The organism is Thalassolituus alkanivorans, assembly GCF_020447205.1.
Lineage (GTDB): Bacteria > Pseudomonadota > Gammaproteobacteria > Pseudomonadales > Oceanobacteraceae > Venatoribacter > Venatoribacter alkanivorans.
In genome coordinates, this window is the sequence record NZ_JAJAEL010000035.1 from 133848 (window position 1) to 174916 (window position 41069).

The window sequence follows — 41069 nt, forward strand, 5'->3', positions numbered from 1 at the left end:
TGGCTCTCAGCAGGCCCGATTCATTTAGTGTTAACAGGCCCTAGCACAACAGACTGGAGCCCTCCGGACGCTGGCCGGCTCAGACAAAGTGCCGGACTCCTGCTACAATGGCCGCCTTTACACGATCATTGATCAGGGCCTGCCGTGCCGGCCCTTAGTCCGGAATCCAGAACATGAAAGAATTTACCACCCCAACTCAGTTTCAGGATCTTGCCCAGCTGCTTTCTGACGATGGTATTGCCACGTCCGGCATCTGGTATCACGGCACCGCCTCCGGTCTGGTTGCTGCTATTCAGAGCGAGGGCCTGAAAGGCTCCGGCGACGCTGAAATTATGGCGCGTCAGCTGAAAACCCTGAGCACTATTGGTCACACCACCAGCGAACATAAAGACCCGGTGTTTTTAACCCAGAGTAAAGAACTGGCGTATTTCTGGGCCAGCCAGAAAACCCACACCCGTAATCTTTACCTGCAGGGCAACGAAGAAGCCGTTATCTTTGCAGTAAACCTGCCGGAAACACTGCAGGCACAGGTGACGACTGATGCCGGTGGTGCAGCACTGGTGATGGAGCCGGGTAACCTGTATGTAGCCTGGCTGCGCGAGCTGTACGAAAACAACGGCAAAGCACTGGCCGAGATTGATCCGTTCAAGTGTGACCGTATGGATTACCTGAATAAACTGGGTCTGGCTTATCTGGCCACCGATGTTGAACCACAATATCTGACCCTGTTGAAATAACAGCGGTAACCGCTGTTGTCTGCGCCGGAATATTCTGTTCCGGCGCAACGGCTTTTTCTGCTCCCCCGCCAGGCGTAGTCTGCGCCGCTTTCTTTCTGTTCAATCCATTATTCCGCGAGGCTGTGACCATGAAACAGCGCATTGCATTTACGCTGATGATGTCTTTTGTCTTATCGGTGCTGATGACCTGCTGGATTACCTTTCTCAATCTCGGATTTACCGACGAATTTTTTCTGCGCTGGTTTAATGCCTGGATACTGGCCTGGCCAGCGGCGGCGCTGATTGCCTTTTTTAGCGGCCCGACAATTCAGCACTGGTCTGCGCGTTTTAAATAAAAGTGCTCACTGACAGCCAGACATAAATACGGACGCTGATGCGTCCGTTTTTTTATATGTACCGTCTGTCAGTAATCAGGAACCTGCTCCGATACCGGCAGGCTCAGCCTTATGGCCGGTTTCCTCGATATACCATACGGTATCGGCATTGGCACGCTGCAAGCCCCGCTGTGTGCGGTAAGCCGCAAAGATAAAGGCCAGTGCCAGCAACAATGCCGTAAAATCGACCGCCAGCGTAGCCGCACTGTTATAAAACCAGAGTCCGGTAGATGGCATAAGAACCGCCAGAGCCGAAGTTACCGGGATCAACGCGCTGGCCAGCGCACACAACCATAATAACGGTACCGCAGCACGGGCACCGCCACGCATAAACGCAAATGTCAGGGCCAACAGGAACACCAGATAATAAACCTGCAGGTAAAGGCTGTTAATGTCGGCAACAGCCGCAACATGCCCCCATTTCCCGGCGGCAATAGCAAACCCGATTCCGGCGACGGAGCCCAGCGAAACACCAATGGTCAGCGCTGCCATCAGGCGGGTATTACGTGCCTGTTGTGGTAATGGCTGGCCCCGTTTCTGTTTTTTACGCCGGCTTTCTATCCATAATAAATTGCCGGAATAAAACAAGAACGCTCCGCTTAATCCCAGCAGAAAATACACCCAGCGCACCCACTCGCCAGCAAAACTGCCAAAATGCAGCGCGAAAAATGTCACAACGATATCGCTCCAGACATTACTCTTGCCCGGCAGCATACCCGTCATGGTCAGCTCACCGTTGTAGGGGTTTATACCGACATAACCCGTCAGCGGACCGCGCACCAGATATTGCGGATTATAAATACCGGCACGCACTATTGGCCTTGGGCTTTCGACCTGCATATACACCAGTTCGGTCACTTTAAAATCCGGTGCTGCCTGTTCGATCCGCCGGATCAGTTCTGTCGGCGGTAACAGCTGATCAACGCTTCTGGCCTGTGGTCGTTCTCCCGCAGCCGGAGGCGCCCCGAACATCGGAGTGTCCTGATAAACAACCGCTTTCAGGCTGCCATAAAATGAATCGTGAAAAGCAAAAACAACAACAGTAAACGCAATAATCAGATGGAAAGGTAAACTGGTTATGCCGATTACATTATGAGCATCCAGCCAGAAACGTTTGCGGTTTTTGCCGCGCCGGATCAGGAAAAAATCTTTTACCAGAGTCGGCAGCAGAATAATCAGCCCGGAAACCAGCGCCAGAAAATACAGAATGCCGGCCAGCCCAAGAATCTGTACGCCCAGATATTCATGCCCGACAGTACCGGGAATACCCGCGGTCTGGTGCAATAAATCAATCAGATCACCCAGCATAGAAGGCCGGATACTTTCAGCCTGTACTTCACCGGCCGCATTCAGCGTTGCATGCCAGTGCTCGCCATCCAGATCCGGGCCATGACCGCCATCTTCATCCTGCGATTGCCACTCAACCGGAGCAGAAATATGCTCTGCCGATTCAAGATGCACCACCAGCTGTTGGCGGGCATCCGGGAATTGCTGCATGACTCCGCTGACCAGCGTATCCAGCTCATTGCTTTTCACCATAGCCAGCTGCTGCGCCGGAGGTGCCGACCAACGGTCAAGCGGCTGTTTGAACATGGTCAGCGCGCCGGCAAAAAAGCCGATAAATAATAATAAGCCGGTACCAATACCCACCCAGGTATGCAGCGCTTTATAAACCCGCAGAATATCGCTGCTGACTTTCATCCGGCCATGACTCCCCGCACGATCAAAAATAACGGCCACAACAGCAGATTCGCACCGCCGAGCCACAACAATGCCTGATTACCACTGCGGAACAGGTACACCAGACTCAGGCCCAACAGCCATAACAAGGTCAGCAGCCACATATTAAATTGCACTTTATCGGTAGCTGCGATGCCGCCAGGACCAGCCCAGGCAAACAGACCAGTGATCACCAGCGCCAGCGGAAAACCGAGCAGAACCGCCGCCAGGGTTTTACGCCACCAATCAGGTTGCAGGCGTGGAGCCTTCTGTCTGCCTGCCGATAGTGATTCAGCGCTCACTGACGGAATCCTCCACCGGGGGTTTAAGCAAGGCAGCAAATGGCAGCAGGCCAATACAGAGCATCATAATTACCAGCCAGGCAAACAATGCGCTGTTAACCGGCAGATAACTGGCGGAAAACAGCAGTCCGCTAAGTACCGCGGCTACACCAAGCCAGCGCCAGGGGCGTATGGATAAAGGCCGTTGCAGCCACTGTTGGTTGCTATGCGACAGATACAACAGCACACAGCCGGTGAGAGTAAGCGCAATAAACATCAGCATGGAACACTCCTGCTACAGAACAGAACCCGGAGCCTGCCGACACACAGTAAACAGGGCCAGATCAGGTAATGATAACGATTAGCATTTGATTCTGAAGTATTTTAGATATCACATCAATAGTTAATGAGATTTATTATTATTTGAATCTCAACTGCCCTGCGGAACCGTCTTTGTTATTCGTCTTTGTTATAGTGCCGCCATGCCAACGGGGCTTTCTTATTTACCTTTATGGAGACATCGGGATGCCGAGAACCATTTACCTTGCCGGCCCGGAAGTTTTCTGCCCGGCTGCCAGTGAACTTGGCGCGCGTAAAAAAGCCCTGTGTGAACACTATGGGTTCCGCGGTTTATTTCCACTTGATGGGGAATTACAGCAAAGTGGCAGCGCCCGCGAACTGGGCTTTGCCATCAGTGCGGCAAACGAACAACTGATTCGCCGTGCCGATCTGGTGATTGCCAACCTGACGCCGTTCCGCGGAGCCAGCGCTGATGCTGGTACGGTGTATGAGCTGGGACTGGCACGTGGCCTTGGAAAAATAATTCATGGCTACAGCAATGATCCGGCATTGTTTGCCGAGCGTACCTTTGCATTATTTGGTCAGGGAGAATATGGCAGCTCTGAATTACACGATCGTGATGGCTTAAGCATCGAGCAATTTGATTTGCACGACAATCTGATGATCGAAGGCGGTATCGCCCTGAGCGGCGGAATATTCCTGACACATCGGGCAGCAGAGGCGGAAAAGTACACCGATTTAACGGCATTTGAAGCGCTATTAATCAGGCTGAATTGATGCGTTTCCCGGCACGAATCAGCCGCGCCCTGCAGCTTTTTTAATAGCGCAGGACAGCGACAACTGCTCAATCATCAGTTGCTTTGCTATGCGGCTATCTGACTCACGACACTGATGCCACCGGCGCGAATGTCCTCCCCGTTGCCGTACTGAGCACGGCACTTGAGGACAGTAATCGGGAAATGCGCGCCACTCCCTAATCGGTCTGTATTTCATTGCCAACCAGCGGCTGTTACTGACCATAATGTTTGGCTGCCGGCTGTATCAGTTGTGGCTGATATCAGTTCGCCTTGCTGCTGCCTGCTATTGGAGGTATGAGCGATTCAGGTGTGCGCTGTGGCAACTGACCATTAAGCACCGTATAAGCCACCAGACCGATCACCAGTCCCCAGAACGCACCACCAATACCCAGCAAGGTGATATTTGCCGCTGCCGCAAGGAAAGTGATGAGCGAGGCTTCACGGGTTCTGGCATCAGCCATGGCGCTGGCAAGACTACCGCCGATGGTGCCCAGCAAAGCCAGACCCGCCAGGGTGGTGATAAAGGTTGCCGGGAAAGCCATAAAGACCGCAGCCAGTGTCACCCCAAAAACACCGACCAGAATGTAGAACACACCAGCAGCAATACCGGCGATCCAGCGTTTATCCGGATTTTCGTGTGCCTCCCGGCCAGTACAGATAGCCGCCGTTATCGCGGCAATGTTGAAAGCATGCGAGCCAAAGGGCGCCATCAGCAGAGAGCCAAATCCGGTGATCGTCACAATAGGGTTGGCACTGGTTCTGAAGCCGTCATTGCGCAGTACCAGCATGCCCGGCATATATTGCCCGGTCAGAGTGATCAGAAATAACGGCAACGCCACGCTCAGCAAAGCATTGAGCGAGAATTCGGGCGTGGTAAAAACAGGGGCGGCCAGCTTCAGGCTCAGGCCCGATAAGTCAACGCGATCCTGAATAAGCAAGAAAGCCAACCCCAGCACCAGAATACCCACCACCGCATAGCGTGCGGTGAAGCGCTTGAGTGCGACATAGGCAACGATTAAGAGTCCCGCCAATAATGGATCAATGCTCATGCCGCCAAAGGCCCCGATACCGAACTGGAGCAAGATGCCAGCCAGTAACCCGGCCGCTACCCCTGGTGGAATCAGGCGAATTACCCGCTCAAACCAGCCCGACAGCCCCAGTACGACAAAAGCGGCGGCTGAAATCAGATAAGCGCCGACCGCTTCCGCGTAGGGTGTACTCGCCAGAGCAGTAACCAGAAATGCGGCCGCTGGTGTCGACCAGGCTGTGATGATCGGTTCGCGGGAAACCCAGCTCAGAATAATCCCTGTCACGCCTACGCCGATGGAGATCGACCACACCCATGACGCCGTAAGCTCTGGGCTGAGACCGGCCACTTTGGCGGCCTGGAATACCAGAATAAACGTACCGCCATAGTTAACGATAACGGAGATCAGACCCGCCACGATGGGATGAGTAAGATCGCTCCAACGAACGGGTAAAGATGAAGGAATGGATGACATGGTCTGAAGAGGCTCCTGAATGTAATCTGATGGGCAAAGTTGATAAACATGTTTATAGCCCTAAAATGGATGGCTAAGCCCCACCATTTTATTAAAGAGATACAGACCAATTGTTTAAGCATGCCCAGCTGGAATCGGTCAAAGCCTGGATTGGCGACCCTGCGCATAATGCCTTGCCGCTGTATGCGCGAATACAGCGTGGAATCCGGCAACTGATTCTTGATGGCACGCTGGCCGTAGGTAAGCCCCTGCCCGCTTCGCGTGCTCTGGCGAAATCACTGGGCGTTTCCCGTGATACCGTCGAATCGGCCTATAGCCAGTTGCATGCGGAAGGTTTCCTTGAGCGCCGCGTTGGCAGCGGTAGCTTCGTATCGGAACAGGCCAAACGCCTACCGAGACGCAGCCCGGCACGCCGCCCGGGAGCGCGCAAGGAAACCCTGCGCCTTAGCCAGCGCGGCAGCGCTATGTTTCAGGGCGGAGGCTTGCGCGATTTCCTGGCTCCGCGCCCATTTGCTCCGGGTGTACCGGAAACGCGTAACTTTCCCCTCCAGATTTGGGAGCGCCTGGAACGGCAGGTACTCAAGGAATATGGAACTCAGCTTTTGTCACACAGCGACCCGCAAGGGCTGGAACCATTACGGCGGGCTATTGCAGATTACGTCAGCCTTGAACGCGGGGCACATGCCACACCCGAGCGCGTTCTGGTGCTGACCAGTTCACAACAAGCGATGACGCTGTGCGCCAATGTATTGCTCGATCCTGGCGACAGAATTTTCATTGAAGATCCGGTATACCAGGGAGCCCGCAAAGCATTCGACGCCGCCGGTCTGGAATGCGTACCCGTGCCACTTGATGCCAATGGTATGCAGGTGGAACACCTGAACAATGCGGCACAAACATTCGGAGATTCGGCCAAGGCCGTATTCCTGACGCCATCGCATCAGTTTCCGACCGGGACAACACTGACGCTGGAGCGGCGCCTAGCCGTTATTGAGTGGGCCAGGCAATATCAGAGCTGGATCATCGAAGACGACTACGACAGCGAGTTCCATTATGCAGGCAAGCCCACCGCCTGCGTACAGGGGCTTGATCAGCATGAGCGGACGATCTACATCGGTACCTTCACCAAGTCGCTGTTCCCCGGCCTGCGCATCGGCTATATGGTGTTGCCGTCACCGCTGGTCGCGCCTATGACCGTAGCCCGTACCCTACTGGATGGACACAGCGCACCGATTCCGCAGCTCACGCTGGCGCGCTTTATCGAAGGGGGTCACTTCGGTGCGCATATGCGTACCATGCGTGCCATCTATGCCGAACGGCGCGATGTACTGGCGCGGTTGGTGCGCCAGTACCTGGCCGAATTCGTGGAGCCACGGGTGCCCGCCGGCGGGATGCAGATGCCCTGTGTGTTTATCCGCGACATCCCCGAAGATGAGGCTATAGACTCTGCGAGCCGGGCTGGAATTGACCTGTTGGGACTGACGGCGCTCCATGCATCGAACCGGCATACACCTGGATTCCTGATGGGATTCGCCGCCCACGCTCCGCATGAAATGGAAATCGCCGTAAAGAAGTTGGCTAACATCCTGCGGGCACTGTGTCGCTGACCACCATAAGCCGGACTAACAGGATTTATGTATCACATCGTTATCCAGCGGGCTGCCGGCTCAGGTATCCGTTGTTCATCTGGTCAGCCGGACAACGCTGTACCGTCGCCACCGGAATCCAGCCAACCTCTGCGTTGGCCCTTGTTACCCGATACCAGTCATTCTTACTCCCCAACCCCCATACGCTGTTCACGGTATTTCTGAATATCTGGGGTAGCGCAATACAGTGTGTCGATATAAATATTTCTTTCTGCCCAGAACACCTCAAGATCATAAACACAGAAAGAAAATCGGCCCGGATCTTCCACCCATCCTTCTTCAGTCAGCACGGAAACCGACGTGAATAATTCATTATCGTTCCCCCACCAGGCGAGAATTAAATAAAGAAAACCTGCCCCTTCATGGAAAATGGTAAATGCCGCAGTCTCTGCCCACGGCAGGGCTTTCGCTTGTTTTACGGCATTTAAGCGCCCGCTGAAGCGGCTTTGATCAACGGCATTATCATTAACCGAAATGGTATAAATTTTAATGCCATCCTGATCTGTCCATTGCGGGTTACTTTCTGTTTTTCGCGGGATAAACATCAACAAACTCCCCGTGGCTGAATGCATTCATGTGGTCTCTGTGCATGCTCATGTGTCCGCCGGAAATTACCGGCTGATTCTGCACCAGACATCTCTGATGATATGTTCATCACCGGACCAGCATGCACTGATTTTCCGATCTTTCAAGTTGTTATCACATATAACAATAAGCATGTTCTCCACACTAACAACGCAAACTGCAGACATAAAAAAACCGGCCCTTATGAGGCCGGTTTTTATTGCAGTACCCTTGGTGTGGGCGCTGTTCTTACAGACAGCCGGGCTGGCGTCAGATTACATCATGCCGCCCATGCCACCCATTCCGCCCATGCCACCCATATCTGGCATTGCTGGCGCTTCTTTCGGAATTTCTGCAACCATGGCTTCGGTGGTGATCATCAGACCAGCAACAGAAGCAGCAGCCTGCAGAGAAGTACGGGTTACTTTGGCAGGATCCAGAATACCCATCTCGATCATGTCGCCGTATTCACCGCTGGCAGCGTTAAAGCCGAAGGCACCGGAGCCGGCTTTTACTTTATCAACCACAACGGAACCTTCTGCACCGGCGTTGGCAGCGATCTGACGGATCGGAGCTTCCATTGCACGCAGTGCCAGAGCGATACCGACGTTCTGATCTTCGTTGTCACCTTTCACGTCAACCTTGGTCAGAGCGCGAACCAGTGCAACACCACCACCGGCAACCACGCCTTCTTCTACCGCAGCGCGGGTAGCGTGCAGAGCGTCGTCTACGCGGTCTTTTTTCTCTTTCATTTCAACTTCAGAGCCGGCGCCTACTTTGATAACGGCTACGCCGCCAGCCAGCTTGGCCACACGTTCCTGCAGTTTTTCTTTGTCGTAGTCAGAGGTGGACGCTTCCATCTCAGCACGGATCTGTTCAACGCGGCCTTTTACGTCGCCTTCGTTACCAGCGCCATCAACGATCACGGTGTTTTCTTTGCTGATCACAACTTTCTTGGCAGTACCCAGCATATCGATGGTGGTGGTTTCCAGAGACATACCGACTTCTTCAGAAATCACCTGAGCACCGGTCAGAACAGCGATGTCCTGCAGCATGGCTTTACGACGGTCGCCGAAGCCAGGCGCTTTAACCGCAGCCACTTTGAAGGTACCGCGCAGGTTGTTCACAACCAGAGTCGCCAGCGCCTGACCTTCAACGTCTTCAGCCACGATCAGCAGCGGACGGCCGGATTTGGCCACGTTTTCCAGAATCGGGATCAGTTCCTGCAGGTTGTCGATTTTCTTGTCGACCAGCAGGATCACCGGGTGCTCCAGTTCAGCAACCATTTTTTCCTGGTTGTTGATGAAGTAAGGAGACAGGAAGCCGCGGTCGAACTGCATACCTTCAACCACTTCCAGTTCGTCGTTCAGGCCTTTGCCTTCTTCAACGGTGATAACGCCTTCTTTACCCACTTTGGCCATCGCTTCGGCGATGATGGTGCCAACAGATTCGTCAGAGTTGGCAGAGATAGTACCAACCTGAGCAATGGCTTTAGAGTCGGTGCAAGGCTGAGCCTGTTCTTTCAGGGCTTCAACAACAGCGGCGGTGGCTTTGTCGATACCGCGCTTCAGATCCATCGGGTTCATGCCCGCAGCAACGGCTTTCAGACCTTCGTTAACAATGGCCTGAGCCAGAACGGTTGCAGTAGTAGTACCGTCACCGGCCTGATCGTTAGCCTGGGACGCCACTTCTTTAACCATCTGCGCGCCCATGTTTTCGAACTTGTCTTCCAGTTCGATTTCTTTGGCTACAGATACACCGTCTTTGGTGATGGTCGGAGCGCCGAAAGACTTTTCCAGAACCACGTTACGGCCTTTAGGGCCCAGAGTTACTTTTACCGCGTTAGCCAGTACGTTAACGCCAGCCAGCATTTTTACGCGGGCGTCATTGCCAAATTTAACTTCTTTAGCAGCCATGTTTGTTTCCTTTAAATTCAGTGAGTTTCGATACTAACGGTTGAAGCAGAAACGCTTAGGCTTCGAGAACACCGTAAATTTCGCTTTCGTTCAGAATCAGCAGCTCTTCACCATCGATCTTGATGGTGTTGGAGCCGGAGTATTTGCCGAACACAACGGTATCGCCAACTTTCACAGACATAGGCTGAACTTCGCCATTGTTGGAAATACGACCCGTACCGACAGCAAGCACTTCACCCTGGCTCGGCTTTTCAGCAGCGGCGCCCGGCAGCAGGATACCGCCAGCGGTGGTTTGCTCTTCTTCCTTGCGACGAACAACGACGCGATCGTGTAAAGGACGGATTTTCATTTGAGGTTTTCTCCAATGTTTAAAGCAATGTTTGCTGATAACCGGGGTCGGACGGTACAGACAGAGCCTGCTTCGCCCTCATCCCCAAACTGTATTTTCGTTGTGTTTCGCTTATTGGGGGTGGCACACAACCTTTTCAACACCCCCGGTTAAAAAATTTCAGTCTTCGCGACGATATTCGCCGTCGATAATGGTCGGACGGTGCTGATTCGGGTGAATACGGTCCGGTTGCTCGTTTTCGCCATAGACATCACGCGGGCCACGGCCTGCGCCCATGCCCCCCATCATCTGAGGTTTGAGCATTTTCAGCACCGAACCGGCAAAGTGGCCACGCACGCCGGGCAATAACAGGGTAAAGCCGATGGCATCGGTGACAAATCCCGGAGTAATCAGCAAGGCACCCGCCAGTGCCAGCAAAAAGCCTTCCGCCAGTTCCTGTGCAGGTAACTGCCCTTCCTGCAGACGCTGACCAGCACGCATCAGCGTCGCCAGCCCCTGAGCACGCAGCAGGGTAACGCCAATAATGGCGGTAAGGAAAATAAGCGCCAGCGTCCACAGCACACCGATATGGGAGCCAACTTTGATCAGAACCGCCAGTTCAATCATCGGCACCAGAATAAAGATTAATAACAAAGGCACAGGCAGCTCCGTGAGGTCAGTGCTTGAATGGCCGCCGGGTCTGTTGGCTGACTGTGCAGCAGAAGATGGCGGGTGGTAACAGCTATATGGGATCAAGGGCGGAGATTACAAGGCAAAGGGGCTGGCTCAGGGCCTGTTAACACGAATTAAACAGGCCCTGGCGTCATAAAATGTCAACACTGCCGGTCATTCCACGCAGCACAGGATGCGATGCTTTACGCCACGGACCGGAACTCCTACAGTACGGCACTGCTGAGTATCTTATTAAATCCGGAATTGCTGTTGTGTCTGAACAATCTGAACAAATCGTTATTGCTGATCTGAACAATCCCCTTCATGCCAGCGCCATGATCGAGGTGCTGAACCACTATGCCGACGGCATTATGGGTGGCGGTGAAAAACTGTCTGACTTTACCCGTGCTAATCTGGCGGCTGAGCTGGCCAGGCGCCCGAATGTGCACGTGGTACTGGCCTTTATTGATGATGAGCCGGCGGGACTGGTGATTTCCATCGAAGGTTTTTCAACCTTCTCCTGCAAACCACTGCTGAATGTGCACGACGTTGCCGTAATGGAAAAATTCCAGGGCCGTGGTCTATCCAAGCGCATTATGAATAAAACCGAAGAGATCGCCCGCGAACTCGGCTGCTGCAAGCTGACGCTGGAAGTGCTGGAAGGTAATAAGGTGGCGCAGAACGCATACCGCTCACTGGGCTATGCCAGCTATGAGCTGGATGCGGCCATGGGTAAAGCGATGTTCTGGCAGAAATACCTTTAAGCCGTTTAAGGCTGCAGGAAACACCAGACAACAGCGGCGGCCAGGCCGCCGCTGTTAGGGCCTGTTAACACTAATTGAATCAGGCCTGCTGAGAGCCAGTTTTTCTCAGAACAAGGAGTGAGGAGTGATATTAGCGGGCTAAATGAATGACAAACGACGATGTTAATGGGAAAACTGGCCTCAGCCCGAAGGGTTATGGCTAAAAATTCCTCACCCAGCGTTGCTGTTCGTTTGCTTAACCCGTTAGGCCACACTCTCAGCGCCTTGTCTGAGAAGTTTTTAGCCGATAACAGGCTTGTTTAATTAATGTTAACAGGCCCTAGTATCAGCCGAGTAACTGCAGCAGATTATCCACCACCCAGTCAGGCCGGGCGCTGTGAATATCTTCGCCGTGGTTATAGCCGTAAGTGACGGCAACACTGGCAATACCCGCCGCTTTTGCCGCCTGAATATCGTTACGTGAATCACCGATCATCAGCGCCTGTTGCGGTGTCACATTCTGCGTCTGGCAGGCGTGTAACAAAGGCATGGCTGATGGTTTTTTCTCGGCCAGATCATCGCCGCACAACACCTGAACGAAGTACTCTTCCCAGCCCAGTGATTGCAGTAAAGGCAGGGTAAATAAACGCGGTTTATTGGTAATCAACACCTTGGGCACCGACACCTGCTGCAACCACTCGCTAACGCCCGGATATGCGCCGGTGGCATGATGCAGGGCATTCAGATACGCCTGATCGAACAGCGCCCGCGCCGGTTGCACATGCCCGGTGGCCAACGCCACGGCAGCCTGTTCATCACCGTCGCAGAGGGCACGACGGATCAGCATATCCGCACCGTTACCGACCCAGTGGCTGACGTTTTCTTTGCCGGCGGCTGCACGGCCAAGACCTGCCAGCATAATATCCACCGCGGCCGCCAGATCGGGCACACTGTCAATCAGTGTGCCATCCAGATCCAGCAGCAATAACTGCGGGCCTGAAGCCACTGTAAAATGCGCACTCAGCGCAGCATTCCAGCGCATCCGTTACTTCGCCGCAGCAGCGATTTCTGCACGCATCTGATCGATAACGGTTTTGTAATCCGGCGCATTAAAAATGGCAGAACCGGCGACAAACATATCGGCACCGGCAGCGGTGATTTCGCGGATATTATCGGCCTTAACACCACCGTCGATTTCCAGACGGATGTCCAGACCCGATGCATCAATTTTGGCGCGCGCTTCACGCAGTTTATCCAGTGTGGCCGGAATAAAAGACTGACCACCAAAACCCGGGTTAACCGACATCAGCAGCACCACATCCAGCTTATCCATCACATAGTCCATGTAATGCAGTGGTGTTGCCGGGTTAAACACCAGGCCCGCCTTACAGCCCGCCGATTTAATCAGCTGCAGGCTGCGGTCGATATGCTCAGACGCTTCCGGGTGGAAGGTGATATAGGTTGCACCGGCTTCAATAAAATCGCCGATCAGACGATCCACCGGCTTTACCATCAGGTGCACATCAATCGGTGCCTTGATGCCATGATTGCGCAGCGCTTTACACACCATCGGGCCGATGGTCAGGTTCGGTACGTAGTGGTTATCCATCACGTCGAAGTGCACCACGTCGGCTCCGGCGGCCAGTACGTTTTCAACTTCTTCACCCAGACGGGCAAAGTCGGCAGACAGAATGGACGGTGCAATCAGGAAGTCTTTCATCAGCGGTTCCGGCAAAGAGAAATTCAGCGCGCATTGTAAGGTCTGAGCGCGGCGAACACTACCGCCGGCAACACCATGTCAGCCACAGCCAGAAAACAGGAACGGCTTTTGCTGTAAGCCTGAAAAGCGTCAGTTTTTAAGGATTTTACGCCCATGACGGCTCTCTCAGGGTTGCTGAAAAACCTGCTCAAAGCCTTGCCCGCTCTGCTGTTGCTGGGCAGCTGTGTGCTTTATGCCGCAGACGGTGACGATACCGGCGGCAACGGCAACAATGACAACAGCGGCAATGAGAGCGGTCAGCCAGTGCCGGCCAGTGACGCAGTATTACCGGATACTGCAGAAGCGCCTGCGGCAACAGAAGATCCGCAGTCACCGGAAGATCCGAATCAAACCGCCGTAAAGCAACTGCCGCGGGTTGTTCCGAATCCGGACGCCAGCCGCCATTACGGTCTGCTGCAATATCTGCAACTGCACAGCCGTGAATCCGAACTGGTCAGACTGGTTGCCGCCGAAAGTGAATTTTACGGCCTGCTGTTAACCGAAACCCGTGGCCAGCCTCAGGGCGGCGTGCTGATTCTGCACGACAATGGCCAGCACGGGCACTGGCCGGAAATCGTCGCGCCGCTGCGTGAAACCCTGCCGGCTTATGGCTGGACCACCCTGAGCATCGAACTGCCGGAGCAACCTGTAGCACAGCCACCGGCACGCACCAGTACGGCCGAATATACGGCCGCCGCCACGCCGGCAACCACAGAAGTTCCTGAAGCAACCCTTGCCGACAATGCCGCAGAGCCTTCTGAAGCGTCACCGCCGGCAGCAACACCAGCCGCGGACAGCGTCGACAGCAATGGCATCAGTGCTGTTGAAAAAACCTCCAGCGACGGACAGGACAGTGCATTTAATGCCGCCGAACCGGCCTTACCAAGACTGAGCGGACTACCACCGTTGCCAACCGCAGATGAACCGCAGACAGCGGCACCGGCAGAGAAAACGGACCCCAACGAACGCTACCGCGAGCAGATGCAGGACCGTATCCGGCAAGGCATCAGCTTTCTCAATCAGCGCGGTCAGCTCAATATTGTGGTGATTGCCTGTGGTAACAGCGCTAACTGGGCGGCTGATTTTTTACTGGCGCGCAGCAAGAACGGCGCGACAAGTAAAACGGCAGGCAATGCAGGCAGCCAAAGTAAAGCACAGGAGCGCGGACTGGCACTGATTCTGATTGATGCCCTGGATAACCCGCTGTCTCCCGTGCCACTGAATCAGCAACTGGTGCGGCTGGATCTGCCATTACTCGATCTGATCAGCGAGCAGAGCATCAGCCCTGTTTATGCTACTCAGCAACGCGCCGGCAGCATGCGGCATAAACAACGCCTGCAATATCAGCAAATCGAAATTCCGGCATTTGATCTGAATTACGACGACAGCAACCTGATCGTGCGCCGCGTGCGTGGCTGGCTGAAAACCAATGCTGCGGGCACTGAATTACCGAACCAGAAGATAACCGCGAACTGATCTGCGGAGATAACAGAAAAACTATCTATACTTTTCAGTATTCGCGCTCAGATACCAGAGCCCCTGCCGGACACACTGATTATGGCTACACCTATTTTTGTTACCGCTGCCAGCATTGCCGCCGAATTACATCAGGCCATGCTGGAAGCCAAAGGACTGGCCCTGACAGCCAAAAACGCCCGTGCGCTGGCCGTCCGAGCCGGTTCCAAAACCGTAGGTTTTAAGGCAATTACGCATTTTATTGATGAGCTGGCATCCGACATTATCCGCCAGTCGCAATATATTAACGGCGTCTCTGAGCATTTATCCCATAACGCGGTGGCTCTGTGGCGCGCCAGTACCGCCGCCGACAAATTTGGCTGGGTCGCCGACCAGCACAGCCAGAACCTCGGTTCGCTGACTGTTTCGATGCAGAACTGCTATAAACAGCGCGAGACGTTGTCGCAAACCCTCAGCCGTGGTCTGCGTGAACTGGAGCAACAGCTGGAAGAAGGCGATAAACACATCCGCACCGCCAATCTGATTGCCACTTCCAGCAAAGTAGAAGCCGCCTCAGCCGGTGATTTCCGTAATCAGCTGGAGGTGATTGCGCAAAATATTACCGATACCGCCGACAAAATCCGCGCTCACCTGAGCCAGGCCAGACGCCTGCTCGGGCAGCGGCAAAAACACACACAATAATCCGCAACGGACGATAAACAGGATAAGGAATCGCACTATGCTGGCAACCACGCTGTATGAAGACGGTGATCACCGCTGGATTATGTTCGGCCGCGACCCACATAAAGCCGAAGGTATTATCGATACCAATCAATATCTGATTCAGAGTGGTGATCAGACCATTCTGCTGGATCCGGGCGGTATTGAGCTCTTCGCCCCGATGTTGTCAGCGGTATTAAAATTCGTCCCCGCCGAACAGATCACACATTTATTTGCCTCGCATCAGGATCCCGACATAATCTCGTCGCTGGGTTTATGGGATCAGGCATTACCCAATGCCAAGCTTTACTCCCCCTGGTTATGGGAAAGTTTTATCCGTCACTTCGGTATGGAAAAAATAGAGTATTGCTCAATTCCGGATGAAGGTATGACGCTGAATCTGGGCCGCATTCAGCTGCAGTTTATTCCTGCCCATTATCTGCATTCTTCCGGCAATTTTAATGTCTATGATCCGAAAGCTAAAATATTAATGAGTGGCGATATCGGAGCGGCGATGGAATCCACCGATGCTCCGCTTTGGGTCGACAATATGAGTACGCATATTCCCAAAATGCGTAAATTCCACCAGCGCTGGATGCCGTCGAATGAGGCAAAGCTGGACTGGGTTCGTCGCGTACGGCAACTGGATATTCAGATTATGGCACCACAGCATGGCCGCTTGTTTCAGCCGCCCTATGTGCACGAATTTCTGAACTGGTTTGAAGAGTTGCCGGTCGGCATTGCCATTAAAGGCTGAAGGTAAGAGACAATAATGCTGCCCTGACCGTGCATTAAGTACTATCAGGGCAGCGACTTTTAAACCGCTGTTACTACAGCAACCACCCTCCTACCGTGGCCGCAGCGATCATCACCATCCAGATAGAGACACTGCGCAAATGCAGCTGATGCCATTCATCCAGCTCCCGTGCCGCCGCCTCACCATCGTCAGCCACACTGTGCCATTTTCTCTGCTCACCGTTATGGGATAACGCACTGCTGGCGACGGAAAACAAAATATCGGCGCCACTCGCTTTCAGCTGCCATAAATACCCCTGCCAGACCGGCAGGGCACGCATAAAATTACCCGCCAGGCCATAAGTAAGTCCTAACAGACGAACCGGAATCCACTCCAGCCAGTGCAGGTAACGCCAGGCTTTCTGATCACAGTCGCTGGCGCGCGCATACTGCACACTGAACCAGGCCAGCAATACCCCGGCGACATCGGCAATCATGTACCAGAAAACCATCAGGAAAAAATATTCGAACCAGCGATGCAACAGCGCTTTAATGACCTGCTCATTCATCTGCCCGGTGTCTTCCGTCACGCTGACTTCGGGAACAGCGAGAAATTTTTCCGCACAGTGATAAGCGCCCTGAGTATCCCCCTGCTGTAAATCTTCACGGTATTCCTGCAGGTGCCGTTCAATACCGATGTGCGAAAGAACGTACAGCAGCAACAGAATTTCCAGCGCGAAGCTGATTAATCCCCAGGCTAAATGTTCGATATACCAGAAACCAGCCGCTAACAGCATGGCCGGAATAACCACAACCAACGCATATTTGATATGCCGGGGAAAACGCTGAAAAAATCCCCGAGGCAGCCAAAAGCTGAGCCAGTGAGCAAAGGTTCTGCTACGGGTACTGCGCTGGGGTAACGGCAATTGCGATTGCAGTACCAGCGCAATAAAAACGATCAGAAATTTCATAACAGCCTCTCAATTGTCAGACAAAGCCAAGGTGCGGAATAAATATTGCCAGTCAAAAGCCGGACCCGGATCGGTTTTCCGCCCTGGCGCAATATGCTCGTGCCCGGTAATACGCGCACCGATAGCAGGATAGGCCTGCTGCAACGCTCTGATGACAGCAGCCAGCGTAACGTATTGCACCGCACTGTAGGCATCGGTGTCCGTACCCTCAAGCTCAATACCTACAGAATAGTCGTTGCAGTCTTCCCTGCCGTCATAAACCGAACGCCCGGCATGCCAGGCGCGGTCCTTAAAATTCACAAACTGGGTTACGGTTCCGTCGCGCTCGATCAGTAAGTGACTGGAAACCTGCAGAGAAGCGATTTCGGCAAAGTACGGATGCTCATCGACCGGCAATTCATTCTGAAAAAAACGCTGCACATAACCACCACCAAACTGGCCTGGCGGCAGGCTGATATTGTGAATCACCAACAGACTGATTTCACCCTCACTACCGGACGGGCGCGGGCCAAAGTTCGGTGACGGACACCAGCAGGCACTATCCAGACGCCCCTCACTCACTTTCATGCTTGTGCTCCCGGATACCATGAACAAAGTCGACACCTTAGCGGTTTTTAACGGTGCCGTCAGTTTGGCAGCCCCGACGACAACCTTTATAGTGACCGCTGACACAACATGACATAAAGAGAGAAGCGGATGCTGGAGTTCATTAAGACGATCAATGGCTGGGCCTGGGGAGCACCGATGCTGCTTCTTATCAGCATCACCGGCCTGTATCTGACCCTGGGTCTGAAAGCTTATCCAATCCGTAACATTAAACGCGGCTTCGTCTATTTATGGGTAAACCGCGAAGGTAAAGGTCAGGGCGAAATCTCTGGTTTTAACGCCCTGATGACCTCGCTGTCAGCCACGATCGGTACCGGTAACATTGCCGGGGTCGCCACTGCCATCGCTTCCGGCGGGCCGGGTGCGCTGTTCTGGATGTGGTTAATTGCCTTACTCGGAATGGCCACCAAATACGCCGAAGCCGTGCTTGCCGTTCATTACCGCGAACGCAATGAGAAAGGCCAGTATGTTGGCGGCCCGATGTACTACATCCGTAATGGCCTTGGCCCGAAATTCCGCTGGATGGCTCTGCTGTTTGCTTTCTTCGGCATGTTAGCGGGGTTCGGTATTGGTAATGGCGTCCAGGCCAATTCCGTGGCCGACGCCCTGCATGGTGGCTTTGGTATTCCTGAGTGGGTGACCGGCGTAGCCATTGCCGTTTTGGTTGGTCTGGTGCTGCTGGGCGGTATCCGCCGTATTTCTGAAGTGGCCGGTAAGCTCGTTCCTTTTATGGCGATTGCCTACATTCTCGGCGGCCTGATATTGCTGGTTGTTTTCGCCGACCGCGTACCGCAAGCCGTCGAACTGATCCTCCACCACGCTTTTAATCCGACTGCGGCAGTGGGTGGCTTTGCCGGCGCAGCGGTCTGGGCAGCCATCCGCTTTGGTGTGGCCCGCGGTGTCTTCTCTAACGAAGCCGGTCTGGGCAGCGCGCCGATTGCCCACGCCGCCGCCCAGACTGACAACCCGGTGCGTCAGGGCAGCATTGCCATGCTGGGTACCTTTATCGACACCATCATTATCTGCACCATCACCGGGCTGGTGATTGTCGCCTCCGGTGCCTGGCAGCTGTGCCCGCCGGAAGTCGCCGAATGTGTCGCCGGCAAAGGCTTAAGTGGCGCCAACCTCACCTCCGCCGCTTTCGCCCTCGGCCTGCCCGGCGTTGGTAACTATATTGTGACCCTCGGCCTGGCGATTTTTGCCTTCACCACCATTATTGGCTGGTCTTTTTATGGAGAGAAATGCACAGAGTACCTGTTCGGTGTAAAATCCGTGCCCATTTTCCGGATCATCTGGGTTTTGGCCATTCCGATCGGTGCAACGCGTGAACTCGACGTCGCCTGGCTGATTGCCGATACCCTCAACGCAATGATGGCGCTGCCAAACCTGGTTGCCCTGTTACTGCTGAGCCCGGTCGTCTTCAAGCTGACAAAGAGTTTCTTAAACCATGGATCTGAGCCTGCATCAAAATGATATCGCCACCATCGTTGCCTGTGCGCTGGAAGAAGATGTGGGCAGCGGCGATATTACCGCCCGTCTGATCCCGGCAACTCAGCAAGCCAAAGCGCGCATCATTTCCCGTGAGCGCGCCATTGTTGCCGGACGCGCCTGGGTAGATGAAGTATTCCGCCAGCTTGATCCAGCCGTCAGCGTGATCTGGCGCGTATCCGAAGGCCAGTGGGTACGCCCCAACCAGACGCTGTTTGAACTGCAGGGCAGTGCCCGCTCGCTGCTGACCGGCGAGCGCTGCGCCCTGAACTTTCTGCAAAGCCTGTCCGGCACTGCCACCCTGTGCCGCTTCTATGCCGATAAGGTGACCGGCACCGGCGTAAAACTGCTCGATACCCGCAAAACCATTCCTGGTCTGCGAATCGCACAGAAATATGCAGTCAGCGTCGGCGGTTGCTTTAACCATCGTATTGGCCTGTACGATGCTTTCCTTATTAAGGAAAACCACATCATGGCCGCCGGTGGCATCCGGGCGGCGATCAGCCAGGCTCATGACATTGCCCCTGGCAAACCAGTCGAAGTAGAAGTGGAAACCATGCAACAGCTGGATGAAGCTATCGACGCCGGTGCCGATATCATCATGCTCGACAACTTCAATCCTGAACAAATGCGCGTTGCCGTTGTCCATGCCAGACAGAAAAGTCAGGGCCGCACTAATGGCGTGGTAAAACTGGAAGCCTCCGGCGGCATTACCGACACCAGCCTGCGTGCCTACGCCGAAACCGGTGTGGATTACATTTCCATCGGTGCCCTGACCAAAGACTGCAAAGCGATTGACCTGTCGATGCGGTTGGTAAATTAACCAATCGCCATAAAAAAGATCTCAAAGGCATATTAATGAATATTACTTCGTATAACCGCTATCAGGCTTTTGCCGCTCACCTGGCGCTCAGTTTTGTTATTTTTCTCGTCCTGCTGTTACTGGTTTTTTACGTTTGGTACCCAGGTATTTTCTTTGAATCGGAAAAAGGCTGGAAAGCCATTGCTTTAATCGCGGGGGTCGATCTGGTACTCGGCCCGCTGTTTACACTGATTGTTTTTAATCCGGCGAAAAAAAGCCTGAAAATGGATCTGGCGATTATTGCGTTACTGCAGGCAGGTGCACTGATCGCCGGCAGTTACCTGATACATGAACGCCGGCCGGTGGGGTTAATCAGCATTTATCCTGCAAATGGCTTTCAGACACTCTACGCCTCGGGCGTAACAAACGAGGTGCTAGATACGGTTAAAAAGTCTGCGACTCAGCTCTTTTATTACGATAACGAAGGTGTCGAGTTATCCGGCACGCTGGAAGCGAAAGACATCAAACCCCTTTCTTCTGAGTGGATTATGAAAAATTTCCAGCCTGTTAGTGATACAGATCACACTTTCAGTATTCCGCTAGACAAAGGACTTAAAGATAACGTGCAGCTTAAATTTGCTCAAAACGGTATTTTTTGGGAACTGGCTCACACTCATAAAAAAACAAACGTCCAAAAGTGACGCAGAGCGTCACTTTTGGAATGCATCATTTTGTTAAGACCTCAACTATTAGCATTTGATTGGGCTTGCGCAGCGCCAATAAGCTTGGCACACTCTTCGCACCATCCAGCATGAATGGCTCTGACCCGGATATGTGCTGCACGGTCAAATATGAGTCCGAGCACAAACGAGTCAAGAATTAAAAAATCTCAAATCGAGTGGAGAATCCCCATGTTAAAACAAGTTCAAAAAGGTTTTACCCTGATTGAATTGATGATCGTTATTGCGATTATCGGTATTCTGGCTTCCGTGGCTCTGCCTGCGTACCGCGAGTACATCATCAACAGCCGTATGGCCTCTGTAATGGCCTCTGTTGCATCCGTGCAAGCAGCCGTCAACGAAAACTACGCGCGCAGAGGGGAAGGCTGGCTGACAGGTACAGTTGGTGTTGGTAACAGAATTGTTGCAACACCTTGTGGATACACCGCGGACGCCAGCGCACAATCATGCTGGACCACAGCCTATGGTATGCGTGCAGCTCCTGATGCACTGCGAATTTCAGGCATAAGTGCAGTGGACATTGTTGTCGGTACAGCTGTCACGCCAGCAACTTTAACTTGTACAGGCTTCCCAGCGCTGGCGCGCATTCCTGCCGCCACAACCACATCTCTTATTCAAGTTGATTTATCATTCGATGGTGAAATCGACCCAGATGTTGCCGGTGTAGTCTCTTTAATTCCTGTTGTCGATGCTGCACGCCCACAAACCATTGGTTGGGTTGCAACAGCGACTGGTGGTAACATTGTCGGCGGCATAGATTTGGCTGGTGTGGCCTGTAAGTGGCTCAATGAGAACGTAAATGCTGATTGGCTGTAATTTATAGCTGATGTGGTAAATCACCCCGCTCCGGCGGGGTTTTTTATTGCCTGCGTAAACCCTGTTACCATGCCCAATCTCTGGCTAATCCCCACGCCCTCTGGTATGTTCTGATACAAAAAGCACAATGCCTTTGGGGAATTTCTATGGCCGTTTTGACCGGCTTACCACGCCGTATCGTTGAGCAGAATCTGGTGAACAGCCAGCAGGCTCAGGAAATCATCAATAAGGCAAAGCAGGACAAAATCAGTTTTGTTGCCGCCGCTGTTGCATCGGGTTACATAAAGTCACGTGCTATTGCGCTGTTGGCTTCTGAAGAATTTGGCCTCCCCCTGCTGGATCTCAGCGCCTTTGATTTTGACCTGATGCCCAAAGATCTGGTCAGCCGCGAACTGATCGAAAAGCACCGGGTTCTGCCATTGTTTCAGCGCGGAAACCGCCTTTTTGTCGCACAGAGCGACCCTTCAGCCATGCTGGCAATCGATGAAATAAAGTTCAATACCGGCATGACTGTTGAAGCGGTACTGGCTGAAGAAGATAAGCTGGGCAGTGCTGTCGATAAGTTTCTGGCCGCTAACGACAACAACTTTGGCGACCTGGATGGCGACCTGGACGACGTTGATCTGGAAGACCCCGACGCACGAGATAAAACCCAAGACACGGAAAAAGATTCCTCTGGCGACGATGCCCCGATTGTACGTTTCGTGAATAAAATGCTACTCGATGCTATTAAAGGCGGCGCCTCCGATATCCACTTTGAACCTTATGAAAAGCGTTACCGCGTACGCTATCGTACCGATGGTATGTTGCATGAAGTCGCCAGCCCACCGGTTAACCTTGCCGGTAAGATTGCTGCGCGTTTAAAAGTGATGTCACAGATGGATATCTCTGAGCGACGCGTTCCCCAAGATGGCCGCATCAAGATGAAGCTGTCCAAAACCAAGGCCATCGATTTCAGGGTAAACACCCTGCCAACCCTTTGGGGCGAAAAAATCGTACTGCGTATTCTTGATCCTTCTTCGGCCAAACTGGGGATTGATATGCTCGGCTATGAAGCCGATCAGAAAACCCTCTATCTGGATGCCCTGGCCAAGCCTCAGGGGATGATTTTGGTTACCGGCCCGACCGGTTCCGGTAAAACGGTATCTCTGTATACCGGTCTGAATATCCTTAACGTGGAAGGCACCAATATATCCACTGCCGAAGACCCGGTGGAAATTAACCTCGAAGGTATTAATCAGGTAAACGTGAACGCCCGCGTCGGCCTCGACTTTGCAGCGGCTCTGCGTTCCTTCCTGCGTCAGGACCCGGACGTGGTGATGGTGGGGGAAATCCGGGATCTGGATACCGCCTCCATCGCGATTAAAGCGGCCCAGACCGGTCACTTAGTGCTTTCCACACTACACACTAACAGTGCTGCCGAAACCCTGACCCGTCTGGCCAATATGGGCGTGCCCTCGTTCAACATTGCAACCTCCGTCAGTCTGATTATCGCTCAACGATTAGCACGCCGACTTTGCCCAAATTGCAAGGTTCCGGCAGAAATACCCAAGGAGCTGCTTTTGGAAGCGGGCTTTACGGATGAGCAACTGCAAACCGCTGAGATTTATAAACCGGTCGGCTGTGAGCAATGCAAAGGGGGCTACAAAGGCCGTGTCGGTATTTATGAAGTAGTTAGAATAACCGATGCCATCTCCCGTATTATCATGGAGGGCGGTAACTCGATTGAGATTTCTGATGCGGCGCGCAAAGAAGGCTTTAACGATTTGCGTACATCAGCGCTGCAAAAGGTTGCCCAAGGGGTTACCAGCCTGGAAGAAGCTAACCGGGTAACCACCGACTAAGTTTTACGGCAGCCTTTGTGCTGCCCATAGCATGGATACAACAGCACAATGGCTAAGCAAATAAAGAACAGCGCCTTTGCCTGGGAAGGCATCAATCGCCGCGGCCAGACTATTAAGGGCGAAATGAGTGGCCAAAATGCAGCGATGGTCAAAGCCCAATTGCGCAAACAGGGCGTTAATCCGCTGAAAGTCCGCAAAGTTGCCCAACCCTTACTAGGACTGGGGAAGGGCAAAAAAAAGATCAAATCGGCCGATATCACCTTTTTTACCCGTCAGATGGCTACCATGATCAAAGCCGGCGTTCCTTTGGTGCAATCGTTTGATATCGTGGCCGACGGTATTGATAACCCTTCAATGAAAGAGTTGATTCTGGGTCTGCGCGATACCGTATCTGCCGGTAATGATTTTGCCTCAGCCCTGAAGCAACATCCTGAGTATTTCGATGATCTGACCTGTAACCTGGTTGAGTCCGGTGAACAAGCTGGTGCACTTGAGGCCATGCTGGAAAAAGTGGCCATTTACAAAGAGAAAACTGAGATTCTGAAAGCCAAAATCAAAAAAGCGATGACTTACCCTATTGCTACTCTGGTGGTGGCATTTGTGGTTACCGCTATCCTGTTGATTAAGGTAGTACCAACCTTTGACGATATGTTCCGCAGTTTTGGTTCACAACTGCCGGCACCGACACAGTTTGTGGTTTATCTGTCCGAACAGGCACAAGCCTATTATCTGCACGTACTGGGCGTTCTTGCCGTTGCCGGGGTGTTCTTTTCACAGGCAATGAAACGCTCTCCCACCTTTAGAAATAGTTTTGAACGCTTCACGCTCAAATTACCGGTTTTCGGCGATCTTATCCGTAAAGCAGCCGTAGCCCGCTACGCCCGGGTTCTGTCGACTACCTTTGCTGCCGGTGTGCCATTGGTAGAGGCACTGGAATCCGTTGCCGGTGCGGTAGGCAATGTTGTTTATCGCGAAGCCGTACTGAAAATCCGTGATGAAGTATCCTCTGGCCAGCAGATGCACTTTGCGATGCGTTCGACCGGTGTGTTCCCCAATATGGTGGTACAGATGACTAGTATCGGTGAGGAGTCCGGTGCTCTTGATGCCATGCTGGATAAAGCCGCCACTTATTTCGAAGATGAAGTGGATAACGCCGTCGACAACATGACCGCTCTGCTTGAGCCGATGATTATGGCGTTCCTCGGTGTGGTAATCGGTGGTCTGATCATCGCAATGTACCTGCCAATCTTCGAGATGGGTAAAGCCGTAGGATGAAACTACTGCAACTGCTGGCCGACAACCTTATCTGGCTGGCTATTTTTATCGCGCTGTTCAGCCTGCTCATCGGCAGTTTCCTCAACGTCGTTATCCTGCGCTTTCCGGTCATGATGTTCCGCAGCTGGAAGCAGGATTGCCTGGAAATGGACAGCAATCTGCCCAAGCACCCGGCCATTGATGATCTGAGTAAGCCCTTCAACCTGTTAAAGCCTGACTCACACTGTCCCAAATGTCAGGCTCCAGTCAGGGCCTGGCAGAATATTCCGGTGCTGAGCTGGGTCTTGCTGCGCGGTAAGTGTGCCGGTTGTGGCACCCCTATAGGCCTGCGTTATCCGGCGGTGGAAATTGCCACCGCCATTCTAAGTACGGCGTTATTACTGGTGTATCCCTGGGGCTGGCAGCTGGCCGCTATGCTGGTGTTTACTTGGTTGTTAATCAGCATGTCGGTGATTGATATCGACCATCAGATTTTGCCCGACACAATGACGTTAAGCCTTCTGTGGCTGGGCCTTATGGTCAACAGTCAGGGATTATTTACCGATCTGGAAAGTGCCGTATACGGCGCTGCTGCAGGCTATCTGGCATTGTGGAGCGTGTTCTGGATCTTCAAGCTGGTTACCGGCAAAGAGGGAATGGGTTACGGTGACTTCAAACTGCTGGCCGCCCTTGGCGCCTGGCTCGGCGTTCAAAGCCTGCCGCTGATCATCCTGCTCTCTTCCGTGGTGGGCGCTGTGGCTGGTATTGCCGGCATTATTATTCTCGGACGGGACAAAAATGTTCCGATTCCTTTTGGCCCCTATCTGGCCGCCGCTGGCTGGATTGCCGCCCTCTGGGGCAATGACATCAGCCAGTGGTATCTGAGCCGTTTCTGACAGGTAATAATCAGCGATGTGGGTTTTGGGTTTAACCGGTGGAATTGGCAGCGGCAAAACCGCTGCCAGTGACTTTTTTGCCGGCAAAGGTATTACTGTGGTCGATGCCGATATTGTCGCCCGCGAAGTTGTTGAGCCTGGCCAGCCGGCATGGCAGGCAATCAAGGAGCATTTCGGCGAACAGGCACTGCTGGCGGACGGTAGTCTTAATCGTGCCTGGCTGCGTGACAAAGTTTTCTCCGAGCCGGACGAACGTAAGTGGCTGGAATCCCAGACCCACCCGCGCATCCGCGACAGCATTATCCGCCAGTTGCAGCAAGCGACCTCTGCCTATGCCATTCTGGTCTCGCCCCTGTTGTTCGAATCCGGCCAGGCATTATTAACACAACACACACTGCTGATTGACGTGCCAGTCGATATTCAGATTGCACGGGCCACCTCCCGCGACCAGAATAACGCCGATCAGATCCGCCGTATCATCGCCGCACAAATGCCTCGCGATGAACGCCGTGCACGCGCCGATGATATTGCCGATAACAGCCTGGGGCTGGCTGAACTGCACCAGCAACTGGAACTGTTACACAACAGCTACCTGTTGCGTGCCGCCTCACGATAAAATAGCCAGCAACAGCGCTGACTGACATGCGATTAGCAAACCTGCGAGAACCCAATGAAAGTAAACTGCCCGACCTGTAAAAAAGACGTGGAATGGATTGCGGAAAACAAATACCGTCCATTCTGCTGCGAACGCTGCAAGCTGATTGATCTGGGCGAATGGGCCAGCGAAGGTCATGCCATTCCCGGCAAACCGGCCGACGAAGTGCTGATGTCGGAAGAATGGCAGCAGGAACAGAATAAGCCATACAACTGATTATCCTGCGGCCAGCTGCAGAGAAGCCGGCCGCTGAATAAGGGAAAATACCAACCTTACTGAACAGCCGCAGCGTTTTTCCCGCGCAGTTTCTCCCACACAGCCATTACACCCACCAACACCGCTCCGGCCAGCAATCCCACCAGCAGGTTAAATACCAGCGGCAGTAATGCACTGCTGATATCCGCCAGCCATGGCAGCGTTGTGCCCCAGCTGTGAATCGCCCAACCGGATGCAGTATGCGCCAGATGTTCCAGCTGTGGTACGCCGTGCATCAGAATACCGCCCCCCACCAGAAACATCGCCAGCGTGCCGACCACCGATAAGGTTTTCATCAGCCACGGAGCCAGTATCAGCAGCCCGCGACCGATACTCTGCAGCAGGCGATTGCTGCGTTCACTGAGATACAGACCGGCGTCATCCATTTTCACAATCGCCGCCACCAGGCCATAAACGCCAAAGGTAAACAGCAGGGCTAAGGCCGAGACAACCAGCACCTGGGTGGTAAAACTGGCCTGAGCAACCGAGCCCAGCGTAATCACAATAATTTCTGCCGAAAGAATAAAGTCGGTGCGTATCGCGCCTTTGATTTTACCCTGCTCAAACGCCAGTAAATCTTCAGAGCCATTAAGCAACGCCTGCTGCAATTGCTGTTTGCCAGCTTCCGCCTCTTTGCGGTGTAAAATGCTGTGCAGCAGTTTTTCAACGCCTTCAAAACACAGATAAGCGCCGCCAAGCATCAGCAGAATCATTACCGCCCAGGGAGCAAACGCACTGATCAGCAGTGCCGCCGGAACCAGAATCAGCTTGTTCTTCAATGAGCCTTTGGTAACCGCCCACACCACCGGCAACTCACGCTCGGCACGTATACCGGAAACCTGCTGCGCATTGAGCGCCAGATCATCCCCCAGCACGCCACTGGTTTTCTTGGCCGCCATTTTCGACATCACAGCCACGTCATCCAGTACCGTGGCAATATCGTCCAGCAGCGCTAATAAACTTGCACCCGCCATTGTTGTTCCTTTTTCAATTTATTGGTGATTCAGAAAAGCGTCGACTTCATCTGCCCAGTCGAGCCAGGCCTGCACGGACAGAATGCCGCGACGCAAAGTAAGGTATGGAAAGCGGTAACGCTGCCGCTCAGTTTCAGGCAACGCCAGATAATGCTGTTCAATCGACAACAGCGCTGCCCGGTTCTGCTCATACAGTTTACGGTGATGGGCTATATCCGCACGGATAGCGTCCGCTTCACGTAAATGGCCGCCATACAAACGCACCAGCAGGCTGTCATTGACCTTCTGCGGCTTGCTGGTTTCAGCCAGCCAGTCAAGCAAGGCATCATGGCCCGCCAGCGTTAGTTCGTACACCTTGCGGTCCGGCTTCCCCTGCTGCGGCTCGGTGCGCAGCGCCAGCCAGCCGGCTTCGTGCATCCATTTAAGCTGCTGATAAATTTGCTGATGACTGGCATTCCAGAAATAGCCCATATGCTCACGGAAACGCTTCAGCAGGTCATAGCCTGAGCCAGGCTCGGTTTCCAGCAACACCAGAATGGCGTGTTTCAGCGACACTGTGTTCTCCTTAATTTTCGCCGTCATTCTACCTGTCCGGACTTGCATCGCCTATGCGGGCGGGATAATCTGACAGCCATATGCAACTTTTTGCATAAATAGATCGCAATAACAATAACAAAACACCAGCCCCATCCGGAGGAGCACCCCATGAGCAAGGTCAAAGTAAGAACCGGCACCCGCTTTCGCGCCAATCGCGCCGACAGCCATTACGATGTGATTGTGATTGGCTCCGGCATGGGCGGCCTGACAACCGCCGCCTTCCTGTCCTTACTGGGCCAGAAAGTCGCGGTTCTTGAACAGCATTACACCGCCGGAGGCTTTACCCATGCTTATGACCGCGAAGGTTTTGAATGGGATGTGGGCGTGCACTACATCGGTGAAGTGCATAAGCCCTCTACCCTGCGCCGGGTATTTGATGTGGTCAGCGAAGGACGTCTGCAGTGGGCGGAAATGGAGCCCGAATACGACCGCATTATTCTCGGCAAAGAAGAATATGGTTTTGTTGCCGGCCGGGATAACTTTGCCGCCATGCTGAAAGAACGCTTCCCAGAGGAAGCTCAGGCGATTGATCGTTACATCGAACTGATCCGTGAAATGAGCCGCAAGACCCCGCGTTTTTTTGCCGGCCAGGCGATGCCCCCCTTGCTCGCACGGGCCTATAACCTCATTCGTCCGCTGCTTCTGCCGAAAGAATTTTTCCAGACCACCCGCGAAGTGCTGGAAAATCTCACCAGCAATCAGCAATTAATTTCGGTACTGACCGGCCAATGGGGCGATTACGGTCAGACGCCTACAGACGCCGCCTTCATCATGCACGCTTTAATCGCCAAGCATTATCTGGCCGGTGGTGCCTATCCGGTTGGCGGCGCTTCGGCTATTGCCCGCACTATTATTCCGACCATTCAGAAATCCGGCGGCGAAGTCTTTACCTACGCCGATGTCGACGAAATCATCGTGCGTAATAACCGCGCCTGTGGCGTGCGCCTGGCCAATGACACCGAGCTGACGGCCGGTCGAGTGGTCAGTAACGCCGGCTTCTGGAATACCACCCAGCGCCTGCTGCCCGCCGACGTGCGGAAAAAACTGGGCACCGAACGCTGGGCCAAACAGGTGCAGCGTTCAAGCGCTCATTATTGTATTTATGCCGGCTTTGAAGGGACCGCCGAAGAGCTGGGCTTAAACACAACCAACCTGTGGATTTACCCAAGCGCCGACCACGAAGGCAATCTGCAGCGCTACTATGACGATCCGGAGCAGGAATTTCCGGTCGTATATATTTCCTTCCCATCGGCCAAAGACCCCGACTGGAACAACCGCTTTCCGGGTAAATCCACCGTCGAAATTGTCACAGTTGCCAAGCACGAATGGTTCAGTCAGTGGAGCGGCAGCACCTGGAATCAGCGTGGCGAAGAGTACGAAAATATCAAAACCCGTGTCAGCGAGCGTCTGCTGGAAAAACTCTACCAGCGTCTGCCGCAGTTACGCGACAAACTGGTGTTTCAGGAATTATCCACACCGTTGTCGAGCGACTGGTTCCAGAAAAGTACGGCCGGTGAAATCTATGGCCTTGATCACTTTGTCGATCGTTTTAAAAAGCCGTTTCTGCATCCGGTTACACCGGTTAAAAATCTCTACATGACAGGTGCCGATGTGATGACCGCAGGCGTGGGTGGCGCTTTAATGGCAGGCATGATGACCGCCTGTGCCATGCAGGGACGTAAAGCCGGAGAGGTATTAAAACTGCTGAAAGAATGGCAGCCATCTCAGCCTGATGAAACGGAAACCACCAAAGAAACAACCGCCAAGAAAAATGCCGGGCAAACTGAAACAGCCTGAGCTGGCAGTGTTTTAACGACAATTTATCGTTCCCAAGCTCCGCGTGGGAGCCTGATGATGGACAATAATAAGCAATAAAAAACGCGCCCTGTAAATATTCCTGATGAATACTTAATGGGCGCGTTTTTTATTGGGTTTAAATGTCGGGGAATTTATTTAAGACTGCGTAACTCAGCGCTGGCGGTCTGACACTCACCATCATCGAAACACAGGGTTAATGGCAGCGGTTCCGTCAAAGGTAACTGCAGCTTAAACAACATCAAATGCAGACCACCAGGCTGCAGTCTCACCGTTTCGCCGGCCGGGATAGTCAGCGACTCCAGCTGACGCATACGCATCACGCCGTTATCATGCAAGTGGGTGTGTATTTCAATAATTCCCGCCCAGTCAGCACTGACACTGATCAGTGTTTTATCGGTGGCTGACGTATTAGTGAGCGTCATAAATGCTGCACTCATATAGCGCCCGGGAATGGGCTCTCGCACATAAGCACCGCTCACATCCAGCGGTTGAGACAACGCTATTACAGAGCCCGTCAGTCCCAACAGCAATACCAAAACAGCAGTCATATTACGCATAAAAATTTCTCCGCACGACAGCGTATAAACTGGGCGCATTGTACTGGTTACAGCCTATGGATACAGAGGCAAAATGTCGCAGCCTTAGTCATCGTCTGCCGGTAATTGCCAGGCATGAGCATCTGCCATTGTCGCCAGCGGCTTGCTGAAGAAATAACCGCTCATGCCATCCACGCCGGTCTGGCGCAGTACGCTGACATCATCGGCTTCTTCAATACCTTCGCCAAGAATCAGCAGATCCAGGTTGTGGGCAATCTGCACCATCGACTGGATAAAGAAACGATGATCCTGCGCCTGATGCAGGCCGCGGTTAAAGCTGCCATCAATACGGATATAATCCAGCGGCAAACGCTGCAGGTAAGCAAAGGCCATGCTGCCGGTACCCACCTGATCAACGCCAAGAGTTACGCCAAAAGGTTTCAGCTGTATAGCCAGCCGGGCCAGAGCAGTTTCGATACCGGTCAGGGATGATTCCGGTACTTCCAGTGCAATATGAGCCGCCAGCGCAGGTGAAGCGCGGAATAACTCCACCAGCCACTGGTGGAACTGTTCATCCAGGACTGAGGCCGGCGAAATATTAATGCAATAGCGAATACCTTTCTGCGGGGCATGCTGCTCCAGTAAAGCCAGTACCTGGGCAACAATACTGGCATCGTAACGCGCGGCCAGCTGGTGCTGCTCAACCATTGGCCAGAACCGTGCAGCCGACAGCGTTTCCCCCTGCCAGACGATGCGGCTAAATACTTCAAACTGCAGCAAGCGGCGATTGCGGTTGCTGATCACCGGCAAAAACTGCAACTGCAGCGCTCCCGCCTCCAAAACACCGGTCAATAACTCGCGCCACTCACCGGCCGTCCACTCCTGAATCCCGCTACTGCTATCGCTGCGGTACAGCTGTGCGCGGCCTTCCGGTGAGCGCTGCGCCTGGCGTAAAGCCGCATCAGCACAACTTAACGCCTGCACCGGGTCGTCCTGCACACCTTGCAGAAACACGCCACCCAGATGAAAAATCAGCTCTTTGCGACGCGACAGAACACTGGTCGCCAGCTGACTGAACATTTGCTGCAATAAGGCATCGGCCTGAGCCTGATCAGCACAGGGAATATAAAGCGCAAAATCACTGCCGGAACGGCGGCCAGTGAACGCTGCGGGATATTCCTGCAAACAGCGTTGCAACCCGGCTCCCAGCATGTGCAGAACATCATCCACCAGCTGCCGTCCCTGCGACTGATTCAGCTCGCTCAGATTCTGCAGCTGCAGCAGCATCAGCACACCACTGTGCTCTTCCCCGCGCTGCAGAATATGTTGCAAGCGCTGATCAAAGCCACGACGATTAAGCAAACCACTGACATTATCGTTAAACGACTCAGCCCGCAGCTGCTCTGTCATCGCCGATTGTTCGGTGAAAATGCTTTGCAGCTTCTGCACCATTTTGTTCATCGCCAGAACCATGCGCCGCAGCTCACGTGGGCGCGGAATCTCGGTCTGTACCTGCCACTGCCGTTCACAGATGGCCAGCGCCTGACGCTCGACCCGTACCAACGGCCGGAACAGCCAGTTCAGCAGCAACTGCAACAGAACCAGCGTAATCACCAGCACCCACGAGAACCAGATCAGCTCGGCGCGCACCATCGCCCACAAATCGCGGTAAGCAAAATCACTGTGACTGACAACACGTACAGTTCCCAGACGCTGCCACTGACGGGTAACATCCGCTTCTGCCGGAATCATTTCCAGCCCAACCCAATGCATAAACCAGCGCGGCGCTGGTAAATCCCCCGGCGTATCGCGGCTGCGGCGATAGATGGGCTCATCGTCGACCCGCTGCAATTCGATCTCTGCAAAAAAACCACGGTCAAACAGCACATCCATCAGACGGGTTAACTGCACCTCGTCATCAGCCGCTACCTGAGACATGGATAAAGCCAGAGAAGTCGCCGCATCATAAGCCCGGGCATTCAGCTGCTGCTGAAAATAATCACGGCCATTCATAACCATCACCAGCAGATTACCAGCCAGTAAAATAACAACCAGCAAACCGGTGAGCAGGGAAAATTGTTGTCGCAATGTCATTGTTATAAGTCCATTCCCAGTTGGTTCATGCGGACACGTAAATCTGTCCATAAATCGAGCTTATTCGGATTCCCCATACGAATCCCTTCGCCCTTCATACGCTCCAGCCACATACCATCGCCATTAAAACTGTAAACCGGCGATAAATCACCGCGCTCACTGGCCGGAGCAATAATGCCGATCAGATTATCCAGCACCAGAGGTACCGCATCCGGCGTGGGAAAATAGGTTAACACCATGTGCGCCTGATTCAGACGGATCGCCTTCACATAAGTGATACGCAGTTTACTGGTATCCACGCCCAGCTTGCGCAACGAGTAATATTTGGCAATCACATAGTCTTCACAATCGCCACCATCACTGCCCAAAGCTTCATAAGGTGTGGCCCAGTAGTCATCCATGCCCCAGTGTTTCTCATCGCTGACAAAGCGCAACTTGCGGTTAAAAAAATCATTCACCCCTTTAAGCTTGTCGGCCTCGGTAGCGTCCGCCAGTCCATGTAAAACCTGTCGCCAGGCGTCAATCCGCGCCGCCGCAGGAGCGTCATACTGCTGCTGCGCCTTTTGGGTCAGAGACTCAGGGACCCAGCCTTCAGTATCCGCATACAGTCTCTCCTGCCCGGAAAAATGCCAGCACAGCGAAACAAGCAACACCCATGGCAGCCACCTGAGGTAGTCCGGCTGACGACGGGAGCAAAACACAATGATGGAGAAATCCATGCGCAGACAGGCAACCAACAGATAAAAATTGTTACCATTAAGCATAGACAGACAACATGAGTCCGGCGCAGAAACTGCTACTCTTAGAACATCTGTAGCTAAGAAGTAACACTGATGACGGATAACCTGAGCCCTGCAGCCCGCCTAAAACAACACTTCTCCTTCCGGGTTATTAATCAGGTTCGTCAGGTTATTGATCTCTGGCGCCAGCTGCCGGCACAGCACTGGAGTGCTGAGCGCATGATGGATTTCACCCTTGCGGTAGAAAAGCTGGTGCGTTTTGCACAACGTTTTGAAGCTGCCCGGCATGAAAAACTGGCCCGTCAGTTATTATCCACGCTGGCCCATATCGCCGTTGGCCACAGCCCCGACAGTGCCCAGCTGGAAAGCCTCAATCAAACAATTATCGCCCTCAGTAAAACGGCATTACGCCATACCGACGATAAAAACGCAGACACCCTGATTCCGGAAAAAAAGCCGGTTTATATTGCCCTCAGTAATACCGACCACGCCCTGACCATGGCCGAGCAGATGCAGTACTTTGGCTTACGTCCTGAGCTGCAGCGCACCGCCCATGACTTTGCCCAGGCACTGGAACGACGTCATCCCGCGGCCGTGGTGCTGGATCTCGACTTTGCCGGACCCGGTCAGGGACTGGAGCTGGCGCAGAGCCTGCAGCAAAGCCGTGAAAATCCGCTGCCGGTACTGTTCACCTATCGTGAAACACCGCCAACGCTGGAACAACGTCTGGCGACTCTGCGCAACGGAGGCCTGGGAATTTACGAAGAAATGGACGTCCAGTCGGTCATCGGCCATCTGGAAAACCTGCTCGACAGCACCCCCGATGTACCCTTCAAAATTCTTATCATCGACGACTCCCGCGCACAGGCAACCCATACCGCCAACGTACTGAATAAAGCCGGTATGGTCACTCAGGTCGCTAACGACCCTTTGCTGGTACTCGATGTTCTTAGCGGATTTACACCGGATCTGATCCTGATGGATATGTATATGCCCGGCTGTAATGGCATGGAGCTGGCTAAAGTGATCCGTCAGCAACGTGAATACATCAACCTGCCCATCATTTATCTGTCCGGCGAAGAAGACCGCGAACGCCAGTTAGCCGCCATGGCCGAAGGCGGTGATGACTTTTTAACGAAGCCCGTCGATTCCGGACATCTGCTTACCACCCTGCGTAACCGTGTCAGCCGTGCCCGCCAGCTACAGAATCTGATTGCCTGTGACAGCCTGACCGGCCTGCTGAATCATACCCACCTGCTGGGGGCCCTGCAGGATGCCATGCGCAAAAATGAAGATGTGCCTATCAGTTTTGTCATGGTCGACATTGATCACTTCAAACAGGTCAATGACCGCTATGGTCATCCGGCCGGTGATCTGGTGATCCGCAACCTGTCACTGTTCCTGCGCCAGAGCCTGCGCAAATCCGACCCTATCGGCCGCTATGGCGGTGAAGAGTTCGCCATCATCCTGCTCGACGCCACCGCCCAGCAGGCTCGCCAGATCATGGACGATATCCGTCTCAACTTTGCCAACCTGATTCATGATGGCCAGTCACTGCGCGTGACCTTCTCCTGCGGTATCGCTGAATGGAGTGGCCAGAGCATCAGCGAACTGGTCGCTGCCAGCGATCAGGCGTTGTATCGCGCCAAACGTAACGGCCGCAATCAGGTGCAGACCGCCGAGCAAGGCGAATAACCAGGCTATCCCCGCCAGAACTGGACGCTCGCCGGCTTTTTCGGCAAACTCGCGGGCTTTCGGGTCATATCGGCCGGCCTGCCTACAGGCGCCTGCCGTCTGCGATCCTATTTCTTCATTTCAGGGGAATCATCATGGCAAGCATTCTGGTATTGCAGGGGCCAAATCTGAATCTGCTGGGCAGTCGTGAACCGCATATATACGGCTACACAACCCTCGCCGATATTGAGCAGCAGCTGAGCCAGCACGCCAGCGCCGCAGGCTTTACCCTGGAACAATTCCAGAGCAACGCTGAGCATGAGCTGATCAACCGCATCCATGCCGCACGCACAGACGGCACGGCCTTTATCCTGATTAATCCGGCCGCTTTTACCCATACCAGTGTCGCCCTGCGCGATGCACTGGCCGGCGTTGCCATTCCTTTTATCGAAATTCATATTTCCAATGTCCATGCACGCGAAGCCTTCCGCCATCATTCCTATCTGTCGGATATTGCCGTCGGAGTGATCGCCGGACTCGGTGTGCAGGGCTATGACCTGGCGTTGCAGGCGGCCATCAGCCGTTTAAACGCGGAGAACGTATAACATGTCCTGGATTCAGATCCGTATTCACGCCACACAGGCCGATGTTGAAGCGGTTGAAAATGCATTACTGGCCGCCGGTGCCTTATCGGTCACCCTGCAGGATGACGCTGACCAGCCGATTCTCGAACCCGAGCTGGGCACCACGCCTATCTGGGATAAAACCCAGATCATCGGCCTGTTTGATGCCAATCAGGACAGCGATGCCCTGCTGGAGCAGATTGCCCTGATGTATGCCGCCGAAGGCGGTACTGCACTGCCTGAACACAAGCTGGAACTGGTGGAAGACAAAGACTGGGTTCGCGCCTGGATGGACGATTATCATCCGATGCCATTCGGCAAGCGCTTGTGGGTCTGCCCAAGCTGGCGCGAGCCGCCACAAGCAGATGCCGTTAACCTGATGCTCGACCCGGGGCTGGCCTTTGGTACCGGCACCCACCCGACGACCGCGTTGTGTCTGAAATACCTCGACGGCGCGGTTGAAGGCAACGAACTGGTCGTCGACTACGGCTGTGGCAGCGGTATTCTGGGGATTGCCGCCCTGCTGCTTGGCGCAAAACATATGATTGGCGTCGACATCGATCCGCAGGCACTGACTGCCACCCGCGATAATGCCGAACGTAATGGTATTGATGCCAGCCAGTACGAAATCTATCTGCCGGAAGCGACGCCGGTAGTACAGGCGGATATGACAGTAGCCAATATTCTCGCCGGACCATTAATGAGCCTCGCGCCGCACATGGCGGAACTGACCCGTACGGGTGGTAAACTGGCTCTGTCCGGCCTGCTGGCCGAGCAGGCAGACGAAGTCTCGGCCTGTTATGCTCAGTGGTTCATCATGAACCCGGCGGAACAAATGGGTGATTGGGTTATTCTTACAGGGATTAAACGTTAAGGATCTGTCATGGCTGTTCACGTAACCCGCTGCCCACATTGCCAGACCAGCTTTCGCGTTCGCGATGAGCATCTGAATGCTGCCCGTGGCATGGTGCGTTGTGGCTCCTGCCTGCAGGTTTTTAAAGCTGCCGAACACTTTATTCAGGAAGGCGCTGCGGCCGCGGTAGCCGTACAGCCCAAGACGGATACGGTAAAAGCCCCGGCGGCCCCTCAGGCCCGTCCAGCCAGCAAACCCGCCGCCAGTCAGCCAGCGATTGAAGAAGATGACGATGATACCGGTCTGATCCACGATGATATGGACGATGACCCTATCTCTGACACCCTCGCCGACGATCCGTTTACCGACTTCAATCTGCGCGCTCCCGAAAAGCAGAAACGGCCCAAACCCCGTATTGAACTGGAAATGGACGATTCTATTTTCAGCCTGCGTAACGTCAGCAACGACACCCTCGATTTCTCTGACATGGATGCAGAGGACGAAGGCAAAATTAAGGACGATGATGAGTCCTGGGCCAATGCCCTGCTGAATGACGATGACGACAGCATCCGGCAGATGAAGGAAGAGAAAGTTACCTCCTCACGCCTGAAACTGAGCGGCAACGACGAATTCAACTTCGACCTGCCACCACCGGAAGAAGATGACTTCCACGGTTTCCTCGATGACGAAGACGATACCGATCAGCACCACAACCGGAATGACTTCACCCTCGGCGGTGATGATGGCCTGCAAACCGAAACACTGGAAATCAGCCTGCCAGCCAGCAGCATTGCCGGATTACAGGAAGAACCCCTGCAGCTGGCGAAAAAGCGCCGTCGCAGACTCCCCTGGGGCTGGCTCACCGGGATCATACTGATGCTGGTCGCAGCCGCTGCGCAGACGCTGTATTTCCAGTTCGACAACTGGGCACGCACCCCACAATGGCGTCCTTATTACGCTCAAATCTGCGCTGCTATGGATTGCCGCCTGCCGAAAATTCAGAACATCCGCGAGATGACAACTCAGCATCTGGTTGTCCGGGCACACCCTGACCTGCAGCGTGCGCTGGTCGTCGACACCCTGCTGCTGAACAAAGCCGCTTACGAGCAGCCCTTCCCGGATCTTACTCTGGTATTCCGTGACCTTAACGACAATATCGTCGCCAGCCGCCAGTTTACCCCGGCTCAGTATCTGTCCGGTGAACTGGCAGGACAACACGATATGCCAAGCCAGGCACCGATTCATATCGCACTGGAAATTGTCGATCCTGGCCCGGAAGCCGTCAGCTATGCCATCCAGATTGTAGGCAACCAATAATTCCCGGCGGTCAAGCGGCCGCCGTCAGAATTTTTCACACTATTCATACAAAAGCAGCCAACTCCCCCTTTATTCAGCAGGGGGTTATGAGTATCATACCGCGACTTTTTCGCAGCACATTTTTTGATCAGATTTCAGCGGTTTCGCATGCCTTCGATTGGCCCTTACACACTACCCAATCCAGTAGTTCTGGCGCCAATGGCAGGGGTAACTGACCGTCCGTTCCGTCAGCTCTGCCGCCAGTTAGGTGCCGGCCTGGTGGTCGGCGAAATGGTGTCATCCAGTCCGGATGTACGCCATACGCGTAAATCACAGCTGCGTCTGGATCACACCGGCGAACCGGAACCGATTGCGGTACAGATCGTCGGCGGAGACCCGGAAATCATGGCTCAGGGCGCCATATTTAATGTTGCCAACGGCGCCCAGATCATCGACATCAATATGGGCTGTCCGGCCAAGAAGGTCTGTAACAAGGCTGCCGGTTCAGCGTTGCTGAAAGATGAAGCTTTGGTGAAGGACATATTACAGGCGGTCGTCGGCTCTGTTGATGTACCGGTCAGCCTGAAAATCCGCACTGGCTGGGATCCGGACAACCGCAATGGCGTGCGCATTGCCCGTATTGCCGAAGACGCCGGCATTGTCTCACTGGCGGTACATGGCCGTACACGGGCCTGTGGTTACAGAAATACCGTCGAATACGACACCATCCGCGCGATCAAACAAAGCGTTGGAATACCGGTGTTTGCCAACGGTGATATCACCAGCGCCCGCAAAGCCTTCGAGGTAATGCAGTACACCGGCGCAGACGGCGTGCTGATTGGCCGCGCCGCTCAGGGTCAACCCTGGATTTTCCGCGAAGTGGCCCACTATCTGGCCACCGGCGAAGAGCTTCCTGCCCCACAACTGCAGGAAGTCGAACAGATTTTATTAAGCCACCTGGAAGCGCTGTACGAGTTTTACGGCGACTTTCTGGGCGTACGGATCGCCCGCAAGCACGTCAGCTGGTACCTCCAGTATCAGAACGGCGACAGCGATTTCCGTACCCGCTTTAACCGGCTGGAAGGCTGTACCGAGCAACAACAGGCGGTGCAGCAGTTTTTTAAGGATACGATCCGGAAGAAGGAATTGGCAGCATGAACACCGATACATTGAACAGCGAAGTAATCGAAAGAAGGAAGGTTGAGACAGTGACCGATTCAGCAGACTTGCAGCAATATCTGCGCACCCCGTTAGAAGCGACACAAACCCTGCGCGACAGTGTGGAAAAAGCACTGCAAAACTACTTTGACCATCTTGATGGTCAGGCCGTAGTCGATATCTACGACATGGTATTATCCGAAGTGGAAGCCCCACTGCTGGAAACTGTCATGAAGTACACCCGTGACAACCAGACCAAAGCTTCCGTTGTGCTCGGCCTGAACCGCGGCACACTGCGTAAGAAACTGAAGCAGTACGGCATGCTTTAAGACTTATCCTGAATACTCAGCGGCTTTGTGGCCGCTTTTTCTTTTTTAAAAACATAGAAAACCTGACCATATGAGCAACTTTATTCCTGCCAACGAGATCCCCGCGGACATCACCCCTGTACGCCGAGCCCTGATCAGCGTGTCGGATAAAACCGGAATCGTCGAATTCGCCCAGGCCCTGCAGGCGGCTGGTGTTGAAATTCTGTCCACCGGCGGTACTTACAAGCTGCTGATCGAAAACCAGATTCCGGCGGTTGAAGTATCGGATTACACCGGTTTCCCGGAAATGATGGATGGCCGGGTAAAAACCCTGCATCCGAAAATTCACGGCGGAGTACTGGGCCGTCGTGGTCAGGACGATGATGTGATGGCCGAACACGGCATCAACCCGATTGATCTGGTCGTGGTTAACCTCTATCCGTTCGCCGCCACCGTTGCCAAAGAAGACTGTCATCTGGCACTGGCGATTGAGAACATCGATATCGGTGGCCCAACCATGGTGCGTTCCGCCGCGAAAAACCACGCTTATGTGGGTATCGTGGTGAACAGCAGCGACTACAGCAAGGTGCTGGAAGACCTGAAAGCACACAACGGCCTGACCTACAAAACCCGTTTTGGTCTGGCGCTGAAAGCCTTCGAACACACCGCCGCCTACGACGGTATGATTGCCAACTATCTGGGCACCATCGACCAGAACGCGGAAGTACTGAGCACTGATAACCGTCTGGCCTTTCCGCAGACCTTCAACAGCCAGTTCATCAAAGCGCAGGACATGCGTTACGGCGAGAACCCGCATCAGAACGCAGCATTCTATGTTGAAGCCAACCCGGCCGAAGCCTCAATCGCCACCGCCAAGCAATTGCAGGGCAAAGAACTGTCTTACAACAACGTGGCCGACACCGATGCTGCGCTGGAGTGTGTAAAGTCTTTCGTTAAGCCTGCCTGTGTAATCGTCAAACACGCCAACCCTTGTGGTGTGTCCGTGGTTCCGGAAGAAGACGGCGGCATCCGTAAAGCCTACGACCTGGCTTACGCAACGGACAGCGAATCCGCCTTCGGCGGCATCATCGCCTTTAACCGCGAACTGGATGCCGACACCGCCAAAGCCATCGTTGACCGTCAGTTTGTCGAAGTCATCATTGCTCCTAAAGTGAGCGCTGAAGCCGCCGCCGTAGTGGCCGCCAAGCAGAACGTGCGTCTGCTCGAATGTGGCCAGTGGCCAGCAGAACGTGCCGCCGGTCTGGATTACAAGCGCGTTAATGGTGGCCTGCTGGTGCAGGATCGCGATAACGGCATGATCTCCGCCGATGAACTGAAAGTCGTGACCAAGCGTGCTCCGACCGAAGCCGAACTGCACGATCTGATTTTCGCCTGGAAAGTCGCCAAGTTCGTTAAATCCAACGCCATTGTTTACGCCAAAAACCGTCAGACCGTGGGCGTAGGCGCCGGTCAGATGAGCCGTGTAAACTCAGCCCGCATCGCCGCTATTAAGGCCGAACATGCCGGTCTGGTGGTTGAAGGTGCGGTAATGGCATCCGATGCCTTCTTCCCGTTCCGCGACGGTATCGACAACGCCGCGGCTAATGGCATCAAAGCCATTATCCAGCCGGGTGGTTCGATCCGTGATGAAGAAGTGATTGCTGCAGCCGATGAAGCCGGCATTGCGATGGTGTTTACCGGAATGCGTCACTTCCGCCACTAAGTGGGTTGAAAGCGATTGCGCTCGCTGTAGCGGCGCTCATAACGCTTTCTGACGCAGGGGCGCGTAAATGAAATAAAAATCCGTAGGAGCGGGGCCAGCC

41 protein-coding genes and 1 pseudogene are annotated in these 41069 nt (G+C 53.8%); 25 read left to right on the plus strand and 17 right to left on the minus strand.

Going from position 1 to position 41069, the window contains the following annotated elements; translation table 11 throughout:
• Window positions 1–173 precede the first annotated feature (173 nt).
• Together LGT44_RS11065 and LGT44_RS11070 are read left to right on the plus strand one after the other, a co-directional pair.
• Window positions 174–737 (plus strand): hypothetical protein, encoded by a 564-nt coding sequence (locus LGT44_RS11065; protein ID WP_230332749.1) that lies wholly within the window; start codon window positions 174–176, stop codon window positions 735–737.
• A 128-nt stretch (window positions 738–865) separates the two neighbouring features.
• Window positions 866–1072, plus strand: a complete 207-nt coding sequence (locus LGT44_RS11070; RefSeq protein ID WP_145469656.1) for a DUF2798 domain-containing protein — start codon at window positions 866–868, stop codon at window positions 1070–1072.
• 75 nt (window positions 1073–1147) lie between these two features.
• Here LGT44_RS11070 and LGT44_RS11075 read toward each other — a convergent pair whose 3' ends face one another.
• The 3 genes from LGT44_RS11075 to LGT44_RS11085 are packed head-to-tail and all read right to left on the minus strand — an operon-like array spanning window position 1148 to window position 3394.
• Entirely contained in the window at window positions 1148–2812 is a 1665-nt protein-coding gene (locus tag LGT44_RS11075) for a PepSY-associated TM helix domain-containing protein (RefSeq protein WP_230332748.1), read from the minus strand.
• Window positions 2809–3132, minus strand: a complete 324-nt coding sequence (locus tag LGT44_RS11080) for a hypothetical protein (protein WP_230332747.1) — start codon at window positions 3130–3132, stop codon at window positions 2809–2811. The genes LGT44_RS11075 and LGT44_RS11080 overlap by 4 nt, the downstream gene beginning before the upstream one ends.
• A complete protein-coding gene (locus tag LGT44_RS11085) occupies window positions 3122–3394 on the minus strand; it encodes a hypothetical protein (protein WP_230332746.1) in 273 nt (90 codons plus the stop codon). The genes LGT44_RS11080 and LGT44_RS11085 overlap by 11 nt, the downstream gene beginning before the upstream one ends.
• Window positions 3395–3636: 242 nt before the next feature.
• On the opposite strand from LGT44_RS11085, the gene LGT44_RS11090 reads away from it, so the two are divergent.
• Window positions 3637–4188 carry a nucleoside 2-deoxyribosyltransferase gene (locus tag LGT44_RS11090; RefSeq protein ID WP_230332745.1) on the plus strand — a complete coding sequence of 184 codons (552 nt, stop codon included), beginning with the start codon at window positions 3637–3639 and terminating at the stop codon, window positions 4186–4188.
• Between the two features lie 280 nt (window positions 4189–4468).
• Here LGT44_RS11090 and LGT44_RS11095 read toward each other — a convergent pair whose 3' ends face one another.
• Window positions 4469–5710, minus strand: a complete 1242-nt coding sequence (locus LGT44_RS11095; RefSeq protein ID WP_230332744.1) for a benzoate/H(+) symporter BenE family transporter — start codon at window positions 5708–5710, stop codon at window positions 4469–4471.
• A 110-nt stretch (window positions 5711–5820) separates the two neighbouring features.
• Here LGT44_RS11095 and pdxR point away from each other — a divergent pair, with 110 nt between their 5' ends.
• A complete protein-coding gene (gene pdxR, locus LGT44_RS11100) occupies window positions 5821–7317 on the plus strand; it encodes a MocR-like pyridoxine biosynthesis transcription factor PdxR (protein ID WP_225692249.1) in 1497 nt (498 codons plus the stop codon).
• A 164-nt stretch (window positions 7318–7481) separates the two neighbouring features.
• Here the strand turns inward: pdxR and LGT44_RS11105 are convergent, their stop codons facing one another.
• The 4 genes from LGT44_RS11105 to LGT44_RS11120 all read right to left on the minus strand — a co-directional run bounded on the left by LGT44_RS11105 (window position 7482) and on the right by LGT44_RS11120 (window position 10824).
• Window positions 7482–7928, minus strand: a complete 447-nt coding sequence (locus tag LGT44_RS11105; RefSeq protein WP_230332743.1) for a hypothetical protein — start codon at window positions 7926–7928, stop codon at window positions 7482–7484.
• Window positions 7929–8195: 267 nt separating this feature from the next.
• On the minus strand, window positions 8196–9836 hold the full coding sequence (gene groL / locus LGT44_RS11110; protein ID WP_145469664.1) for a chaperonin GroEL: 1641 nt from the start codon (window positions 9834–9836) through the stop codon (window positions 8196–8198).
• Between the two features lie 55 nt (window positions 9837–9891).
• On the minus strand, window positions 9892–10185 hold the full coding sequence (locus tag LGT44_RS11115) for a co-chaperone GroES (RefSeq protein ID WP_145469665.1): 294 nt from the start codon (window positions 10183–10185) through the stop codon (window positions 9892–9894).
• Between the two features lie 159 nt (window positions 10186–10344).
• Window positions 10345–10824 (minus strand): FxsA family protein, encoded by a 480-nt coding sequence (locus LGT44_RS11120; protein WP_145469666.1) that lies wholly within the window; start codon window positions 10822–10824, stop codon window positions 10345–10347.
• A gap of 284 nt (window positions 10825–11108) precedes the next feature.
• Here LGT44_RS11120 and LGT44_RS11125 point away from each other — a divergent pair, with 284 nt between their 5' ends.
• Window positions 11109–11600: a GNAT family N-acetyltransferase gene (locus LGT44_RS11125; protein ID WP_230332742.1), complete on the plus strand. Its 492-nt coding sequence runs from the start codon at window positions 11109–11111 to the stop codon at window positions 11598–11600.
• 325 nt (window positions 11601–11925) lie between these two features.
• Here LGT44_RS11125 and LGT44_RS11130 read toward each other — a convergent pair whose 3' ends face one another.
• Window positions 11926–12621: a phosphoglycolate phosphatase gene (locus LGT44_RS11130; RefSeq protein ID WP_230332741.1), complete on the minus strand. Its 696-nt coding sequence runs from the start codon at window positions 12619–12621 to the stop codon at window positions 11926–11928.
• 3 nt (window positions 12622–12624) lie between these two features.
• Complete coding sequence (gene rpe / locus LGT44_RS11135; protein WP_145469669.1) at window positions 12625–13299, minus strand: ribulose-phosphate 3-epimerase; 675 nt, start codon at window positions 13297–13299, stop codon at window positions 12625–12627.
• A gap of 153 nt (window positions 13300–13452) precedes the next feature.
• Between rpe and LGT44_RS11140 the strand changes: the two genes are divergently transcribed.
• The 3 genes from LGT44_RS11140 to LGT44_RS11150 all read left to right on the plus strand — a co-directional run bounded on the left by LGT44_RS11140 (window position 13453) and on the right by LGT44_RS11150 (window position 16270).
• Window positions 13453–14814: a DUF3530 family protein gene (locus tag LGT44_RS11140; RefSeq protein WP_230332740.1), complete on the plus strand. Its 1362-nt coding sequence runs from the start codon at window positions 13453–13455 to the stop codon at window positions 14812–14814.
• A gap of 81 nt (window positions 14815–14895) precedes the next feature.
• Window positions 14896–15495 (plus strand): hypothetical protein, encoded by a 600-nt coding sequence (locus LGT44_RS11145; RefSeq protein ID WP_145469671.1) that lies wholly within the window; start codon window positions 14896–14898, stop codon window positions 15493–15495.
• Between the two features lie 37 nt (window positions 15496–15532).
• Window positions 15533–16270, plus strand: a complete 738-nt coding sequence (locus LGT44_RS11150; RefSeq protein ID WP_145469672.1) for an oxygen-binding di-iron domain-containing protein — start codon at window positions 15533–15535, stop codon at window positions 16268–16270.
• A 73-nt stretch (window positions 16271–16343) separates the two neighbouring features.
• On the opposite strand, the gene ampE is transcribed toward LGT44_RS11150, so the two are convergent.
• Both ampE and ampD read right to left on the minus strand, forming a co-directional pair.
• A complete protein-coding gene (gene ampE, locus LGT44_RS11155) occupies window positions 16344–17219 on the minus strand; it encodes a regulatory signaling modulator protein AmpE (RefSeq protein ID WP_230332739.1) in 876 nt (291 codons plus the stop codon).
• Between the two features lie 9 nt (window positions 17220–17228).
• Window positions 17229–17786 carry a 1,6-anhydro-N-acetylmuramyl-L-alanine amidase AmpD gene (ampD, locus tag LGT44_RS11160; RefSeq protein WP_230332738.1) on the minus strand — a complete coding sequence of 186 codons (558 nt, stop codon included), beginning with the start codon at window positions 17784–17786 and terminating at the stop codon, window positions 17229–17231.
• 129 nt (window positions 17787–17915) lie between these two features.
• Between ampD and LGT44_RS11165 the strand changes: the two genes are divergently transcribed.
• From LGT44_RS11165 to yacG, 9 genes and pseudogenes are all read left to right on the plus strand, one after another.
• Entirely contained in the window at window positions 17916–19298 is a 1383-nt protein-coding gene (locus LGT44_RS11165) for an alanine/glycine:cation symporter family protein (protein WP_230332737.1), read from the plus strand.
• The gene (nadC, locus tag LGT44_RS11170; RefSeq protein WP_230332736.1) at window positions 19273–20136 is read left to right on the plus strand and encodes a carboxylating nicotinate-nucleotide diphosphorylase; all 864 of its coding nucleotides are present in this window, start codon (window positions 19273–19275) and stop codon (window positions 20134–20136) included. The genes LGT44_RS11165 and nadC overlap by 26 nt, the downstream gene beginning before the upstream one ends.
• A gap of 35 nt (window positions 20137–20171) precedes the next feature.
• Window positions 20172–20816 (plus strand): hypothetical protein, encoded by a 645-nt coding sequence (locus tag LGT44_RS11175; RefSeq protein WP_230332735.1) that lies wholly within the window; start codon window positions 20172–20174, stop codon window positions 20814–20816.
• 210 nt (window positions 20817–21026) lie between these two features.
• A pseudogene (locus LGT44_RS11180) lies at window positions 21027–21132 on the plus strand (pilin); the annotation flags it as partial.
• Between the two features lie 685 nt (window positions 21133–21817).
• Entirely contained in the window at window positions 21818–23515 is a 1698-nt protein-coding gene (gene pilB / locus LGT44_RS11185) for a type IV-A pilus assembly ATPase PilB (protein ID WP_230332734.1), read from the plus strand.
• 48 nt (window positions 23516–23563) lie between these two features.
• Window positions 23564–24790 carry a type II secretion system F family protein gene (locus LGT44_RS11190; protein ID WP_230332733.1) on the plus strand — a complete coding sequence of 409 codons (1227 nt, stop codon included), beginning with the start codon at window positions 23564–23566 and terminating at the stop codon, window positions 24788–24790.
• A complete protein-coding gene (locus tag LGT44_RS11195; RefSeq protein WP_230332732.1) occupies window positions 24787–25665 on the plus strand; it encodes a prepilin peptidase in 879 nt (292 codons plus the stop codon). The genes LGT44_RS11190 and LGT44_RS11195 overlap by 4 nt, the downstream gene beginning before the upstream one ends.
• Window positions 25666–25681: 16 nt before the next feature.
• Window positions 25682–26281, plus strand: a complete 600-nt coding sequence (gene coaE, locus LGT44_RS11200) for a dephospho-CoA kinase (protein WP_230332731.1) — start codon at window positions 25682–25684, stop codon at window positions 26279–26281.
• Window positions 26282–26335: 54 nt separating this feature from the next.
• Window positions 26336–26536: a DNA gyrase inhibitor YacG gene (yacG, locus tag LGT44_RS11205; protein WP_145469683.1), complete on the plus strand. Its 201-nt coding sequence runs from the start codon at window positions 26336–26338 to the stop codon at window positions 26534–26536.
• Between the two features lie 56 nt (window positions 26537–26592).
• Here yacG and LGT44_RS11210 read toward each other — a convergent pair whose 3' ends face one another.
• Both LGT44_RS11210 and LGT44_RS11215 read right to left on the minus strand, forming a co-directional pair.
• Window positions 26593–27549 carry a DUF808 domain-containing protein gene (locus LGT44_RS11210; protein WP_230332730.1) on the minus strand — a complete coding sequence of 319 codons (957 nt, stop codon included), beginning with the start codon at window positions 27547–27549 and terminating at the stop codon, window positions 26593–26595.
• A gap of 18 nt (window positions 27550–27567) precedes the next feature.
• Window positions 27568–28104, minus strand: a complete 537-nt coding sequence (locus tag LGT44_RS11215; RefSeq protein ID WP_230332729.1) for a PadR family transcriptional regulator — start codon at window positions 28102–28104, stop codon at window positions 27568–27570.
• A gap of 150 nt (window positions 28105–28254) precedes the next feature.
• Here LGT44_RS11215 and LGT44_RS11220 point away from each other — a divergent pair, with 150 nt between their 5' ends.
• Complete coding sequence (locus LGT44_RS11220; protein WP_230332728.1) at window positions 28255–29943, plus strand: phytoene desaturase family protein; 1689 nt, start codon at window positions 28255–28257, stop codon at window positions 29941–29943.
• Between the two features lie 152 nt (window positions 29944–30095).
• On the opposite strand, the gene LGT44_RS11225 is transcribed toward LGT44_RS11220, so the two are convergent.
• The 3 genes from LGT44_RS11225 to LGT44_RS11235 form a co-directional block, all read right to left on the minus strand.
• A complete protein-coding gene (locus LGT44_RS11225; RefSeq protein WP_225692237.1) occupies window positions 30096–30521 on the minus strand; it encodes a copper chaperone PCu(A)C in 426 nt (141 codons plus the stop codon).
• 84 nt (window positions 30522–30605) lie between these two features.
• The gene (locus LGT44_RS11230) at window positions 30606–32594 is read right to left on the minus strand and encodes a bifunctional diguanylate cyclase/phosphodiesterase (RefSeq protein WP_230332727.1); all 1989 of its coding nucleotides are present in this window, start codon (window positions 32592–32594) and stop codon (window positions 30606–30608) included.
• 2 nt (window positions 32595–32596) lie between these two features.
• A complete protein-coding gene (locus tag LGT44_RS11235) occupies window positions 32597–33358 on the minus strand; it encodes a transglutaminase-like cysteine peptidase (protein ID WP_225692235.1) in 762 nt (253 codons plus the stop codon).
• Window positions 33359–33427: 69 nt separating this feature from the next.
• Between LGT44_RS11235 and LGT44_RS11240 the strand changes: the two genes are divergently transcribed.
• From LGT44_RS11240 to purH, 7 genes are all read left to right on the plus strand, one after another.
• Complete coding sequence (locus LGT44_RS11240; RefSeq protein WP_145469690.1) at window positions 33428–35029, plus strand: diguanylate cyclase; 1602 nt, start codon at window positions 33428–33430, stop codon at window positions 35027–35029.
• A 134-nt stretch (window positions 35030–35163) separates the two neighbouring features.
• Window positions 35164–35613 carry a type II 3-dehydroquinate dehydratase gene (gene aroQ / locus LGT44_RS11245; RefSeq protein ID WP_145469691.1) on the plus strand — a complete coding sequence of 150 codons (450 nt, stop codon included), beginning with the start codon at window positions 35164–35166 and terminating at the stop codon, window positions 35611–35613.
• A 1-nt stretch (window position 35614) separates the two neighbouring features.
• A complete protein-coding gene (gene prmA / locus LGT44_RS11250) occupies window positions 35615–36505 on the plus strand; it encodes a 50S ribosomal protein L11 methyltransferase (protein ID WP_225692234.1) in 891 nt (296 codons plus the stop codon).
• Window positions 36506–36514: 9 nt separating this feature from the next.
• Window positions 36515–37801 (plus strand): DUF3426 domain-containing protein, encoded by a 1287-nt coding sequence (locus LGT44_RS11255; protein WP_230332726.1) that lies wholly within the window; start codon window positions 36515–36517, stop codon window positions 37799–37801.
• Window positions 37802–37948: 147 nt separating this feature from the next.
• Window positions 37949–38938, plus strand: a complete 990-nt coding sequence (gene dusB / locus LGT44_RS11260) for a tRNA dihydrouridine synthase DusB (RefSeq protein WP_145469693.1) — start codon at window positions 37949–37951, stop codon at window positions 38936–38938.
• Window positions 38935–39267 (plus strand): DNA-binding transcriptional regulator Fis, encoded by a 333-nt coding sequence (fis, locus tag LGT44_RS11265; RefSeq protein WP_145469694.1) that lies wholly within the window; start codon window positions 38935–38937, stop codon window positions 39265–39267. Before dusB ends, fis begins: the two co-directional genes overlap by 4 nt.
• A gap of 70 nt (window positions 39268–39337) precedes the next feature.
• Window positions 39338–40969: a bifunctional phosphoribosylaminoimidazolecarboxamide formyltransferase/IMP cyclohydrolase gene (gene purH, locus LGT44_RS11270; protein ID WP_230332725.1), complete on the plus strand. Its 1632-nt coding sequence runs from the start codon at window positions 39338–39340 to the stop codon at window positions 40967–40969.
• The last annotated feature ends 100 nt before the right edge of the window (window positions 40970–41069 follow it).

Excerpts from the sequence above, each read along its gene's own strand:
- LGT44_RS11065 (WP_230332749.1), top strand. The coding sequence starts at position 174 with ATGAAAGAATTTACCACCCCAACTCAGTTTCAGGATCTTGCCCAGCTG.
- LGT44_RS11070 (WP_145469656.1), top strand. The coding sequence starts at position 866 with ATGAAACAGCGCATTGCATTTACGCTGATGATGTCTTTTGTCTTATCG.
- LGT44_RS11075 (WP_230332748.1), bottom strand. The coding sequence starts at position 2,812 with ATGAAAGTCAGCAGCGATATTCTGCGGGTTTATAAAGCGCTGCATACC.
- LGT44_RS11085 (WP_230332746.1), bottom strand. The coding sequence starts at position 3,394 with ATGCTGATGTTTATTGCGCTTACTCTCACCGGCTGTGTGCTGTTGTAT.
- LGT44_RS11090 (WP_230332745.1), top strand. The coding sequence starts at position 3,637 with ATGCCGAGAACCATTTACCTTGCCGGCCCGGAAGTTTTCTGCCCGGCT.
- LGT44_RS11095 (WP_230332744.1), bottom strand. The coding sequence starts at position 5,710 with ATGTCATCCATTCCTTCATCTTTACCCGTTCGTTGGAGCGATCTTACT.
- LGT44_RS11105 (WP_230332743.1), bottom strand. The coding sequence starts at position 7,928 with ATGCATTCAGCCACGGGGAGTTTGTTGATGTTTATCCCGCGAAAAACA.
- groL (WP_145469664.1), bottom strand. The coding sequence starts at position 9,836 with ATGGCTGCTAAAGAAGTTAAATTTGGCAATGACGCCCGCGTAAAAATG.
- LGT44_RS11115 (WP_145469665.1), bottom strand. The coding sequence starts at position 10,185 with ATGAAAATCCGTCCTTTACACGATCGCGTCGTTGTTCGTCGCAAGGAA.
- LGT44_RS11130 (WP_230332741.1), bottom strand. The coding sequence starts at position 12,621 with ATGCGCTGGAATGCTGCGCTGAGTGCGCATTTTACAGTGGCTTCAGGC.
- rpe (WP_145469669.1), bottom strand. The coding sequence starts at position 13,299 with ATGAAAGACTTCCTGATTGCACCGTCCATTCTGTCTGCCGACTTTGCC.
- LGT44_RS11140 (WP_230332740.1), top strand. The coding sequence starts at position 13,453 with ATGACGGCTCTCTCAGGGTTGCTGAAAAACCTGCTCAAAGCCTTGCCC.
- LGT44_RS11145 (WP_145469671.1), top strand. The coding sequence starts at position 14,896 with ATGGCTACACCTATTTTTGTTACCGCTGCCAGCATTGCCGCCGAATTA.
- LGT44_RS11150 (WP_145469672.1), top strand. The coding sequence starts at position 15,533 with ATGCTGGCAACCACGCTGTATGAAGACGGTGATCACCGCTGGATTATG.
- ampE (WP_230332739.1), bottom strand. The coding sequence starts at position 17,219 with ATGAAATTTCTGATCGTTTTTATTGCGCTGGTACTGCAATCGCAATTG.
- ampD (WP_230332738.1), bottom strand. The coding sequence starts at position 17,786 with ATGAAAGTGAGTGAGGGGCGTCTGGATAGTGCCTGCTGGTGTCCGTCA.
- LGT44_RS11165 (WP_230332737.1), top strand. The coding sequence starts at position 17,916 with ATGCTGGAGTTCATTAAGACGATCAATGGCTGGGCCTGGGGAGCACCG.
- nadC (WP_230332736.1), top strand. The coding sequence starts at position 19,273 with ATGGATCTGAGCCTGCATCAAAATGATATCGCCACCATCGTTGCCTGT.
- LGT44_RS11175 (WP_230332735.1), top strand. The coding sequence starts at position 20,172 with ATGAATATTACTTCGTATAACCGCTATCAGGCTTTTGCCGCTCACCTG.
- pilB (WP_230332734.1), top strand. The coding sequence starts at position 21,818 with ATGGCCGTTTTGACCGGCTTACCACGCCGTATCGTTGAGCAGAATCTG.
- LGT44_RS11190 (WP_230332733.1), top strand. The coding sequence starts at position 23,564 with ATGGCTAAGCAAATAAAGAACAGCGCCTTTGCCTGGGAAGGCATCAAT.
- LGT44_RS11195 (WP_230332732.1), top strand. The coding sequence starts at position 24,787 with ATGAAACTACTGCAACTGCTGGCCGACAACCTTATCTGGCTGGCTATT.
- coaE (WP_230332731.1), top strand. The coding sequence starts at position 25,682 with ATGTGGGTTTTGGGTTTAACCGGTGGAATTGGCAGCGGCAAAACCGCT.
- yacG (WP_145469683.1), top strand. The coding sequence starts at position 26,336 with ATGAAAGTAAACTGCCCGACCTGTAAAAAAGACGTGGAATGGATTGCG.
- LGT44_RS11210 (WP_230332730.1), bottom strand. The coding sequence starts at position 27,549 with ATGGCGGGTGCAAGTTTATTAGCGCTGCTGGACGATATTGCCACGGTA.
- LGT44_RS11220 (WP_230332728.1), top strand. The coding sequence starts at position 28,255 with ATGAGCAAGGTCAAAGTAAGAACCGGCACCCGCTTTCGCGCCAATCGC.
- LGT44_RS11225 (WP_225692237.1), bottom strand. The coding sequence starts at position 30,521 with ATGCGTAATATGACTGCTGTTTTGGTATTGCTGTTGGGACTGACGGGC.
- LGT44_RS11230 (WP_230332727.1), bottom strand. The coding sequence starts at position 32,594 with ATGACATTGCGACAACAATTTTCCCTGCTCACCGGTTTGCTGGTTGTT.
- LGT44_RS11235 (WP_225692235.1), bottom strand. The coding sequence starts at position 33,358 with ATGCTTAATGGTAACAATTTTTATCTGTTGGTTGCCTGTCTGCGCATG.
- LGT44_RS11240 (WP_145469690.1), top strand. The coding sequence starts at position 33,428 with ATGACGGATAACCTGAGCCCTGCAGCCCGCCTAAAACAACACTTCTCC.
- aroQ (WP_145469691.1), top strand. The coding sequence starts at position 35,164 with ATGGCAAGCATTCTGGTATTGCAGGGGCCAAATCTGAATCTGCTGGGC.
- prmA (WP_225692234.1), top strand. The coding sequence starts at position 35,615 with ATGTCCTGGATTCAGATCCGTATTCACGCCACACAGGCCGATGTTGAA.
- LGT44_RS11255 (WP_230332726.1), top strand. The coding sequence starts at position 36,515 with ATGGCTGTTCACGTAACCCGCTGCCCACATTGCCAGACCAGCTTTCGC.
- dusB (WP_145469693.1), top strand. The coding sequence starts at position 37,949 with ATGCCTTCGATTGGCCCTTACACACTACCCAATCCAGTAGTTCTGGCG.
- fis (WP_145469694.1), top strand. The coding sequence starts at position 38,935 with ATGAACACCGATACATTGAACAGCGAAGTAATCGAAAGAAGGAAGGTT.
- purH (WP_230332725.1), top strand. The coding sequence starts at position 39,338 with ATGAGCAACTTTATTCCTGCCAACGAGATCCCCGCGGACATCACCCCT.